Annotated in this window: 51 protein-coding genes, 2 tRNA genes and 2 pseudogenes (1 of these 55 running past the window's edge); 21 read left to right on the forward strand and 34 right to left on the reverse strand. The window is 72.2% G+C overall.

Annotated features, from left to right (window positions below; all coding sequences use genetic code 11):
• A partial coding sequence (locus tag ACFYOS_RS27190; RefSeq protein WP_387147414.1) for a M4 family metallopeptidase occupies nt 1-1,829 on the reverse strand: 1,829 nt, incomplete at its 3' end.
• Nucleotides 1,830-2,000: 171 nt separating this feature from the next.
• Between ACFYOS_RS27190 and ACFYOS_RS27195 the strand changes: the two genes are divergently transcribed.
• Nucleotides 2,001-2,465, forward strand: a complete 465-nt coding sequence (locus tag ACFYOS_RS27195; RefSeq protein WP_387147417.1) for a hypothetical protein — start codon at nt 2,001-2,003, stop codon at nt 2,463-2,465.
• A gap of 103 nt (nt 2,466-2,568) precedes the next feature.
• On the opposite strand, the gene ACFYOS_RS27200 is transcribed toward ACFYOS_RS27195, so the two are convergent.
• The 3 genes from ACFYOS_RS27200 to ACFYOS_RS27210 form a co-directional block, all read right to left on the reverse strand.
• Entirely contained in the window at nt 2,569-3,180 is a 612-nt protein-coding gene (locus tag ACFYOS_RS27200) for a histidine phosphatase family protein (protein ID WP_387147419.1), read from the reverse strand.
• A 68-nt stretch (nt 3,181-3,248) separates the two neighbouring features.
• Complete coding sequence (locus ACFYOS_RS27205; RefSeq protein ID WP_387147422.1) at nt 3,249-3,917, reverse strand: DUF998 domain-containing protein; 669 nt, start codon at nt 3,915-3,917, stop codon at nt 3,249-3,251.
• Between the two features lie 13 nt (nt 3,918-3,930).
• A complete protein-coding gene (locus ACFYOS_RS27210) occupies nt 3,931-4,350 on the reverse strand; it encodes a VOC family protein (RefSeq protein ID WP_387147425.1) in 420 nt (139 codons plus the stop codon).
• Nucleotides 4,351-4,560: 210 nt separating this feature from the next.
• On the opposite strand from ACFYOS_RS27210, the gene ACFYOS_RS27215 reads away from it, so the two are divergent.
• On the forward strand, nt 4,561-6,432 hold the full coding sequence (locus ACFYOS_RS27215; RefSeq protein WP_387147428.1) for a hypothetical protein: 1,872 nt from the start codon (nt 4,561-4,563) through the stop codon (nt 6,430-6,432).
• Here the strand turns inward: ACFYOS_RS27215 and ACFYOS_RS27220 are convergent.
• Nucleotides 6,404-6,832 (reverse strand): helix-turn-helix domain-containing protein, encoded by a 429-nt coding sequence (locus tag ACFYOS_RS27220; protein ID WP_387147431.1) that lies wholly within the window; start codon nt 6,830-6,832, stop codon nt 6,404-6,406. The two genes, ACFYOS_RS27215 and ACFYOS_RS27220, sit on opposite strands and share 29 nt — an antisense overlap.
• Nucleotides 6,829-7,698 (reverse strand): sigma-70 family RNA polymerase sigma factor, encoded by an 870-nt coding sequence (locus ACFYOS_RS27225; protein ID WP_387147434.1) that lies wholly within the window; start codon nt 7,696-7,698, stop codon nt 6,829-6,831. The genes ACFYOS_RS27220 and ACFYOS_RS27225 overlap by 4 nt, the downstream gene beginning before the upstream one ends.
• Nucleotides 7,699-7,840: 142 nt before the next feature.
• Between ACFYOS_RS27225 and ACFYOS_RS27230 the strand changes: the two genes are divergently transcribed.
• On the forward strand, nt 7,841-8,305 hold the full coding sequence (locus ACFYOS_RS27230) for a carboxymuconolactone decarboxylase family protein (protein ID WP_387147437.1): 465 nt from the start codon (nt 7,841-7,843) through the stop codon (nt 8,303-8,305).
• Between the two features lie 118 nt (nt 8,306-8,423).
• Here the strand turns inward: ACFYOS_RS27230 and ACFYOS_RS27235 are convergent, their stop codons facing one another.
• Both ACFYOS_RS27235 and ACFYOS_RS27240 read right to left on the reverse strand, forming a co-directional pair.
• Nucleotides 8,424-8,837, reverse strand: a complete 414-nt coding sequence (locus ACFYOS_RS27235) for a carboxymuconolactone decarboxylase family protein (RefSeq protein ID WP_387147440.1) — start codon at nt 8,835-8,837, stop codon at nt 8,424-8,426.
• Between the two features lie 184 nt (nt 8,838-9,021).
• Nucleotides 9,022-9,414: a hypothetical protein gene (locus ACFYOS_RS27240; protein WP_387147443.1), complete on the reverse strand. Its 393-nt coding sequence runs from the start codon at nt 9,412-9,414 to the stop codon at nt 9,022-9,024.
• A 102-nt stretch (nt 9,415-9,516) separates the two neighbouring features.
• Between ACFYOS_RS27240 and sigJ the strand changes: the two genes are divergently transcribed.
• The 3 genes from sigJ to ACFYOS_RS27255 all read left to right on the forward strand — a co-directional run bounded on the left by sigJ (nt 9,517) and on the right by ACFYOS_RS27255 (nt 12,824).
• A complete protein-coding gene (gene sigJ, locus ACFYOS_RS27245; RefSeq protein ID WP_387147446.1) occupies nt 9,517-10,434 on the forward strand; it encodes an RNA polymerase sigma factor SigJ in 918 nt (305 codons plus the stop codon).
• Between the two features lie 537 nt (nt 10,435-10,971).
• Nucleotides 10,972-11,217: a hypothetical protein gene (locus tag ACFYOS_RS27250; protein WP_387147614.1), complete on the forward strand. Its 246-nt coding sequence runs from the start codon at nt 10,972-10,974 to the stop codon at nt 11,215-11,217.
• Nucleotides 11,218-11,645: 428 nt separating this feature from the next.
• Nucleotides 11,646-12,824: a low temperature requirement protein A gene (locus tag ACFYOS_RS27255; RefSeq protein ID WP_387147449.1), complete on the forward strand. Its 1,179-nt coding sequence runs from the start codon at nt 11,646-11,648 to the stop codon at nt 12,822-12,824.
• Between the two features lie 62 nt (nt 12,825-12,886).
• Here the strand turns inward: ACFYOS_RS27255 and ACFYOS_RS27260 are convergent.
• Nucleotides 12,887-13,246: pseudogene (locus tag ACFYOS_RS27260) on the reverse strand (IS5/IS1182 family transposase); the annotation flags it as partial.
• 11 nt (nt 13,247-13,257) lie between these two features.
• Here ACFYOS_RS27260 and ACFYOS_RS27265 point away from each other — a divergent pair.
• Nucleotides 13,258-13,503, forward strand: a complete 246-nt coding sequence (locus ACFYOS_RS27265) for a tyrosine-type recombinase/integrase (protein ID WP_387147452.1) — start codon at nt 13,258-13,260, stop codon at nt 13,501-13,503.
• Nucleotides 13,504-13,576: 73 nt separating this feature from the next.
• Here ACFYOS_RS27265 and ACFYOS_RS27270 read toward each other — a convergent pair.
• Both ACFYOS_RS27270 and ACFYOS_RS27275 read right to left on the reverse strand, forming a co-directional pair.
• Nucleotides 13,577-13,666, reverse strand: a tRNA-Thr gene (locus ACFYOS_RS27270).
• A gap of 187 nt (nt 13,667-13,853) precedes the next feature.
• Nucleotides 13,854-14,192: a hypothetical protein gene (locus ACFYOS_RS27275; protein ID WP_387147455.1), complete on the reverse strand. Its 339-nt coding sequence runs from the start codon at nt 14,190-14,192 to the stop codon at nt 13,854-13,856.
• Nucleotides 14,193-14,608: 416 nt separating this feature from the next.
• On the opposite strand from ACFYOS_RS27275, the gene ACFYOS_RS27280 reads away from it, so the two are divergent.
• The 3 genes from ACFYOS_RS27280 (at nt 14,609) to ACFYOS_RS27290 (ending at nt 18,435) form a co-directional block, all read left to right on the forward strand.
• Nucleotides 14,609-16,531 (forward strand): IS481 family transposase, encoded by a 1,923-nt coding sequence (locus ACFYOS_RS27280; protein WP_387147458.1) that lies wholly within the window; start codon nt 14,609-14,611, stop codon nt 16,529-16,531.
• On the forward strand, nt 16,467-16,889 hold the full coding sequence (locus tag ACFYOS_RS27285) for a hypothetical protein (protein WP_387147461.1): 423 nt from the start codon (nt 16,467-16,469) through the stop codon (nt 16,887-16,889). Before ACFYOS_RS27280 ends, ACFYOS_RS27285 begins: the two co-directional genes overlap by 65 nt.
• Nucleotides 16,890-17,259: 370 nt before the next feature.
• Complete coding sequence (locus ACFYOS_RS27290; RefSeq protein WP_387147464.1) at nt 17,260-18,435, forward strand: low temperature requirement protein A; 1,176 nt, start codon at nt 17,260-17,262, stop codon at nt 18,433-18,435.
• A gap of 126 nt (nt 18,436-18,561) precedes the next feature.
• On the opposite strand, the gene ACFYOS_RS27295 is transcribed toward ACFYOS_RS27290, so the two are convergent.
• A tRNA-Thr gene (locus tag ACFYOS_RS27295) sits at nt 18,562-18,638 on the reverse strand.
• A gap of 363 nt (nt 18,639-19,001) precedes the next feature.
• Here ACFYOS_RS27295 and ACFYOS_RS27300 point away from each other — a divergent pair.
• The gene (locus tag ACFYOS_RS27300) at nt 19,002-20,093 is read left to right on the forward strand and encodes an ABC transporter ATP-binding protein (protein WP_387147466.1); all 1,092 of its coding nucleotides are present in this window, start codon (nt 19,002-19,004) and stop codon (nt 20,091-20,093) included.
• A 61-nt stretch (nt 20,094-20,154) separates the two neighbouring features.
• Here ACFYOS_RS27300 and rlmB read toward each other — a convergent pair whose 3' ends face one another.
• Complete coding sequence (gene rlmB / locus ACFYOS_RS27305) at nt 20,155-21,270, reverse strand: 23S rRNA (guanosine(2251)-2'-O)-methyltransferase RlmB (RefSeq protein WP_387147469.1); 1,116 nt, start codon at nt 21,268-21,270, stop codon at nt 20,155-20,157.
• Nucleotides 21,270-22,685 (reverse strand): cysteine--tRNA ligase, encoded by a 1,416-nt coding sequence (gene cysS / locus ACFYOS_RS27310; RefSeq protein WP_387147472.1) that lies wholly within the window; start codon nt 22,683-22,685, stop codon nt 21,270-21,272. The genes rlmB and cysS overlap by 1 nt, the downstream gene beginning before the upstream one ends.
• 63 nt (nt 22,686-22,748) lie before the next feature.
• Between cysS and ACFYOS_RS27315 the strand changes: the two genes are divergently transcribed.
• Nucleotides 22,749-23,396 (forward strand): IclR family transcriptional regulator, encoded by a 648-nt coding sequence (locus tag ACFYOS_RS27315; RefSeq protein ID WP_387147475.1) that lies wholly within the window; start codon nt 22,749-22,751, stop codon nt 23,394-23,396.
• 113 nt (nt 23,397-23,509) lie between these two features.
• Here ACFYOS_RS27315 and ACFYOS_RS27320 read toward each other — a convergent pair whose 3' ends face one another.
• The gene (locus tag ACFYOS_RS27320; RefSeq protein ID WP_387147478.1) at nt 23,510-24,466 is read right to left on the reverse strand and encodes a DMT family transporter; all 957 of its coding nucleotides are present in this window, start codon (nt 24,464-24,466) and stop codon (nt 23,510-23,512) included.
• 86 nt (nt 24,467-24,552) lie between these two features.
• Here ACFYOS_RS27320 and ACFYOS_RS27325 point away from each other — a divergent pair, with 86 nt between their 5' ends.
• Nucleotides 24,553-25,098: a CGNR zinc finger domain-containing protein gene (locus tag ACFYOS_RS27325; protein ID WP_387147481.1), complete on the forward strand. Its 546-nt coding sequence runs from the start codon at nt 24,553-24,555 to the stop codon at nt 25,096-25,098.
• On the opposite strand, the gene ACFYOS_RS27330 is transcribed toward ACFYOS_RS27325, so the two are convergent.
• The 3 genes and pseudogenes from ACFYOS_RS27330 to ACFYOS_RS27340 form a co-directional block, all read right to left on the reverse strand.
• Nucleotides 25,065-25,661 (reverse strand): GNAT family N-acetyltransferase, encoded by a 597-nt coding sequence (locus ACFYOS_RS27330; RefSeq protein WP_387147484.1) that lies wholly within the window; start codon nt 25,659-25,661, stop codon nt 25,065-25,067. The two genes, ACFYOS_RS27325 and ACFYOS_RS27330, sit on opposite strands and share 34 nt — an antisense overlap.
• Nucleotides 25,662-25,742: 81 nt before the next feature.
• Nucleotides 25,743-27,152 carry a class II fumarate hydratase gene (locus ACFYOS_RS27335; RefSeq protein WP_387147487.1) on the reverse strand — a complete coding sequence of 470 codons (1,410 nt, stop codon included), beginning with the start codon at nt 27,150-27,152 and terminating at the stop codon, nt 25,743-25,745.
• A 55-nt stretch (nt 27,153-27,207) separates the two neighbouring features.
• A pseudogene (locus tag ACFYOS_RS27340) lies at nt 27,208-30,188 on the reverse strand (BTAD domain-containing putative transcriptional regulator).
• Nucleotides 30,189-30,493: 305 nt separating this feature from the next.
• Between ACFYOS_RS27340 and ACFYOS_RS27345 the strand changes: the two are divergent.
• Nucleotides 30,494-32,032, forward strand: a complete 1,539-nt coding sequence (locus tag ACFYOS_RS27345; protein WP_387147489.1) for a hypothetical protein — start codon at nt 30,494-30,496, stop codon at nt 32,030-32,032.
• Nucleotides 32,033-32,083: 51 nt separating this feature from the next.
• On the opposite strand, the gene ACFYOS_RS27350 is transcribed toward ACFYOS_RS27345, so the two are convergent.
• The 3 genes from ACFYOS_RS27350 to ACFYOS_RS27360 form a co-directional block, all read right to left on the reverse strand.
• Nucleotides 32,084-33,751, reverse strand: a complete 1,668-nt coding sequence (locus ACFYOS_RS27350) for a fumarate hydratase (RefSeq protein ID WP_387147492.1) — start codon at nt 33,749-33,751, stop codon at nt 32,084-32,086.
• 67 nt (nt 33,752-33,818) lie between these two features.
• Nucleotides 33,819-35,207 (reverse strand): PQQ-binding-like beta-propeller repeat protein, encoded by a 1,389-nt coding sequence (locus ACFYOS_RS27355; protein WP_387147617.1) that lies wholly within the window; start codon nt 35,205-35,207, stop codon nt 33,819-33,821.
• Nucleotides 35,208-35,379: 172 nt separating this feature from the next.
• On the reverse strand, nt 35,380-35,865 hold the full coding sequence (locus ACFYOS_RS27360) for an Lrp/AsnC family transcriptional regulator (protein ID WP_387147495.1): 486 nt from the start codon (nt 35,863-35,865) through the stop codon (nt 35,380-35,382).
• 140 nt (nt 35,866-36,005) lie between these two features.
• Here ACFYOS_RS27360 and hppD point away from each other — a divergent pair, with 140 nt between their 5' ends.
• The 4 genes from hppD to hisC are packed head-to-tail and all read left to right on the forward strand — an operon-like array spanning nt 36,006 to nt 40,038.
• Nucleotides 36,006-37,211 (forward strand): 4-hydroxyphenylpyruvate dioxygenase, encoded by a 1,206-nt coding sequence (hppD, locus tag ACFYOS_RS27365; RefSeq protein ID WP_387147498.1) that lies wholly within the window; start codon nt 36,006-36,008, stop codon nt 37,209-37,211.
• A 10-nt stretch (nt 37,212-37,221) separates the two neighbouring features.
• A complete protein-coding gene (locus ACFYOS_RS27370; RefSeq protein ID WP_387147501.1) occupies nt 37,222-37,938 on the forward strand; it encodes an RDD family protein in 717 nt (238 codons plus the stop codon).
• 22 nt (nt 37,939-37,960) lie between these two features.
• Nucleotides 37,961-38,938, forward strand: coding sequence for an RDD family protein (locus tag ACFYOS_RS27375; protein ID WP_387147503.1), 978 nt, complete (start codon nt 37,961-37,963; stop codon nt 38,936-38,938).
• Nucleotides 38,935-40,038: a histidinol-phosphate transaminase gene (hisC, locus tag ACFYOS_RS27380; RefSeq protein WP_387147506.1), complete on the forward strand. Its 1,104-nt coding sequence runs from the start codon at nt 38,935-38,937 to the stop codon at nt 40,036-40,038. Before ACFYOS_RS27375 ends, hisC begins: the two co-directional genes overlap by 4 nt.
• Nucleotides 40,039-40,062: 24 nt before the next feature.
• Here hisC and ACFYOS_RS27385 read toward each other — a convergent pair whose 3' ends face one another.
• The 4 genes from ACFYOS_RS27385 to ACFYOS_RS27400 form a co-directional block, all read right to left on the reverse strand.
• The gene (locus tag ACFYOS_RS27385) at nt 40,063-41,310 is read right to left on the reverse strand and encodes a PQQ-binding-like beta-propeller repeat protein (protein WP_387147508.1); all 1,248 of its coding nucleotides are present in this window, start codon (nt 41,308-41,310) and stop codon (nt 40,063-40,065) included.
• A gap of 175 nt (nt 41,311-41,485) precedes the next feature.
• Entirely contained in the window at nt 41,486-41,968 is a 483-nt protein-coding gene (locus ACFYOS_RS27390; RefSeq protein ID WP_387147511.1) for an SRPBCC domain-containing protein, read from the reverse strand.
• A gap of 112 nt (nt 41,969-42,080) precedes the next feature.
• Nucleotides 42,081-43,280 carry a fumarylacetoacetase gene (gene fahA / locus ACFYOS_RS27395; RefSeq protein WP_387147514.1) on the reverse strand — a complete coding sequence of 400 codons (1,200 nt, stop codon included), beginning with the start codon at nt 43,278-43,280 and terminating at the stop codon, nt 42,081-42,083.
• Nucleotides 43,281-43,356: 76 nt separating this feature from the next.
• Nucleotides 43,357-44,223 (reverse strand): hypothetical protein, encoded by an 867-nt coding sequence (locus ACFYOS_RS27400; protein ID WP_387147517.1) that lies wholly within the window; start codon nt 44,221-44,223, stop codon nt 43,357-43,359.
• Nucleotides 44,224-44,317: 94 nt separating this feature from the next.
• Here ACFYOS_RS27400 and ACFYOS_RS27405 point away from each other — a divergent pair, with 94 nt between their 5' ends.
• Nucleotides 44,318-45,484: a homogentisate 1,2-dioxygenase gene (locus ACFYOS_RS27405; RefSeq protein WP_387147520.1), complete on the forward strand. Its 1,167-nt coding sequence runs from the start codon at nt 44,318-44,320 to the stop codon at nt 45,482-45,484.
• Nucleotides 45,485-45,542: 58 nt separating this feature from the next.
• On the opposite strand, the gene ACFYOS_RS27410 is transcribed toward ACFYOS_RS27405, so the two are convergent.
• The 3 genes from ACFYOS_RS27410 to ACFYOS_RS27420 all read right to left on the reverse strand — a co-directional run bounded on the left by ACFYOS_RS27410 (nt 45,543) and on the right by ACFYOS_RS27420 (nt 49,196).
• Nucleotides 45,543-46,583, reverse strand: coding sequence for an NAD(P)-dependent alcohol dehydrogenase (locus ACFYOS_RS27410; protein WP_387147523.1), 1,041 nt, complete (start codon nt 46,581-46,583; stop codon nt 45,543-45,545).
• A gap of 172 nt (nt 46,584-46,755) precedes the next feature.
• Nucleotides 46,756-47,775, reverse strand: a complete 1,020-nt coding sequence (locus ACFYOS_RS27415) for a tetratricopeptide repeat protein (protein ID WP_387147526.1) — start codon at nt 47,773-47,775, stop codon at nt 46,756-46,758.
• Nucleotides 47,776-47,840: 65 nt separating this feature from the next.
• Nucleotides 47,841-49,196 (reverse strand): BTAD domain-containing putative transcriptional regulator, encoded by a 1,356-nt coding sequence (locus ACFYOS_RS27420; protein WP_387147529.1) that lies wholly within the window; start codon nt 49,194-49,196, stop codon nt 47,841-47,843.
• Between the two features lie 199 nt (nt 49,197-49,395).
• Here ACFYOS_RS27420 and ACFYOS_RS27425 point away from each other — a divergent pair, with 199 nt between their 5' ends.
• On the forward strand, nt 49,396-49,914 hold the full coding sequence (locus ACFYOS_RS27425; protein WP_387147531.1) for a hypothetical protein: 519 nt from the start codon (nt 49,396-49,398) through the stop codon (nt 49,912-49,914).
• A 71-nt stretch (nt 49,915-49,985) separates the two neighbouring features.
• Here ACFYOS_RS27425 and ispF read toward each other — a convergent pair whose 3' ends face one another.
• Genes ispF through ACFYOS_RS27440 form a run of 3 tightly spaced genes read right to left on the reverse strand, consistent with a single transcriptional unit; the run spans nt 49,986 to nt 51,720 of the window.
• A complete protein-coding gene (gene ispF / locus ACFYOS_RS27430) occupies nt 49,986-50,468 on the reverse strand; it encodes a 2-C-methyl-D-erythritol 2,4-cyclodiphosphate synthase (protein WP_387147534.1) in 483 nt (160 codons plus the stop codon).
• Between the two features lie 16 nt (nt 50,469-50,484).
• Nucleotides 50,485-51,180 (reverse strand): 2-C-methyl-D-erythritol 4-phosphate cytidylyltransferase, encoded by a 696-nt coding sequence (gene ispD, locus ACFYOS_RS27435; protein WP_387147537.1) that lies wholly within the window; start codon nt 51,178-51,180, stop codon nt 50,485-50,487.
• A gap of 54 nt (nt 51,181-51,234) precedes the next feature.
• Complete coding sequence (locus ACFYOS_RS27440; RefSeq protein ID WP_012015454.1) at nt 51,235-51,720, reverse strand: CarD family transcriptional regulator; 486 nt, start codon at nt 51,718-51,720, stop codon at nt 51,235-51,237.
• A gap of 328 nt (nt 51,721-52,048) precedes the next feature.
• On the opposite strand from ACFYOS_RS27440, the gene ACFYOS_RS27445 reads away from it, so the two are divergent.
• Nucleotides 52,049-52,771 (forward strand): hypothetical protein, encoded by a 723-nt coding sequence (locus ACFYOS_RS27445; protein ID WP_387147540.1) that lies wholly within the window; start codon nt 52,049-52,051, stop codon nt 52,769-52,771.
• A 9-nt stretch (nt 52,772-52,780) separates the two neighbouring features.
• Here the strand turns inward: ACFYOS_RS27445 and ACFYOS_RS27450 are convergent, their stop codons facing one another.
• The 3 genes from ACFYOS_RS27450 to ACFYOS_RS27460 form a co-directional block, all read right to left on the reverse strand.
• The gene (locus tag ACFYOS_RS27450) at nt 52,781-53,323 is read right to left on the reverse strand and encodes a hypothetical protein (RefSeq protein ID WP_387147543.1); all 543 of its coding nucleotides are present in this window, start codon (nt 53,321-53,323) and stop codon (nt 52,781-52,783) included.
• A 40-nt stretch (nt 53,324-53,363) separates the two neighbouring features.
• Nucleotides 53,364-54,413, reverse strand: coding sequence for a type III polyketide synthase (locus tag ACFYOS_RS27455; protein WP_387147546.1), 1,050 nt, complete (start codon nt 54,411-54,413; stop codon nt 53,364-53,366).
• Between the two features lie 86 nt (nt 54,414-54,499).
• Nucleotides 54,500-55,460 carry the 3' portion of an acyl-CoA dehydrogenase family protein gene (locus tag ACFYOS_RS27460; protein ID WP_387147549.1) on the reverse strand. The gene runs 206 nt beyond the window's last position, so only the last 961 of its 1,167 coding nucleotides appear in the window; the start codon falls outside the window, past its right edge; the stop codon is at nt 54,500-54,502.

The raw sequence follows: 55,460 nt of genomic DNA on the forward strand, positions 1-55,460 counted from the left end.
GGGGTGCTCGTCGACGTGGTGATGGTGAGGGTGGACGAGCCGCCCGAGGTCACCGAGGCCGGGTTGAACGACGCGGTGGCGCCGGTCGGCAGGCCCGACGCGGAGAACGTCACGGTCTGCGCGGTCCCGCTGGTGGTGGCGGTGGCGACGGTGGTGGTCACCGAGCCACCCGCGGTCACCGAGCCCGAGGTCGGCGAGAGCGAGACGGAGAAGTCGTTGCCGGTCGAGCCGCAGGGCGCGTCGCTACCGGCCACGTTCACCGCGGTCCACGCCGCCTGGACGGTCTTGTACTCGGTGGAGCAGCTGCCGTACAGGTCGGTCGCCGCCTTGAGGCTGTACGCCCGGGCGGTGTTCGACGGGGTGGTGGTGTTGACGTACGAGGTGTTCGAGGTGAAGTACACGTCGAGCGCCCGGAACCAGATCTTCTCCGCCTTGGCGCGGCCGATGCCGGTCACCGCCGGTGCCGAGCCGCAGACCGGCGAGGTGCCGTACGCGGTGGCGCCGGTGCCCTCGGCCAGGTTGAAGAAGAAGTGGTTGGCCGGGCCGGACGAGTAGTGCACGTCAACGTTCTTGGTGCTGGTCGACCAGCAGGTGTGCGACGACCCGTCCAGGCCGGGGTTGTACATGTAGCGCAGTGGCGTGCCGTTGCCGTTGATGTTGATCTTCTCGCCGATGTCGTAGTCGCCCGGGTCGCTCGGGGCGGCGGCGTAGAACTCGACCATCGAGCCGAAGATGTCGCTGGTCGCCTCGTTGAGGCCGCCGGACTCACCGGAGTAGGTCAGGCCGCCGGGGACGACGTTCTCGGTGACGCCGTGGCTCATCTCGTGGCCGGCCACGTCGAGGGAGACCAGCGGGCGGGAGTTGCCGGAGCCGTCGCCGTAGGTCATCTGGGAACCGTCCCAGAAGGCGTTGACGTAGTTGCTGCCGTAGTGCACCCGGCTCGGCACGCCGGTGCCGTTGCCGAAGATGCCGTTCCGGGCGTGCACGTTCTTGTAGTAGTCGAACGTCTTCGCGGCGCCGAAGTGGGCGTCCACCGCGGCCGACTGCCGGTTGGAGTTCGCCCCGGTGCCCCAGGTGTTGTCGGCGTCGGTGAAGGTGGTGCAGGTCGACGTGCCGTTGTTCATGTCGCACGTGCGCCCGTTGCCGTGCGACGGGTCGATCAGCTGGTAGGTGCTGCCGGAGAGCGTCGTGTCGACGCTGACCGTGCCCGAGTAGATGCTGTTGCCGGTGCCGGCGACCGCCTCGATCTCGTCGTACGAGCCGATCACCCGGCCGGTGGTCGCGTCGGTGATGACGTGCAGCCTGGACGGCGTCTGCTGGTCGGCCTGCCAGCCGGAGGCGACGGTCTCCCAGGCCAGGCGGCCCCGGCCGGAGCTGGCGTCGACGAAGAGCTCCGGGGCGCCCACCGAGGTGAGCGTGCCGGAGAACGCCTTCCGCGAGCTCGACTTCGCGGCCGCCGAGCCGACCTTCGCGGTGGTGCTCAGGTTGAGCGGCGCGGCCAGTCCGGAGGACGTGCCGTTCATGGTGCCGTTCGGGGCGGTGTGGATGACGAAGTCACCGCCGTAGACGCGCAGGCCGTGGTAGGTCCGGGTGTACCGGGTGTGCGCGGCGCCGGAGGAGTCCACCTTCGTGCGGACGGCCTGGTAGGCCTCCCCGCTGGTGCCCTGAACGGCGCCAGGGTTGGCGCGGAGCAGGCTGTCCGCTCGAGCTGTGGCTGAGGATTCCGAGCCGGGGGCGCTGGGGGTTGCCGCGTGCGCCGTGGTGGTGACGCAGGTCAGCACGCCACTGGTGAGCAGAGCTGCGCTGATGGCGGCGAGGGATCTTTTCACGTGCCCTCCTGACAGGGGTGAGGGTCGTGACAGGGTAGTCACTCATGTAGATATAGCCATACATCGAAGAAGGGGGAAGGGGTGAGCGCTTTCCTGCCGGAGACACTGCCCGTTCGGCTGAGGCGGCCCAGGTGAATGGAACCGAGTTGACCCGTTGTGCGTCCGATCGACATGAGATCGACCCCCGCCGCCGCGGCCCTCCTCGCCGCACTCCTCATCCCCGTCACCGGGTGCGCCCGGACCGACGAACCCGCCTCCTCCGCCCCCGCCCACGGCGGCGGCCCGCCGGGCCGGCCCGGCGTCGAGGTGGTGCTGACGAAATCCGGCGGCATCGCCGGGTTGCAGGACACCGTGACGGTGCGGCCGGACGGGCAATGGACCAGGGTGGATCGCGCCGGCACCTCGCGTAGCGGTCAACTCGGTGCGGCGGACCTCGACCGGCTGCGGCAGCTCACCGCCGACCCGCGCCTGGCCGCCGAGGCGACCGCCACCGCAACGAGCAGGTGCGCGGACGCCTTCACCTACCAGCTCACCGTCGGCCCGATCACCACCGGCTACGTGGACTGCCCGCCGGAGGCCACCCCGCCGGCCGGCACCGCCGCGGTGGTCGAGCTGCTGACCCGCGCCACCGAGTGACGCGTGCCGGTGCGGCCCCGGACGCGGAGCCTCGACAACTCACCAGCCGCGAGCGGCGTCCGCCGGACCACCTGGACCTCACACCGGCCGGTTACCTGTGCGTTCAGACCCGGTAGTCCGGCGGCAGGCCGGTGGCGCGCAGCTCGGGCGGGAGGTGCGCCACGTCGTTGACGGCGATCAGGGTCGGCGGACCACCCGAGCTGTAGCGGAGCACGGTCAACCCGCAGTTGTGGTGGTTCAACCCCAGCCAGCGTCGCTCCGGGGCGTCCAGCGCGTGCCGGACGAGCCAGCCGATCAGGAAGTTGTGGGTGACCACCAGTTCGCGGACGTCACCCTCGGCCGGGGCCGTCGCGAACCGCGCCATCGCCTCCGCCGTCCGTCGCGGCCCGTCGACCCGCTCGCGCTCGGTGAAGTCGGCGAGGAACGTCGCGTACCGCTCGGGCAGGCCAGCCGGGTCGGTATCGTGCGGCAGGTGGTCCCCGACGCTCTCCGAGAGGTGTACGGGTACCCCGGGCAGCGTGGCGGCGACCAGCTCGGCGGTCTCCACGGCCCGGCGCGCCGGCCCGTGGTGGACGGCGGCGAAGGGCATCCCCCGCAGCCGCTGCGCGAGCAGCTGCGCCTGCTGCCGCCCCCGGGCGGAGAGGCCGGTGTCCCCGCCCTCCTCCGCCCGGTCCTGCTCGCCGTGCCGGACCAGGTAGAGCAGTCGACTCGCCACTCGTCACCTCACCATGATCGGGAGACGCGAGCCTATCCGCCGCCCGCCGATCGGGGCTGCCCCGCCGGTCAGCCGACCGCCTCCCGCCGGGCGCGCAGCAGCGTGACCGAGACCCACGTCCAGCCGGCCGCCACAGCCAGCCCGAACAGGATCATCGCCACCGGCCGGCCAGCGCTGCCGATCAGCGCCAGCCAGGCCGCGCCGAAGAACACCCCGGTCGCCGCGCTGTACGCCGCCCAGCCCCGCTCACCACGCCGGGCGAACCGGCGCGCGGCGACCAGACAGGCCGCGATGAGCGCCGTGAAGGCCACCGCCCCGGCGCCGAAATGCGCCAGGCCGTGCCAGCTCACCTCGCCCGCGCCGCGCGGCGTACCGGCCGGGAAGCCGTCGAGCGGATCGGCGACGAAGATCCCCGACAGCACCAGCCCGACACCGTACTGACCGAGCAGCCAGGGGCCGCCGACCGGGCCGAGACCGGGGTGGAGGACGCGCCGCAGCGCCCACGCGGCCCCGACGCAGAGCAGCCCGGCCAGGACGAAGTTGCCGATCTGAAGCCAACCCAGGTCGCCGTTGCTGAGCACGCTCACCGGGTGCCGGCGGAAGTCGAAGCCCGTCCGGGTCAGCCCCTGGCTCAACGCGACCGCCACCCAGAGCGGGCCGGCGAGCGCGCCGCCGGCGAGCAGCGCCCGGGCCGTCCGCACCTCGTCCGCGGGACGCACCGCGATCACCTCGGTCACCCGTCAGCTCCCCTCAGGCCCGGGGGTGCATCTGGCCGATGCGGATCCGGTTGCCGAACGGGTCGCGGATCCCGAAGTCGATCCCGTACGGCCGCTCAGTCGGCTCGTCGGTGATGTCCACGCCCTTGGCCACCAGTTCCTCGTACGTCTTGTGGGCGTCGTCCGTGGTGAGGCAGAGCCAGCCGCCCATCGCGCCCTTGGTCAGCAGCTCGCGGACCCGCTCCGCGGTGGCCGGGTCGAGCGCCGGCGGGCCCGGCTTCTCCAGCAGGATCTCGTGCTCCGGGTCGCCCGGCACGTTGACCGTGAGCCAGCGCATGAAGCCGAGGTCCTGGTCGGTGTTGATCTCCAGGCCGAGCTTGCCGACGTAGAAGTCGAGGGCCTGGTCCTGGTCGAGGACGTAGATCTGGGAGCGGGAAATCGAGGTCATCGTCATGGGGAAGACGCTAGACCCGGCCGGTGAGCTGCTGCTTATCCAAAACTGCTGGGCTCACGGCCGGTTGACAGGTCCACCGTTCGTACGCCTTTGTGGACGCTGGGCAACCTCCCTCCGACATCGGTCGTCAGGCCAAGTGGGACCCCTTCGCGTAACCGGTCCTTCACCTTCAAGACACACGCACGTCTGACGAGTTCGGGGGAATCGCAGATGCACGTCATGCTGGCCTGGTTCGCTGAGATCCCGCTGCCGGAGGCCGCCCGGGCCGCCCGCGCCGCCCGGTTCGCGGCGTCGGTCGAAACACTGGTCCCGCTGTCCTGGCGCCGCCACGACTTCGGTGGCGACGACTGGGGCGTCACCGTCCTGCACCCGGCCGATCCGGGCGGCTACCGCTGGCCGACGGTGGCCACCGAGGGTTCGGTCACCGCCGTCTCACTGGGCATCCCGGTCGGGCTCGACGTGGCCGCCGGCGCCACCGCGCTGGCTGGGCGGCTCCTCGCTGGGGAGGACGTGCACCGGGACGTGGTGCCGCCCTTCGGCCTGCTGGCCCTGGACACCGACCGGTTCGCCCTGCAACAGGACTGGCTCGGGATGGGCCGGGTGTTCACGGGCGAGGCCGACGGGGTGACCGCCTGGTGCACCCGTCCCACCGCGCTGGCCGCGTTCCTGCACGGGCAGGCCCGGCCGGACCTCGACGGCTGGACGTCGTACGCGGTCTGCGGGCACTTCGGCGGCGACCTCTCCCCGGTCGCCGGCACCCGGCTGCTCCGCCCCGGCGAGCGGGCGACCGGTCACCGTCGACCCGGCGGCGGCTGGCGGCTCAGCCGCGAGCGGCGGTACGCCGTCGACGACGTGGTGCACACCGGGTACGCCGCGCAGGGCGGGCCGGTCGACGAGCAGCTCGATCGGGCTGCCGACGCCCTGGCCAGGGCCGCCGACAGCCTGCACGGGATCTACGCCGACGAGATCGTCCTCGGCCTCTCCGGCGGCAAGGACTCCCGGCTCATCGCCGCGGCGCTGGTCGCCGCAGACCGTACGCCCCGGTTCCTGACCAACGAGGACACCCGGGCGGAGGGCGAGGTGGCCCGCCAGCTCGTGCAGCTCCTCCGCGACAAGCGCGGGTTCGATCCCGAACACCGGCTCCGGCTCGCCGGCGCGCCGGCGAAGGTGCTCGACACCGGCCTGCGGGAACGCGCCGTCCTGCTCCGCGACCACTACGACCATCAGTTCCCGTCCACCTACCTGACTCGGCCGGCGGCGAAACCGACGTACGCCGAGTCGGTGCGCCCTGCGACGTTCACCGGCGCGGCCGGCGAGTTGGCCGTCGGGTACTGGTATCCGCCGGCCGACGCCGATCCGGCACCCACCCCGGAGGAGGCGGGCATGGCCCGGCTGCTGGCCGGCGTACCCCGGTCCGCCGCCGCGCCGGCCGCGCTGGCCGCCGAGCGGGCCCGGATCACCGCCGTCCTCGACCACGCCCGCGGGACCGGCCTGCGCGACCGGCACCTGCTCGACTACCTCTACCTGGTAGAACGGATGCGCCGCTGGGCCACCTCCGCCTACACGACGGGAATGGTCACGCCGTTCCTCTCGCCGGGCTTCGTGGCCAGCACCTTCGCTCTGACCGCGACGCAGAAACGCGAGCGGGCGCTGCACACCGGGCTGATCGCCCGGCTGATGCCGGAGTGGGCGGAGGTGCCCTTCGTCAGCGTCTCCACCGGACCGTCCACCGCCACCCGGGTGTGGGAGGGCGACGGCGTGGCCGCCGTCGCCGACCTGTTGGACACCGCGCACGGCCCGGTCACCGGGCTGGTCCGGCGCCCGGCGGTCGAGCAGGCGCTGCGCCGGGCGGCGCTGGGCGGCCGCCCCGATCCCCGCATCCTCCAGCAGTTCACCGCGCTGGCGGTCGCCTCCGAAGCGCTCGAACCCGGCACCACCCGCCCCGCCACCAGCGCCACGTACGCCCGGGTCACCGCGCCACCGCGACCCCGCTCGGGGGCGCTGGCCGGGCTGCGCTGGATCCGGCGTACCCCGCTCGGCGACCGGCTCTGGGTCACCGTCCGCCAGCGGGTGCGCGGCTGACCGCGGTGGCGCTCGGCCGCATCCACGCCTTCGTGAAGCAGCTCGGCACGCCGGCCGCGACGGCCTTCCGCCTCCGGTACGCCGACGGCGACTCCCCGACGATGTCCCGGAAGGTACGGCTGAACGTGCCCAGGCTGCCGAAGCCGACCGAGTAGCAGATCTCGGTCACCGGCTGGTCGGTCTGCACGAGCAGGTACATCGCCCGCTCGACGCGACGGCGTTGCAGGTAGCGGTGCGGGGTCTCGCCGAAGGTGGCGCGGAAGGTCCGGATGAAGTGCGCCTCGGAGACGTGCGCGATCCGGGCCAACGCCGGTACGTCGAGGGGCTCCGCGTACGCCCGGTCCATCGCGTCCCGGGCGCGCAGCATCGCGCGGTTGGCCTCCTCGACGGCTCGGCTCACCCGTCCACCACCAGCTCGAGGGCGGCGAGCTGGTCGGGGTCGGCCACCACCTCGATGCCGATGATCCGGTCGATGACCGTGAAGCTGATCGCGAGGCGGGTCCGACCGTCCAGGACGACGACCGCGCCGGGCATCGCGTCGACGAACGCGGGCACCGCCGCCTGGGCTCGGCCGTTGAAGAAGTCGGCCACCACGGAGGAGCCGCGCGTCTCGACGGCCCCACCCATCCGTACGGCGGTGGCGTCGGCGCGGAGCACGACGTGCGGGTCGAGCAGGCTGACCAGGTCGTCGAAGCGGCCCTCCCGGGAGGCGGCGAGGAAGGCCTCGACGACCCGGCGCTGGCGGGCGGGGTCGGCCACCGGGTCGGCCGAGCGGCTCTGCACCCGGCGTCGGGCCCGGCTGGCGATCTGCCGTACCGCCGGGGTGCTGCGGTCGACCACCGGCGCGATCTCCTCGAAGGACACGGCGAACATGTCGTGCAGCACGAACACCAGGCGCTCGGTGGGACCGAGGGTGGTCAGCACGACCTCGAGCGCCTGCCCGACCGACTCGGAGAGCAGCGCCTCCTGCTCCGGGTCACGGCCGCCGGCCGGTCCGGTGGCGGGCTCGTCCTCGGCCACGTCGGTCGACTGCTCGTGCCGGGCGCTCCCGGACCGCAGCCGGTCCAGGCAGACCCGGCCGACGGTGGTGGTCAGCCAACCGGGCAGGTTGTCGATGGCGTCAACGTCGGCGCGGCTGAGCCGCAGCCAGGTGTCCTGGACGGCGTCGTCGGCCTCGGCCGCGGAGCCGAGCATCCGATGGGCCACCGCCCGCAGCCGCGGGCGTTGCTCCTCGAAACCCCGGACCAACAGGTTGGTGTCACTCACGGCCCGCACCCCTTCGCGACCTTCCGCGTGACCGCCGTCACATCTGTCACACCGCCACTCGCCGGCTCGACATCCCGGTGACGGACGACGACAGCGGCCGCGCGGCGAACGCGGGCCAGCCTAACCGACAGGACGGATGAAAATGACGCTCGAAGCCCGGATCCAGAACCCGGCCGCGCTGCTCCCCGACGCGGTGAAGGCGGTCAACCTGCTCTACAAGGCCGCGCACTCGGCCGGCGTCCCCGGCACCACGCTGGAGCTGGTCCACCTGCGGGCCAGCCAGATCAACGGATGCAGCGCCTGCGTCGACTCGAGCGCCCGCAGCGCGCGCAAGAACGGCGAAACCGAGGAGCGGTTGTTCGCGGTGGCCGCCTGGCGGGAGACGCCCTACTTCACCGAGGCGGAACGGGCCGCGCTCGCCCTGGCCGAGTCCGCGACCCGACTCGCCGACCGCAGCGACCCGGTGCCGGACGAGGTGTGGAACGCGGCGGCCAAGCACTTCGGGGAGAAGGAGCTGGCCGCGCTGGTGCTCTGGATCGCCACCACCAACTTCTTCAACCGGCTGAACGCGACCACGCGCCAGCCGGCCCCGCAGAACTGGGGCTGACCAACGGCGCACGACCCCTCGGGGCGGTCGTGGTCGCGCCGGCCACGACCGCCCGGGCCCGCTCGCCTGGTTGACCCGCCCCGACGATGCCGGGCACCTGGCTTCGCGACCAGGCCCCTCAGCGTTCCTGGTCCTCTGCGAAGACCTGGGCCGCGACCTGGTAGCCGTCGAACGCTCGTGCCACGCCGGCATAGACCGCGATCTGAAGGAAGACTTCGGCGATCTCCTCCTTGGTGGCGCCGGCGTTGAGCGCGATGCGGAGCTGACCGCGGAGCGGCTCCAGGACGCCGAGTGTCGCCGCGACGGTCACGGACACCAGTGCCCGCGTCCGGGTATCCAGGTGCTCGGTACGCGGCCAGACGTCGCCGAAGGCGTGGATCGTCGCGATCCGCTTGAAGTCCGCGCCGTTGGCCGGCTCGCCAGGGGTGGCGCCAAGAAAACGTTCCAAGCGGAAGCCCAGCAGGCGCTCAGCCGTGTCCAGCGCCGTGGCGTACCCCGGGTCTGTCGCCGCAGCCGCCTGATCGTTCGTCATGGTGCTTACTCTTCCATCGACCGAGGCGAAGCGGGTAAAACCGGGCACTTCGACCGATGGGGCCAGGGCATCGTCCGACCTCGGCCGCCACCGTTGGTGTCAACGACTGATCTCAGGCCACCGCCGCTGTCGGCTCCCGGCGAGAAAGCGGCCTAGTTGATCCCGGCGGGCCCCGTATCGAACCTCAGCGCCGGACCAGCGCCAGCACACTCAGACCGAACATCAAGACACCCAGGGGGAGATGGACCGACGGGACGTGCGCGATGCCGAGCACGACCTGGACCGAGGCGAGTACGAGGAAACCTGACGCGTGCCAGACAGGCCGGAGCGAGCCGCCGCCCGGCTTCCACGCCAGCACCGCCGCGAGCACGTACAGCATCGACGCCCCGTACATCACACGTGCTCCGACACTGTGCAGCGTCTCTCCGTAGGACGAGGTCAGCAGCAGTCCGGCGGAGACCGCCTGAAGGAAGATGGTCAGGGTCTGCAGGGCGATCGCGATCTGCAGGAACGAGGAGCCGCGCTGCGCGTTCGCCGTCGCCGTCGCCGTCGCCGTCGCCGTCGCCTGAGCGGCCATGTCACAGTCCCCTTTTCCGCCCTCGGGCAGTAGATCGTTAAGGTCTCACCAGCCCGACGACGCGGGCTTGCGAAAGGTAAGGCGAGGGGGGCGGCCGGACGCATGGGGACTGTCGGGACCGGCACAGATGAGGTAGCCGGCGAGCGACGCCAACTGATCAATGTCGCTTACCGGCTGCTCGGTTCGGTGACCGAGGCCGAGGACGCCGTACAGGATGCCTACGCACGCTGGTACGGACTGCCACGAAGCCGGCAGGAGGAGATCCTGTCCCCCGGCGCCTGGCTGACGACGGTGACCAGCCGCATCTGCCTGGACCTGCTCGGCTCGGCGCGGGCCCGCCGTGAACGCTACGTCGGCGCGTGGCTGCCCGAGCCGCTGCCCGACCGCACCGAGTGGGACCACGCGGGCGGCGCCGACCCCACCGGCCCTGCGGACCCCGCCGACCAGATCGTCCTGGACGAGTCGGTGGCCATGGCCTTCCTCGTCGTCCTGGAGTCGATGACGCCCGCCGAGCGGGTGGCGTTCGTCCTGCACGACGTCTTCCGGTACCCGTTCGCCGAGATCGCCACCGTTCTCGGCCGGACCCCTGCGGCCTGCAAGCAGCTGGCCGCCTCCGCCCGGCGGCGGGTGAGCGTCGCGCGCGCTCCGGTGACGGCGACCGGCCAGGCCGACGTGGTGAGGCACGTCAAAGAGGCATGGGAGACCAAGGACATCCCGGCCCTCGTCGGTCTCCTCAACCCGGCCGCCGTGATGACCGCCGACGGCGGCGGCATGGTCGGCACCGTCCTGCGCCCGGTCGAGAGCGGCGCGCGCATCGCCCAGTACCTGGTCGCCATTGCCGATAAGGCTCCAGGGCTCGAACTCCTGGAGCGGTCGGTCAACGGTGTGCCGGGCCTGGTGGCCCAGCGTGCCGGCGTCGTCATGACCGTAGCCTCGTTCGACGTCTCCGACGGGCGCGTCACCCGGATCTGGGCGGTCCGCAACCCGGAGAAGCTGCGACCGTGGGCCAGGGAGGGCTAGCTGGCCCTCGCTCGGCAGAGCGTGCAGTCGCCGCCAGCAGATGAGCGCGCATCCGAGGGTGAGGAATGCTTCGTGGATGTCGTCGCGTACCCCCAGCGGATCCGCAGGCATGTCCGAAACGGATGCCAGGCACCGCGCCCGGCCGCACAACGGTGGGCAAGCCGGGAGGGTTGGCTGGTGGAGCCCCCGGCCGGGATCGAACCGGCGACATCTCGCTTACAAGTTATGGGCGCTTCGTCCGGCGGGGTCCGTTCACGTTCGCGACCTCGGGCTGGCTGTCCGCGCCCGGCGGCCACAGGTTGTCCTCGTCCCGGCCGGTTGTCTGTCACCGTTGCGGTCGACGAGACGGGACCTGACAGGATCGGCCGGTGGTACTCCGACCACTGCTGATGACTCGCATCGCCAACACCGCACCCGGCATCGCGGTCGCCTTGTTGGCCTGGCCGCTCGCCGAGGAGCTGCGGCTACGCAGCGCTCGCCTGCCTGGCCCCGTTAGTAGCCGGGGCCGTCCTGTCTGCCCGCGGTTACCGCGTGTCCGTGTCGATTGGGCGAGAAGGCATCACAGTCCGAGGGCTCTTGTGGTCCCGCACGGTCCCGCGCAGTGACGTTGAAGGGATGACCTCGTATCCCGCGTTGAAGTGGCGATCCCACTCGGGCCGCCACATCTACACGCCGCTGACCGCGTTCATGGATGTCCCCGGACTCCTACCGGCGATCCGGGTACACAACGACGCTTGCCTCAATCGACTGTCGCGGACCCTGCGCCGTCGGCGTCCGTCGTGATCGTCAGTCAGATAGTCACTCAGTTGGTCGCTCGCGCTGGCGGCCACGCTCGATCAGCCAGAGCGCCAGACCTGGTGGGAGCGTGAAGGTAGCCAGCAACAGCGAACTTGCCGCTAAGTCGCCGCGCCGTAGCAGTTCGGGAGGGAAGAGGATCAGGCTCGTCGGTATCACCAGCACGTGACAACCAACAGCTCCACGACCTGCTCCCAGCGCTTGCGATCGCGCCGTCCTATAGCACCGGCCGGACGGCCTGGGCTGCGCCTCTACAAGCCGATCAGGCTGGAGGGAATTCACCGGCCTCTACCGTCGCCCGTCGGGGTAACGCGACCGACCCGCCAGGCAACGGCAGGACATCCGTATCCGCCAGCACTGCTGGCTGGTACGAATGCTTCAGCGGCCGACAAAAGCGGCAGAAGCGGGGCGAGACAATGACCAGGAGTAGGGCAGGAGAGCTGCTGCGGAGGCCCGAGGAACCGCGGGCGGGATTCCTGGAGTTGTTCTTCGACCTGGTCTTCGTCTTCGCGCTCGCAAAGCTCTCGCAGGGACTGGTGGAGCATCTGACCTGGAGCAACGCCTTTCAGACGCTGGTGTTGCTGCTCGCCCTGTGGCAGGTCTGGACCCGTACCGCCGGGCTCACCGACCGGTTGGACCCGCAGCAACCGCCGGTGCAGGTGCTGGTCATGGCGACCATGTTCGGCACCCTGGTGATGGCGGCGGCGGCGCCTGAGGCGTTCGGCGAGCGAGGCCTGGTCTTCGCAGGCGTGTGGGTCGCCGTCGAAGTCGGTCGCAACGTCATCCTGGTGCTCATCCTGTCGGGCCGAGAGACGCAGCGCCTGTTTGCGCGACTTCTCTTCTGGAGCGGTGTGTCCGCGGTGCCGTGGATCGCGGGCGCCGCCGCTGAGGACACGGGGCGGATCGTGCTGTGGACCCTGGGGGTGGCCGTGGATTACGGGGCAACCGCGCTCGGCTTCCCCACACCACGGCTGGGCCGCTCGAGTGCGGCGGACTACGCGATCTCTGGCGAGCACCTTGCCGAGCGCTTCCGGCAGCTGTTCATCATCGCGCTCGGCGAGCTGATCCTGGTCACCGGGCTGAGCTATAGCGGCAGCGGGTTCGGAGCCGACAGCACCGCCGCGGCGGCGGTGGCGTTCGCCACCACCGCGCTGCTGTGGCGGATCTACATCCACCGCGCCGGACAACTGCTGGCAGAAGCCATCGCAGCGGCCGCCGACCCGGTCCGCGTTGCCATCTCGGCGGTACTCGCCCACCTGGTGATGGTCGCCAGCATCATCGCCATCGCCGTCGGCGACGAGCTTGTCACCGAGCACCCGTTCGGGCACACCTACCCCGCCCTGACCGCCGTCATCCTCGGCGGACCTGCGCTGTTCCTGGCCGGACGCGCCCTCTTCGAGTACGGGGTGTTCAGCCGGGTGTCCCGCAGCCGGCTGATCGGGGTCGGTGTGCTCGCCGCCATCTCACCGACAATGAACTTCCTGCCGCCGCTGGTGGTCGCGGTCGCCGCTGCCCTCGTCCTGGCCGGCATCGCCGTATCCGACGCAGCCCGCGCCCGAGGACGCCCACCCGAGCCGCCGTCGCCACCCGCCTGAGCGACGTCTCGTAACTCGGTAGCGGCGTTGCCCGTGGCCGGGTTGGTGCTCACCAGGTCGGGGCGGTGCTCGGCGTTGAGGTGTTCCTTCCAGTACGGCAGCGGGCTGCCGTCGCGGTTCTCGCGGAGCGAGATGATCACCTGCGGGTTGCCGCGGTAGCCGCCGCCGGCCATCCCCGGCCGACCGGCCAGCTTCTGGTCGATCCCGCTGGTGCGGTAGACGATCGTGTCGTTGCGGGTGCCCGGCTGCGGGTCGCCGACGGCGATGACCAGGCGGGTGCTCGCGTCGATAGCCACCTGCAGGTTCATCGAGTACCGATAGTTCTTGCTCGACGCCGCGAGGCGGTGATCCCGGGTCGGGATCAGGGTGCCGTTGACGATGGCGATCTGGTCGACCGGTCGCCGGCGGACAGGGGTGAGGGCGGGGCACCCCGTTGCAGCCGACCAACCTCAGCCGCTCGTTTGCTCGGCTTCGGGAGACCGCCGGTCTGCCCGGTGTCCGGCTGCACGACCTGGGGCACACGGTCGTGTCGCTGCTGATGGAGCTGGGCGTCCCGCCGCACGTCGTCCAGGCCATCGCCCGGCACGCGGACGTGAAGATCACCCTCAAGGTTTACGCTCACGCCAACCTTGATGCGATGCGTCAGGCGCTCGGCAAGCTCGACGGGCGGCTGTCATGAGCCACGTTGCTGTCAGCGTTGCAGTCATCGGGCCGTCTCGCGGCGGCCACCGCCGCGAAATGCCTGATGGAGTTGGAGCCCCCGGCCGGGATCGAACCGGCGACATCTCGCTTACAAGGCGTTTCCGGCGAGAGCCGTAGCGTCCGCTGACGTCCACGGGGCCCGGCCCGGAGGCGACATCCGTTCGCGCTGGTCCGGCCCCGGCCGCCACCGTTGATGTCAACGGCTGATGTCAGGTCGCCGCTACAGTTCCGGCGTCGCTCAAAGCATCCATCGATGTCTGTCGAATTCAAACAGCCTCGTACGGGGGGCATGCAGGCACCCCCACGCTTGATCGGCGTGCTCGGGCATCAGCGCGAGAGGCGCGACTCAGGTCGGTTCCGCGTGGCGAACACGCCCCACGCGATCAGCCACGCCGGCAGGTACGGGCCGACCCAGTACGCCTTTGGCACTGGTGTACGCGGCGGGAAGAAGACCGGGGCAAGCTTGTCGGCCAACACGAAGCCGAACGCCACTGTCCCAGCGCCCACCAACGCAGCGGTCAGCGCCGCGAGCACGCGGTGGCGCTGCCAGCGATGCGCCGCCGCCCACGCCAGGGGTACAGCACCCGGCAGTGCGATGGCCAGCATGACGGCCAGGAACAGCAGGCCCACCCACCACGGCAGGTTCACCTCGACGTCGAAGAACATGCAGCACTATAGTGCTTCGCGTCAATCGACAGCCAGAGACCGTTCAGCACCAGTCAGTACAGGCTGATTGGGGGCAACTGCGCCAGACAAACATCAGTTCACCAACTATAGGTAAGCCCCGGCCGTCCCAGCCGGCCAGCGGGTCGGTCACCCTTTGTGACCTGGGCAGCCGTCGTCGCCAATGGTCGTCGTTCGTCACTACTGTCTGACGGCCGACGGCCTGGCGACGGCCTGGCTACCGTCTGATCCGCCCCTGGGGTCGGCTTGGGCCTGGTCCTCGCTGCCGACCCCGTTATTCCTCGGGCCATGAGTGGGGCTCGATCAACCATGGCCGGCCGAGGTTCTCGCGGTAGGCCACCTGGCCGGTCGGAAGGCTCGCCAGTTGAGCCACCGACGAGTTCCGCTCAACGACATGGTTGATACTCGTCACGACCACGGCGCCGGGTTGGTTCGGGTCGTTCACGCCGTCGCCGACGATCCAGGAGTTGTCGCCGGTATGGATGACCTCACGCGCTGGCTCTACACCTGAGCGGTTCGGGGTGTCCCGGCAGGCGGTGCACCGTTGGTTGGGCTGGTATCGCGATGAGGGCCTGGACGGGTTGGCGGATCGTTCTCACCGTCCGCATGCCCATCCGGCGCAGACCAGCCCGGAGGTTGAAGCGGCGATCTGTGAACTGCGCCGTGGGCATCCGCGGTGGGGTCAGCGTCGGCTGCAGTTCGAGCTGGGCCGTCTCGGCTGCCCTGGTCCGGTGCCGTCGCTGAGCACCATCTACCGGGTCCTGGTACGGCACCGCCTCATTGCCCCGGTCCCTCGTCGACGCCGGCGGGAAGATTACCGGCGTTGGGAACGGGATCGGCCGATGGAGCTGTGGCAGCTGGACATTGTCGGCGGAATCAAGCTGGCCAGCGGCGCCGAAGCCAAGGTCGTCACCGGCGTGGACGTCCACTCCCGGTTCTGCGTCATCGCCACGGTGGTCCGGCGGGCCACCGGCCGCGCCTTCGCCGAAGCGCTGCAACGGTTCGGGATCCCCGAGGAGGTGCTGACCGATAACGGCAAGCAGTTCACCGGCCGGTTCAACCAGCCCCGCCCGGCTGAGGTGATGTTCGAACGGATCTGCCGGGAGAACGGCATCGTGGCCCGCAACACCAAACCCCGCACGCCCACCACGACTGGGAAGGTTGAGCGGTTCCACCAGACCCTGCAACGGGAACTGCTCGACGACGTCGAGGTCTGGCCCGACCTGAAGGCCGTGCAGACGGCCGTGGACGGCTTCCGCGCCGAGTACAACACCAACCGGCCCCACCAATCCCTGGACATGGCGTTCCCGGCCGACCGGTTCACCGCCCGCCCCACTGACAGGCAGCTGCCGTTGCGGCTGCCGCCCACCCTGGCCACCGCCGCGCCAGTGGCCGCACCCCGGCCCGCACCGCCAACGGAGTCGCAGGATCCGCCGGCCCTGCCCGCCCCGATGATGCTGTCGACCAACGGCGCCGACCCAGTCAACCTGGCCGTTGAGATCACCCGCACCGTTCCCGCCTTCGGCAACCTCGCCGTCTGCGGGCAACAGTTCTGGCTCGGCCCAGCCAGGGCCGGACTCACGATCGGCCTATGGGCCGACACCACCGTCGTTCACCTGCTCCTCGACGACGTCCGTCTCAAGACCGTCCCCTCCCGACTCACCCCCACCCACCTGCGTCAACTCCTCGCCGACGGCGGCCACCCCGCCGGACTGCCCCCGATCACCGCCGGCCCGATCAAGCCGGGAGCTCCCGTCGAAGTCGACCGGCTCGTCAACGCCACCGGACTGATCAGCCTCGCCGGCCGGCAACACCCCATCGGCTACCACCTCGCCGGCCGACGCGTCACCATCCGCCTCGACCGCGGCGTCCTGCACCTGCTCGACACCGACCGAACCCTGCTACGCAGCCTGCCCAACCCGCTCACCCCACAAGAACAGGCCCGCATCCGCGACGCCCGCCCCGCCGGACCCCCACCCACCCAGGCAACCCAGCCACTCCGCGTCGAACGACGCGTCAGCAGCCACGGCACCCTCGTCATCGCCGGCCAGAAAATCCACGTCGGCATCGGCCATGCCGGCCGAACCGTCACCGTCGGAGACGCCGACACCACCGTCCGCGTCCACGACGGCGACCAACTCCTCACGGAAGTGCCTCGCACGACCACCAAGCCCGTCGCCCGGTTCAAGGTCCGCAAGCGCGAACCGCCACGACTCACCCCCGCGCCCCGGCCCACGACATGCAACCCTGACCGCCATGCAAGACCCCGACTCCGATCTCCTCGCCACCATCACCGCCGCCTCATCGCCACGATGGTCTGACCGAGCGAAGGCCGGCCACGACCTCGCCCGCCGAGCCGAACGCGACGACATCGCCGAACTACTGCTGCGCCTGCTCCTCGACGAACACGACACGGCCGTCACCGACGCGACCAGCCACGCCCTGCTGCGACGCGACGACACCCACGGGGTCCGGTTGGTCGCCCAAGCCGTCGCCGGCGCCAACGACGAACAACTCGATCACGTCTACGCAGCCCTCGGACAGCATCTACTGCCCGACGGCCCAACCGATCGCTTCATCACCCTCTGCTCAGAGCTGATCCAGGACCCCAACCCAACGGTCAGGAACGGAACCCAGCGGCTCCTCACCTGGATCAAACCGTGGGCACCGTCGGCATAACCGCCCCGGCTACCCGCACGATGGAGAACTTGGTCTAGCGGGACGTGTTACGGATCAGGTGACACTGATCCGTAACGCATCTGGAGCCCGACAGGCCGGCAAGCCGGCAAGCCGGCTGTCCGGTCTCAGGACCTGCGTGACAGATTCGATCAGGACCTGGGTAACACTCCGCCGCCTGTGGCACTGGCCCGACGCCTGACGAAGGTCGACGAGCTGATCAGAACCGGCGACGGCTGGAAGGAACCAGTCGCCCGCCACGGGGCGTGGCTGTTCGACCCCAGGCCGCAGCGGCACATCCACGTCCACCAGCACTGCCGGGTGGTACGACTGTTTCAGAGGCTGACAGAAACGGCAGAAACGGGGCGAACCGATGACGGGTGGCGCAGCCCGGGTGGTGCGAGCTCCGGAGGAGCCTCGGGCGACGTTCCTGGACCTGTTCCTCGACCTGGTGTTCGTCTTCGCGCTCCTCCGGCTCTCGCAAACGCTGCTGGAGCATCTGAACTGGAGCGGCGCCTTCCAGACGCTGGTGCTGCTGCTCGCCGCGTGGCGGGTGTGGTCCGCGTCGTCGGAGGTAGCCGACAGGTTCGACCCGCGGCGGCCGGCGATACAGGCGCTGGTCATCGGGTGCATGTTCGGCAGCATGGTGCTGGCGACCGCCGTGCCTGAGGCGTTCGGCACACATGGCATGGTCTTTGCTGGCGCGTACGTCGCCGTCCAGGTCGGTCGCGCCCTGTTTCTCGTGATCGCTACGCGGGGCGACGAGCGGCAGCGTCCCGAGATGCGGGTGTTGTTCTGGTTCGGCGTGTCGGCGGTGCCGTGGCTCGCGGGCGCCGCCGTGCAGGGTTGGCCGCGTGTGGTGCTGTGGGCGCTGGCGGTGGCCATGGACTACACGGTGCTCAGACTCGGCTGGCCCACGCCGAGGCTGGGCCGCGCCAGTGCGGCGGAGTTTTCGATCTCGGGGGAGTTCCTGGCCGAGCGGCACCGGCAGTTCTTCATCATCGCGCTCGGCGAGCTGATCCTGGTGACGGGGCTGGGGCTCAGCGGCGATGGGTTCGAGGCTGACCGCAGCACGGCGGCCGTGGTGGCATTCGCGACCACGGTGCTGCTGTGGCGGATCTACATCCACCGTGCCGGGGAGGTGTTGGGCGGGGCCGTTGCCGCGGCCCCTGATCCGCTCCGCGTTGCCGTGTCGGCGGTATACGCCCACCTGGTCATGGTCGCCGGCATCGTCGCGATCTCCGTCGGCGACGAGCTCGTCATCGAGCACCCGTTCGGGCACACACCACCGGCGTGGGTCGCCGTCGTACTCGGCGGACCCGCACTGTTCCTCGCCGGACGGGCCATCTTCGAGTACGCGGTGTTCGGCCGGGTGTCCCGAAACCGCGTGGCCGGGGTCCTCGTGCTCGCCGTCATCTCGCCGGCAACGATCTTCCTGCCGCCGGTGCTGGTCGCCGCCGCCGCTGCTCTCGTCCTGGCCGGAATCGTCGTCACCGACGCAGCCCGTGCCCGACGACGCCCACCCCAGGAGCCGTCACCACCTGGTTAGCCGGAAGCGTCACTCACGTCCCGAGACTGTTCTGTCACGCAGGTCCTGAGACTCGGCATCACCGGCAGCCTCCCGTCCGGTTACCCAGTTGCGGGCATGCCGGGCGGGTTTTGGCCAGTGTGGGTATGGAGCCCCCGGCCGGGATCGAACCGGCGACATCTCGCTTACAAGGCGAGTGCTCTGGCCAGCTGAGCTACAGGGGCGCGTGGTGTCGGGGTCAGCATAGCGACTGACGTCCGATAATCCCGCTCTGCAGCGCTCCCGAGCACGGAAAGCGTCAATTTCCTGACCTGACGACCTACGGATCGGTACCGAACGGCCCGGAGGACCGTGGAGATTGGTGCCTTGTCGTGGCCACGTGACCGGAATGCGTATGCCCTCCGTCCCAGCCGCTGCTCCTCGTCTTGGCAGGGTCGGAAAACCCGTTTACCGTGCAGTGACACGGACGACACTCCGGTCGGCCTCGGCTGCCGGGCGACGGCCCGTTGACCGGCACCGTGGGTGCCGGTCGCTCCTTCACTCGGATCGTCCGGCACGTTCCTGCCGGTGAAAGGAAGCGCTCCACCATGGCTACGGTCACCTACGCGAAGGCATCCCGGATCTACCCGGGCACCGAGCGCCCCGCGGTCAATCAGCTGGACCTTCAGATCGGCGACGGGGAGTTCCTCGTCCTGGTCGGCCCGTCGGGTTGCGGCAAGTCCACCAGCCTCCGGATGCTCGCCGGCCTGGAGGATGTCGACGACGGCGCCATCTACATCGACGACCGGGACGTCACCCACCTGCCGCCGAAGGCCCGCGACATCGCGATGGTCTTCCAGAACTACGCCCTCTACCCGCACATGACGGTGTACGAGAACATGGCGTTCGCGCTCAAGCTGCGCAAGACCTCGAAGTCGGAGATCGACCGCCGGGTCAAGGAGGCGGCGGCGCTGCTCCAGCTGGAGGACTTCCTCGGCCGCAAGCCGAAGGCGCTCTCCGGTGGCCAGCGCCAGCGGGTGGCCATGGGCCGGGCGATCGTCCGCGAGCCGCAGGTCTTCCTCATGGACGAGCCGCTGTCGAACCTCGACGCCAAGCTGCGGGTGCAGACCCGTACGCAGATCGCCTCGCTGCAGGCCAAGCTGGGCGTCACCACCGTGTACGTGACCCACGACCAGGTCGAGGCCATGACCATGGGCCACCGGGTCGCGGTCATGCTCGACGGCGTCCTCCAGCAGGTGGACACCCCGCGGGCGCTCTACGACACCCCGGCCAACGTCTTCGTCGCCGGCTTCATGGGCTCCCCGGCCATGAACATCAAGACCGTGCCGCTGACCGAGAAGGGCGCCGAGTTCGCCGAGCTGCAGGTGCCGCTCACCCGCGAGCAGGTCGAGGCGGCCCGCGCCGAGGGCGGCGACGGCAAGGTGACCGTCGGCTTCCGCCCGGAGGACTGCGACCTGGTCAGCCCGACCGAGGGCGGCATGCCGGTCGTGGTCGAGCTGGTCGAGGACCTCGGCTCCGACGCGAACGTCTACGGCCACGCCGCGCTCGGCGGCAACTCCGAGCGCTTCGTCGTCCGGACCGACCGCCGCTCCATGCCGAACATGGGTGACACCGTGTTCGTCAAGCCGCGCGCGGGCCGCAGCCACGTCTTCCACGCGGCCACCGGCAACCGGATCTGACGTACGGAAAAAGGGGCGGTCCGCCACGGCGGACCGCCCCTTTCGTGTCTTCCGAGGGTGACTACGCCTCGACGGAGCGACGGCGGGCGACCTCGGCGAGGGTGACCGCGGCGGCGACGCTGGCGTTGAGCGACTCGACGTCGGAGACCATCGGGATACTCACGGTCAGGTCGCAGGTCTCGCCGACCAGCCGGGACAGCCCGCGCCCCTCCGAGCCGACCACCACGACCAGTGGGCCGACCGCGGCCTCCAGGTCGTACAGGTCGGTCTCGCCGTCGGCGTCCAGGCCGACCACGACGAAGCCGGCGTCCTTGCACGCCTTCAGCGACCGGGTCAGGTTGGTGACCTGGGCGACCGGCACCCGCGCGGCCGCGCCGGCGCTGGTCCGCCAGGCGGTCGCGGTGATCCCGGCGGCCCGCCGCTCCGGCACGAACACACCCTGGGCGCCGAACGCGGCGGCGGACCGGATGACCGCGCCGAGGTTTCGCGGGTCGGTGACCCCGTCCAGCGCGACCAGCAGCGGGGCGGCCTGCTCCAGCGCGGCCGCCATCATGTCCTCGAACGGCTCATAGGCGAACGGCGGCACCTGGAGACCGACGCCCTGGTGCAGCACCCCACCGGTCATCCGGTCCAGCTCGGCGCGGCTGATCTCCAGGATCGCGATGCCCCGGTCGGCGGCGGTCCGGACGATCTCGTTGACCCGATCGTCGATGTCGATGCCCTGGGCGGTGTAGAGGGCGGTCGCCGGCACCTGGGCGCGCAGCGACTCGAGCACCGGGTTCCGCCCGACCAGCAGCTCGGGGCTGTCCTTGGCCGGCGTGGACTTGCGGCCCGGGGCGACCCGGGGACCACCCCGGCCAGGCGCCTTGCCCTTGCCGCCCTTCAGCGGGACGCCCGCCCGGCTGCCCTTGCCCCAGGTGGTGTCCTTGGTGCCCGGCTGGCCGATCTTGGGCGCACGCCCCTCCTCAGCCGCCGCGCGGCGCTCCTTGTCCTGCTTCCAGGCGGTGCGTTGGGGCAGCTTCTCGGTGCCCGAGTACGCCTTGTGCCAGGGCCGCTCGTCGGCGGGCAGGGTGCGGCCCCGCCCTGCCAGGGCGTCCCGGCCCTTGCCGCCGGAGCCCTTCGGGGCGCCCGCCTTCGGCGTCAGCCGTCGGCCACGGCGCTGCGAGTTGCCGGCCATCAGTCCTGCTCTCCAATAGTCCAACGGGGGCCCTGGGGGGTGTCCTCGACCACCACGCCGGCCTGCTTGAGCTGGTCGCGCACGGCGTCGGCGGCAGCCCAGTCCTTGCGGCTGCGGGCCTGGGCGCGCTGCTCCAGGGCGAGCGCGATCAGGGAGTCCACCACGCCGCGCAGGTCGCCCACGCGGCCACCGCCGGTCCAGACCGGGTCCAGGGGGTCGACGCCGAGGATATCCAGCATCGCCCGGGCGGCGGCCAGCGTCGTGCGGACGGTCACATCGTCGCCTGCGGTCAGCGCGGTGTTGCCCTCCCGGACCACCTCGTGCAGCACGGCCAGGGCGGCCGAGGTGTTGAGGTCGTCGTCCATCGCCGCGACGAAGCCGGCCGGCAGCTCGCCGAGCGGCCCGGCGCCGATCCGCTCGGCGGCCCGCTGCACGAAACCCTCGATCCGCCGGTAGGCGACCCCGGCCTCGCGCAGCGCGTCCTCGGAGTAGTCGATCCGGGACCGGTAGTGCGCGGCGGCGTAGTAGTAGCGCAGCTCCACCGGGCGCACCCCGAGGGACGCCACGTAGTCGAGGTCGAGGGTGTTGCCCAGCGACTTGCCCATCTTGGTGCCGCCGATGCCGAGCAGACCGTGGTGCACCCAGTAGCGGGCGAACGGCAGGTCGGCCGCCTGCGACTGGGCGAGCTCGTTCTCGTGGTGCGGGAAGGTCAGGTCCAGCCCGCCGCCGTGGATGTCGAACTCGGCGCCCAGGTAGCGCCAGCACATCGCCGAGCACTCGATGTGCCAGCCGGGCCGACCCCGGCCCCACGGCGACGGCCAGTAGGCGTCCGCCGGCTCGTCCGGCTTGGCGCCCTTCCACAGGGCGAAGTCGCGCGGATCGCGCTTGCCCCGCTCGGGGGCGTCCCCGGCGGGCTGCATGTCCTCCGGCGACTGCCCGGAGAGCGACCCGTACGCCGGCCAGGAGGCCACGTCGAAGTAGACGTCGCCGGAGCCGTCGGTGGCCGGGTAGGCGTGCCCGGTCTCGATCAGCCGCGCGATGAGCTGGTGCATCTCCGGGATGTGCCCGGTGGCCCGCGGCTCGTACGTCGGCGGGAGCACGTTCAGCGCCCGGTACGACTCGGCGAGGATCTGCTCGTTGACGTACGCGATGGACCAGAACGGCCGACCCTGCTCCAGCGACTTGACCAGGATCTTGTCGTCGATGTCGGTCAGGTTGCGGATGAAGGTGACCTCGAAACCGGACGCGATCAGCCAGCGGCGCAGCACGTCGTAGTTGACGCCGGAGCGAAGGTGGCCGATGTGCGGCGGGGCCTGGAGGGTGAGACCACACAGGTAGACCCCCACCTTGCCGGCTTCCCGCGGGACGAAGTCCCGCACCGATCGGGTGGCGGTGTCATACAGGCGTAGTGTCACCGTATAAGGGTAGCCGTCCGCACATTTAGAGGTCGCCCGGAGCCGGGCCGTACGCTGCGTGCTGTGGACACGGCGGCGCGCGCACCGGAGACGGCCCAGACCCTGGAGCGAGGGCTGCGCCTGCTGCACCTGGTCGCGGACACACCCGGCGGGCTGACCGTCACCGAGGCGGCGAACCGGCTGGGCATCGGCCGCGCGGCGGTCTACCGGCTGGTCGGCGCGTTGACCGGGCACGGCATGCTGCGCCGCGACGGCGAGGGCCGGCTGCGGCTCGGCGTCGGCGTCCTGCACCTGGCCCGGCGGGCCCAGCCGCTGCTCGCCGAGGGGGCGTTGCCCGCGCTGCGCCGGCTGGCGGAGCAGGCCGGCGCGACGGCCCACCTGACCGTGGTGGAGGGCGGGGAGGGGGTGGCCCTCGCGGTGGTGGAGCCGAGCTGGACGTCGTTCCACGTGGCGTACCGGACCGGGTCCCGGCACCCGCTGGAGCGGGGGGCGGCGGGACGGGCCATCCTCGCCGGTCGGGCCGGACAGGCCGGGCCGGTGAGCAGCACCGGTGAGTTGCAGTCCGGGGCGTACGGGGTGGCCGCCCCGGTGCTCGGGGTGGCCGGGCTGGAGGCGAGCGTGGGTGTGGTCGCCCTCGCCCCGCTCGACGTCGCGGCGGTCGGCGCCCAGGTGAGCGCCGCTGCCGACGCCGTCGCCGCGGCCCTGCGCTGACCGCTCCCGGAGGCGGCACCACGCGTCCCCGAGGGGCGCTGACCGGGTCGACCCGTCCGCTACAGCGTCGCCGTCCGGGCTGTTCCGGCGAGCGCGGCGAGCGCCGCCCAGTCTCAGGTCAGCGCCGGCTCGTCGGCCCGCTCCTCGACCGGTTCGGGACGCCTGCCGCGCAGTTCGTCCAGCCGCACCACGGCGACCCCGACCACGATCAGCGCCCCGCCGAGCAGCTGGACGGCGGTCGGCAGCTCGCCCAGCACCAGCCAGGCGATCAGCACCGCGAACATCACCTCGGTCAGCCCGACGAAGGACGACAGCCGCGCCCCGAGCAGTCGGGCCCCGGCGACCCCGGTCAGGTACGCGACCACCGCGGCGATCAGCGACAGGCCGGCGATCGGCACCAGCCAGCTCATCCGGTGCCCGGCGAAGGCTACGTCCGCGGTGCCGGCCCGCAGCGGGAGCGCCCCGACCACCCCGAGCACGAGCAGCACCAGGGCACCGACGGCCATGCCACCGCTCGCCATCACCACGGACGGCAGCGCGGCGTCGACCCGGCCGGCGATCACGAAGTAGCCGGCGAGGCCGACCCCGGCGCCGAGCCCCCAGAGCACCCCGACCGGGTCGAGCCGGCCGGCGCCGGTCAGGTCCAGCACGAACACCAGTCCGCAGAGGGCGGTCAACGAACCGGCGACGGTGAGCAGCCGGGGCCGCTGGCCGTGGACCAGCCACATCCAGCCGACCACCAGGACGATGCCGAGGTATTCCAGCAGGAGCGCGACGCCGACGGGCAGGTAGCGGACGGCGTTGAAGAAGCACGCCTGGGCCAGCGCCACCCCGAGCAGCCCGAACACGACGATCGTGCCGGCGTTGCGCCGGAGCACCGGCCACCGCCCGCGCAGCGCCAGCAGGGCCGGCAGGGCCAGCACCAGCGCGGCGACGCCGACCCGGGCCAGCACCACCGCCTCGGCCGACCACTGACCGGTGATCAGCGGGCGGGCGAAGGTGCCCGAGGTGGCGAAGGTGAGCGCGGAGAGCAGGGCGAGGCCGAGGCCGACGCCGGGCCGTTCACGCATCGACAACTCCTTGGTCCGACCGACCGGTCATCAGTCAAAAGCGGTTATGCTGATGACGCTAGGCCAGCACCCTGACAGGAGTCAAGTTGCTCTTTGCCCATGACACCGAGTGCGCCCTGGTCGCCGTCGCGGCGCTGGTCAACACCGCCGGCCCGGACCGGGAAGGACTGCCCGACGTGGCCGCCCTCGACCGGTTCTTCACCGCGCACGCCTGGACCGGCCGGTACGAGCACACCGCTGCCGAGCTGGGCGAGGTCCGCGCCCTGCGCCCCCGACTCCGCCGGCTCTGGGACGCCGACATCGACGAGGTGGTGGCGATCGTCAACGGACTGCTCCGCGAGTCGCACGCGCTGCCCCAGCTCATCCGGCACGACGACGAGCCGTACCACCTGCACGCGGTGCCGCGGGACGCGCCGCTGGCCACCCGGATGGCGGTCGAGGCCGCCATGGCCATGGCCGACCTGGTCCGCATGGGCGAGCTGGGCCGGTTGCGCAGCTGCGACCACCCGGACTGCGACAACGTGCTGGTGGACCTCTCGAAGAACAGGTCCCGCCGGTTCTGCGACGCCGGTTGCGGTAACCGCGCCGCCGTCACCGCCTACCGCGCCCGCAGGGCGGCGTCCCACTCCTGACGCACCGACGGCCACTCATCCCGGCGCAGCTCGTACTCGACCTCGCCGTGCTCGGTCCCCGGGATCGGGTCGTCGAAGGTCAGGTGGAAGGTACGCAGGTACCGCAGCCCGGCCCGCGCCATCACCGCTCGGGACCGGTCGTTGACCGCCATCGTCTCCGCCCACACCCGCCGCACGCCCACCACGTCGAAGGCGTGCCGGACCAGCGCCCGGGCTCCCTCCGTGGCCAGGCCCCCGCCCCAGGCGGAGCGGCGCAGCCGGTAGCCCAGCTCCGCCTCCGTGCCGTCGGCGGAGGGGTCGAGCGCGAGCCAGCCGAGGAACCCGTCGGTGATCCGGTCGAGCGCGGCCCACCGGCCGAGGCCGGGATGGCGGGCATACTGGCCCAGCAGGAGGGGCAGGTGCTCGCCCCGGACCACCTCGGCCGAGGTCGGGCGGCCGCCCGTCAGAAAGCGCATGACCTCCGGATCGCTGTCCAGCTCCACCAGGTGGTCCACGTCGTCCATGGTGAACCGGCGCAGCCGCAGCCGCCCGGTCTCCAGCACCGTCCCGCCATCTCCGCTCACGGGCGGATCATGCCGGCCGGACCAGGCCCGGGTCGACCGGATATCCCGGCCAGCGGTCAGCGCGGCCGGGACGGCCCCGACTCAGGGGTGGGTCATCCGGAGCAGGTCGAGGGCCTCGTCGAGCTGGGCCTCGCTGAGCTTGCCCGAGTCGACGTGCCCCCGCGAGATCACCACCTCACGGATGGAGGTCTGCTTGGCCAACGCCTCCTTGGCGATCGAAGCGGCCTCGTCGTACCCGAGGTGGCGGTTGAGCGGGGTGACGATCGACGGCGAACCCTCCGCGTACGCCAGGCAGACCTCGGCGTCCGCGACCACGCCGACCACCAGGCGGTCGGCGAAGAGCCGGCTCGACGCGGCCAGCAGCTTGATCGACTCCAACAGGTTGCGGCCCATCACCGGGAGCATCACGTTCAGCTCGAAGTCGCCCTGCGAGCCGGCGAACGCCACCGTCGCGTCGTTGCCGACCACCTGGGCGCAGACCTGCCGCATCGCCTCGGCGACCACCGGGTTCACCTTGCCCGGCATGATCGACGAGCCGGGCTGGAGGTCCGGGATGCGCAGCTCCCGCAGGCCGGCCCGCGGGCCGGAGCCCATCCAGCGGATGTCGTTGGCGATCTTGTAGAGGCCGACCGCGATGGTGCGGAGCTGGCCGGACGTCTCCACCAGCGCGTCCCGGGCACCCTGCGCCTCGAAGTGGTTCCGCGCCTCGGTCAGCGGCAGGCCGGTCGAGGCGCGGAGCCGCTCGATCACCTGGGCCGCGAAGCCGAACGGCGTGTTGATGCCGGTGCCCACCGCCGTGCCGCCGAGCGGCAGCTCGGCCAGCCGGGGCAGCGCGGACTCCAGCCGCTCGACGCCGTAGCGGACCTGGGCGGCGTACCCGCCGAACTCCTGGCCCAGGGTGACCGGGGTGGCGTCCATCAGGTGGGTACGGCCGGCCTTGACCACGGTCTCGAACTCGGCCGCCTTCTCCTCCAGCGCCCCGGCCAGGTGCTTCAGCGACGGGATCAGGTCCTCCACCACGAACTGGGTGGCGGCCAGGTGGATCGACGTCGGGAAGACGTCGTTGCTGGACTGCGAGGCGTTGACGTCGTCGTTCGGGTGGACGTTGCGGCCCAGCTCGCGGCTGGCCAGGGTGGCGATCACCTCGTTGGCGTTCATGTTCGACGACGTGCCGGACCCGGTCTGGAAGACGTCGACCGGGAACTGGTCGTCGTAGCCGCCGTCGGCGACGTGCGCGGCGGCGGTGGCGATCGCCTCGGCGACGTCCGCAGCGATCACCCCCAGCTCGCCGTTGACCTGGGCGGCCGCCCCCTTGATCTGCGCCAGGGCCTTGATCTGGGCCGGTTCGAGGCCCCGCCCGGAGATCGGGAAGTTCTGCACCGCGCGCTGGGTCTGCGCCCGCCACAGCGCCTCGGCGGGCACCTCCACCTCACCCATCGAGTCGCGTTCGATCCGGTAGCCGGTCGCCTCTGGAGTCGTCACGCGTACCATCCTGCCGCGCTGGCCGCCGGTGCGCAGGGAAAGTTGGGGGCGCTCCGGGCCTTGATCAGCCCAGCTCGGCCAGCAACTCCTCGGTCCGCCGCTGATCCGGGGACTCGATCTGGCGGAACACGGCCAACGCCCGGCTGGCGTACGTCCGGGCCTGGCGCGTATCGGTGCCGCGCAGACAGTGGGCCATCCCGTCCAGCGCCCGGGCCTGCTCGTAGCGCGCACCAAGCCGGGTGGCATCCGCGAGCACGCGGCGGTGCAGGTCCAATGCGCTGGCCAGGTCCCCCTGGTCGAGCAGCGCCCGGGCCAGCAGGTTACGCGAGGCGCACTGTCCGACGTGGTCCCCGGCGTCGGTCATCGCGGCGAGGGCGGCGCGATGGCGGGCGGCCGCCTGGTCCGGGCGGCCCGCCTCGCGTTCCAGCGCGCCGATCTCGTTGAGCACCTCGCCCTCACCGAACCGGTTGCCACTGCGCCGCTTGAAGGTGAGGGACACTCCCAGCAGCCGCCGGCCCGGCCCCCGGTCGCCCATCCGATGCCGGATCATCCCGATGTGACCCACCGCGTTCGCCACCTGCCGCAGGTCGCGATGCTGCCGCGCCAGCAGGAGGTGGTTCCGCGCCACCCGGAGGGCCTCGTCGTAGCGGCCCCAGGAGAGCAGGGTGAAGGAGAGATTGTTCAGCATGGTGGCCATGCCAATGGACTGGTCGTCCGGCCGGGTGAGGTCGATGGCCCGGTCCATGTACTCCTTGGCCGGGCGGTAGTCCCCGTACGCCAGGTAGGCCACGCTGAGGTTGCCGAGCGCGTTCCGCACCTCGCGACGCAGCCCGAGGCGCCGGAAGTGCACGAGTGCGAGTTCCATCAGCCGGATCGCCTCGGCGAAGCGGGCCAGCCGGTAGTGGGCCGAGGCGAGGTAGTTGAGGGTCATCGCCACCGCCTCCTCGTCACCGATCCCCTCGGCGGCGGCGAGCGCGATGTTGTGCGTCTCGATCAGCTCGTCCAGGTGTCCACCAGCGAAGTGGGCCCACCAGGTGGCCCGGGCGAGCTGCCAGGAACGCCGGGGAAAGCCCTCGGTATGGGCAATCCGCACCAGGGCGGTCAGCGTCGCCAGGTTCTCGCCGAACCAGGCGCGCCCCTGGGCCGCGCCGGCCGCCACCAGGTCCGGCCGCGTCGGCTCCGGCAACCGTTGCAGGTCGCCACTGTCCGCCAGCTCGACCGTCCGGGCGACCGCGGCGGCCACGTGCAGGTGATGGTCCAGGAGCAGCTCCAGCGCCTCGTTGCGCTCCAAGGCGTGGTCCGGCTGGGCGAGCAGCCGGCGGGCGTACTCGCGGATCAGGTCGTGCAGGCGGTAGCGACCCGGTTCCGCCTCCTCGACGAGGTGCGCGTCGACCAGCTCGTCCAGCAGGTCCTGGGTCTCCGCCAAGGGGAGATCGGCGAGGGCGGCCGGCACCCGGTTGTCGAACCGTACTCCCGGGTGCAGGCCGAGCAGCCGGAGCAGCCGCTGGGCGCGCGGTGACACCTGGGCGTACGACAGCGCGAAGGCCTGACCGACGGAACGCTCACCGGCCTCCAGCTCGGCCAGCGGGTCCGGTCCGGCTGCCAACCGTTCGGCCAGGTCGGCGATCCGCCAGCGCGGACGATGAGCCAGGCGGGCCCGGCCAGCCGGATCGCCAGCGGCAGGTGCCCACAGCGACGCGCCACCTCCGCCGCGGCGGCCGGCTCGGTCGCCACCCGGTCCGCACCGGCGATCCGGCCGAGCAGCTCCACTGCCTCGTCGTGATCCAGCACCTCCAGTGACGACGGCCGACCGTCGTCGAGCCCGACCAGTCGGCGGCGGCTGGTGACCAGAACAAGGTTGTCCGGCCCGTTGGGCAGCAGCGGCACCACCTGCGCGGCGCTCGCCGCATTGTCGAGCACCAACAGGACCTGCCGGCTGGCCAGCTCGGTACGCCACATCGCCAGCCGGTCGTCCAAGTCGAGCGGCACCTGTTCCGCCGGCACGCCGAGCTGCCGCAGCAGGGCGGCCACCGCCGCGGCCGGGGCCAGCGGTCGGCGCTCACTGTGCCCGTGCAGGTCGATGAAAAGGTGCGCGTCCGGATAGCGGTCGCCGAGCGCAGTCGCCACGTGGACGGCCAGCGTGGTCTTGCCGCTGCCGGCCATCCCGTCCACGAGATGGATGCGGGCGCCGTCCTCTTCGATCTCCTTCACCAGCCGGTCCACGGTCTGCTGCCGGCCGGTGAAGTCGCTGATCGCCCGGGGTAGCGAGCGGACCGGCACGACCGCCCGACTCTCCGGAGCCCCCAACGCCAGGTCACCCGCGAGCACCCGCTGGTGCAGTTCCTGCAGCGCCGTGCCGGGCTCGATACCCAACTCCTCGGCGTAGATCCGGCGGCCCTCCCGGTAGACGGCGAGTGCGTCCGCCTGCCGGCCGACCGCGGAGAGCGCGAGCATGAGCTGGCCGCGCAGCCGCTCCCGTAGCGGGTTCCGTTCGACGTTCTCGGACAGCTCGTCGATCAGGTCGGCCGCCTGATGCAACCGCAGCTCGACCTCGACGCACTCCTCCAGCACGGCGAGGCGCTGCTCGTCGAGGGCCTGCGCCCGGCGGCGAACATTGCGGCTGGCGATCCCGCTGAGCGCCGGGCCCCGCCAGAGCGCCAGGGCGGCACGGAAGTGCCGGCGTGCCTCGGTCGGCTGCCCCGCGGCGACCGCAGCCCGGGCGGCCTCCACGCCGCGGGCATAGACCTCGGCGTCCAGGTCGGCCGGCTCGACCCGGATGCCGTAGCCGACCGGATCCGTGACGATGATCTCCGGGCCCAGCCCCAGCCTGGCGAGCCGCTGCCGCAGTCGCGACACACAGATCTGGAGCTGGGTCCGGGCGGTGGCCGGGGGCCGCTCCTCCCAGACCGCGTCGATCAGCTCCTCGACGGGCACCACCCGGCCTGTGCGCAGCAGCAGCATGGCGAGCACGGTCCGGTCTCTACCTGCGGTGACAGTGGCCTCGCCACCGCCGATCCGCAGTGGTCCCAGGATCCCGAACCGCATCTGCCCCCCGCACGCCGCCACCACTTCCAGCAGAGTAACCCGCGGGTAACTCGTCGACGCCGGGAGGCGATAGCGATCTGATAGCGGATCGACAGCGCCGACCCCGACACTCGTTCCGGGTTGTCGGTGACGACATCCGACGGGGGCGGTGCGCCCGCCCCGGGGAACTCTCCGGGCGGGCGCACCGATGTCGATCACGGGCTCACCTGTCTCCCGTCCCCCGCGCGCGACCCGAATAGCCGACGCCTCCGTTGCTCGATGAACTTAAGATCATGACACCTTTCCGCACGTCACTCGGAGGTGTCATGTCGATTCGACACGGGGGCTCGGCGCGCCGGGCGGCCACGACGGCCGGCGCTCTTCTCCTGGCCACGGGCGGCCTGGTGGCCGTGACCGGGCAACCGGCAGCGGCGATGATCCACTACGTCACCCCGACCAGCGTCACGTGGACCGACGCGCGGCAACCGACCAGTTCCTTCTCCCCTTCCGACGACACCGTCCCATTGGGCACGTGGGACTCCGACGGGGACAAGCACACCGCCCGGGCGTACTTCACCTTCGACCTGACGCCCTACCGGGGACAGCGGGTCGTCTCGGCCCGCGGCATCACCGGCGAGACGACGGTCAACGACTGCGACAAGCCGCGCGAGATCGAACTGTGGCGGACCGATCCGCCCGCCGGCACCCCGACCTGGAACACCGCGCCGAAGGCACGGGAGAAGGTAGCGGATGTCGCCTACCCCAACCTGCCCTGCGGGAGCAGTTTCATCGGCGTGATGATCACCGAGGCGGTGCGCCAGGCGGTCGCGGACGGGCAGGACCAGCTCACGCTGATGGCCCGGATCGCCGGCGACCACGAGGCGAGCAAGCACTACGGCCGCCGGATCAAGAGCCTCGGGATCTCCCTCGACCACAACACGCCGCCGAACGTTCCCGACCAGCTCACCGTCGAAGGCATGGCGTGCGACAGCCCGCTGACGATCCGCATCACCAGGCCGATCCTCCGGGCCGCGGTGTCCGACCCCGACGTCGACGAGACCGGGGGCCACGACCAGGTGGCGGCGACCTTCGCCTGGTGGCCGGTCGACCGGCCCGCTGAGCGGACGGAGGCGACCCTCGACGGCCAGTCCAGCCCGTCCCGGTACGGGTACCAAGTTCCGGCGGACAAGCTCACCCACGGGAACACCTACGCCTTCTCGGTGCGGGCGTCCGACCAGTACGACCGCTCGGACTGGTCGCCGGAGTGTCGGTTCACCGTCGACACGGTCGCGCCGGCCGCCCCGACCGTCTCCTCCACCGACTACCCGGAGCAGGGCGACTGGCCGGGCACCGGCGGGCCCGGCATCCCGGGCAGCTTCACCTTCACCGCGGACGCCGACGACCTGGCGGGCTTCAGCTACGGCGAATACGGTTCGGCCACGCACTTCGTCCCGGTGGACGCATCGGGCCGGTCGGCGACCGTGAGCTACGCGCCCCAGCAGGACGGACCGAGGCGGCTCTACGTGCAGAGCGTCGACCGGGCCGGGAACGCCTCCGAGGGCACGTTCTACGGGTTCATCGTGCGTTCCACCGCGCCGACGATCACCGACGAGGACCCGGAGGCGCCGGCCGGTACGCCACGTAGGTTCACCTTCGCCCCGAACATGGAGAACGTGGTCGAGTACACCTACCGGCTCAACGACGGCGAGGAAACCACCGTCCGCGCCGACGCGGACGGCACCGCGCGGGTGACCATCACGCCGGCGGTCTCCGACGTGTACTTCCTGTACGTCCGCAGCAGGACCGCGGACGGACTGCCCTCGGGCGAGGCCTGGACCTTCCTCTGGGTGCCGGAAGCGGGGTGACGACGAAGGGGCGCCGGGCGGTCAGCCCGGCGCCCCTTCGGCATCCACCGGTCAGCGGCGGCCGACGGTGAGCACCGGCTTGGTGACCTCGGCGAAGAAGTCGTTGCCCTTGTCGTCGACGACGACGAAGGCCGGGAAGTCCTCCACCTCGATCTTCCAGACCGCCTCCATGCCCAGCTCGGGGTATTCGAGCACCTCGACGTGCTTGATGCAGTCCTGGGCGAGCCGGGCGGCGGGGCCGCCGATCGAGCCGAGGTAGAAGCCACCGTGCTGCTGGCAGGAGCGGGTGACCTGGGCGGAGCGGTTGCCCTTGGCCAGCATCACCATCGAGCCGCCGGCCGCCTGGAACTTCTCCACGTAGGCGTCCATCCGGCCGGCGGTGGTCGGGCCGAACGAGCCGGAGGCGTAGCCCTCGGGGGTCTTGGCCGGGCCGGCGTAGTAGACGGCGTGGTCGCGCAGGTACTGCGGCATCGGCTCGCCCGCATCCAGCCGCTCGGCGATCTTGGCGTGCGCGATGTCCCGGGCCACCACGAGCGGGCCGGTCAGCGAGAGCCGGGTCTTCACCGGATATTTCGACAGCTCGGCGCGGATCTCGTCCATCGGCCGGTTGAGGTCGACGCGGACGACCTCGGAGGTGTCCAGCTGCGCGTCGGTGATGTCCGGCAGGTAGCGCGCCGGGTCGGTCTCGAGCCGCTCCAGCCAGACGCCCGACGGGGTGATCTTGGCGACTGCCTGCCGGTCAGCCGAGCAGGAGACGGCGATGGCGACCGGGCAGGAGGCGCCGTGCCGGGGCAGCCGGACCACCCGTACGTCGTGGCAGAAGTATCGGCCGCCGAACTGCGCGCCGATGCCGAAGTTGCGGGTCAGCTCCAGCACCTCGGCCTCCAGCTCCAGGTCCCGGAAGCCGTGCGCGCTCATCGAGCCGGAGGTGGGCAGGGTGTCCAGGTACTTCGCGGAGGCGTACTTGGCGGTCTTCAGCGCGTACTCGGCGGAGGTGCCGCCGATCACGATGGCCAGGTGGTACGGCGGGCAGGCCGAGGTGCCGATCAGCCGCAGCTTCTCCTCCAGGAACTGCATCATCCGCGTCGGGTTCAGCAGCGCCTTGGTCTCCTGGTAGAGGTACGACTTGTTGGCCGAGCCGCCGCCCTTGGCCATGAACAGGAACTTGTAGGCGTCCGGGTGCCCGTCCGGATCCTCGGCGTAGAGCTCCACCTGGGCGGGCAGGTTGCTGCCGGTGTTCCGCTCCTCCCACATGGTCAGCGGGGCGAGCTGCGAGTAGCGCAGGTTGAGGCGGGTGTACGCCTGGTAGACGCCGCGCGAGACGGCCTCGGCGTCGGTGCCGTCGGTGAGCACGTGCCGGCCGCGCTTGCCCATCACGATCGCGGTGCCGGTGTCCTGGCACATCGGCAGCACGCCGCCGGCGGCGATGTTGGCGTTGCGCAGCAGGTCCAGCGCGACGAACCGGTCGTTCGGCGAGGCCATCGGGTCGTCGATGATCGACCGGAGCTGGGCCAGGTGCGCCGGGCGCAGGAAGTGCGCGATGTCGTGCATCGCCTCGGCGGTCAGCGCGGTCAGCGCGGACGGCTCCACGGTCAGGAAGCGACGGCCACCCGGGCCGTTGACGACATCGACGCCCTCGTCGGTGACCAGGCGGTACTCGGTCTGGTCGGGACCGGTCGGCAGCAAGGGGGCGTACGAGAACGCGGCGGCACTGCTCATGACGGAAAAGCCTAGGCCAGTGGCGTCGATCGGTGACACCCGCCGGGGGGCTCCTGGGACGCCGCTCTCATCCGCCGTCCTTCGCCGACTGGCAAAGTTCGTTCTTCGGTCCGCAGCTCCCCTGGTCGGACGGGGGCAGATAGGTCCCGCCCGGGTTCGGCCCGGGCGCGCCGCCGCCGGCCGGCGGCGGGACGGAGTCGCCGGCACCCCAGCGGACGTACCCGATCTCCCGGCCCTCGCCGATGATCATGCCATTCGGGCCGACCGCCAGGGCGTTCGCCGCGGTTCGCAGCACCACCAGTTCCCGCCCGGTGCGCGGGTCGACCGCGATCAGCCGGGACGGCTTCTCCTCGGCGATCACCGCCGCGTACGGGGTGAGCGCCGCGCCGCTCTTCCCGCCGGCCGGCCGGGTCCACCCGGTCCGGTCCACGGACAGCTCCCGTCCGAGGATCGTCCGCTTGTCGGCGCTGCGCACCAGCGCGTACCGGTCGTCGACCGCGAGCAGCCTCTCCCCGTCCGCGCCGACGTGGAGCAGCCGGCCGTCGTACCCGTCGATCACCGCCTCGCGGCCGTCCGGGGCGACCCCGATGAGCACGTTCCGGGCGCCCTGCGGGTCCTGGCGCTGCACGCAGCCGGCGTAGTCGGCGGTCCGCAGGTTCACCCCGGCCCGCCGCCACACCTCCCGACCGGTGGCCGGGTCGACGGCGGAAATGACGAAGTTGCAGGTCCCGTCGCGTGAGGTGGCGGCGATCCGGAGCAACCGACCACCGATCACCGCGAGCCGCTCGTCCCGGCCCGGCTGGACGTTCTGCAGCACCCGGCCGGTCGCGGTGTCCACCACGTGCACCCGCCCGTCCACCGGGAAGCCGAGCAGCGGCGGGACCTCCTCAGGCCCGGCCACCCCGCCGTCGATGCGCGGAGCGCCCAACCGCCGGGTGCCGAGCAGCTCCGGGTTGTCGGCGAGCATCCCGCTGTGCACCCCGGGCAGGAACGCCGTCCACAGCGGCTGGGTGCCGCGCGGCTCGAAGGCCCGCAGCGTGCAGTCGGTGGCCGCCACGCAGCGGACGTCGAGCAGCAGGTCCCGGTAGGTCCAGACCGCCACCGCCCGGTCGTCGCTGCGGCGTACCGCGCCGGTGGTCGGGTCGAGCACCTCGTACCCCTTGACCAGGAGCTTGCCCACGGCGACGACCGGGTCCCGGTCGCCGCCCGCGACCGCCGCCCAGTCGGCCTTGTGCTCCCAGAGCTGGGTGCCGGTGGCCAGGCTGCGCGCCTCGACCCGGGTACGCTGCTCGACGATCACGGTGTCGCCGGCGATGGTGGCGCTCTTCGGGGTGCCGCCGACCCGCTGCTGCCAGACCACGTCCGGCTCGGAGATCGGCTCGCTCCGGTCGACCCAGTCCCACATGGTCGGGAAGGGATTCCACACGCCGGTCGCGGCGAGGATGACCACGGTGATGAGCCCCAGCAGCAACCAGCCGCGTACGCCAACGCCCTTCACACCGCACACGGTAGCGACGATCACCGCCGGGTCGGGCCCCTCGTGCGCGCGTGTCGCGCCGCTTCTTGCCGGCCGAGGTGTTAGGAGGGGCCCTCTCCTCTAGCGGAGGCGTCGGAAGGGGCCCTTCCTTTCACCGGGCTGCGGAGCGGACCAGGGGAAGGGTGCGGTAGGGGATCTGCTCGGCCAGGGCGATGATCGTGGAGGCGCGCCGGATCCCCTCGGAGCTGACGATCTGGTCGATCACCCGCTGGAGGTCGGTGTTCGACCGGGCCACGATGCGGCAGAGCAGGTCGCTGGAGCCAGTGATGGTGTGCGCCTCCAGCACCTCGGGGATGGCGGCCAGGTGCGCGGTGACCGGGTCGTGGCCGTGCCGCTGGCTGATCTCCAGGGTCACGAAGCTGGTGACCCCGAAGCCGATCGCGGCCGGCGAGATGTCCGGGCCGAAGCCGGCGATCACCCCCCGGTCGACCAGCTTGTCCAGCCGCGCCTGCACGGTGCCCCGGGCCACCCCGAGCCGGCGGGACAACTCCAGCACCCCGATCCGCGGCTCCTCGGCGAGCAACGTGAGCAGTCTGGCATCCAACTCGTCGAGCTGTACATCCTGTCCAGCGTTCATGGGGTTTCATGTTACCGAATGCACAACCTGACCAGCATTTCAGTCAACTGTTGCCCAACCATGTGGGGCGAAGCGATCCTCGCCAGATCAGCACACCAACGGCGGCCCACGAGGCCGGCCGGTACGCAAGGGAGGCCACCATGACCCAGGCGATCGACCGACCCGAGTCGACCGAGGAGGTCGACGTCGACGCCCTCGTCGGCGCCGTCGACCACGACATCACCCGGGACCCGTTCCCGGTCAAGGGCCTCGACCACGTGCACTTCCTGGTCGGCAACGCCAAGCAGGCCGCGCACTACTACTCCACCGCGTTCGGCATGACCTGCGTCGCGTACCGCGGTCCGGAGCAGGGCTACCGGGACCACGCCCAGTACGTGCTGACCAGCGGCTCGGCCCGGTTCGTGCTGACTGGTGTGGTCCGCCCGGACGCCGAGGGCGCCGAGCACGTGGCGAAGCACAGCGACGGCGTCTCCGACATCGCGCTCGAGGTGCCGGACGTCGACGCCGCGTACGCGCACGCCACCGCGCAGGGCGCGACCGGCCTGGTCGAGCCGCACGACGTCACCGACGAGCATGGCAGCGTCCGGCTGGCGGCCATCGCCGCGTACGGCGACACCCGGCACACCCTGGTCGACCGGTCCCGCTACACCGGCCCGTTCCTGCCCGGCTTCGTGGCCCGCGGGCCGATCGTGGACCGGCGGCCGATGATCGACGCGGGCATCCAGCCGAAGCGCTTCTTCCAGGCCGTCGACCACGTGGTCGGCAACGTGGAGCTCGGCAAGATGGACGAGTGGGTCGAGTTCTACAAGCGGGTCATGGGCTTCAGCAACATGGCCGAGTTCATCGGCGACGACATCGCCACCGACTACTCCGCCCTGATGAGCAAGGTGGTGGCGAGCGGCACCCGCAAGGTGAAGTTCCCGCTCAACGAACCGGCCGTCGCCCGTAAGAAGTCGCAGATCGACGAGTACCTGGAGTTCTACCAGGGTGCCGGGGCGCAGCACATCGCCGTCGCCACCAACGACATCCTGGCCAGCGTCGACGCGATGCGGGCCGCCGGCGTCGAGTTCCTGGACACCCCCGACTCGTACTACGACGACCCGGAGCTGCGCGCCCGGATCGGCCAGGTGCGAGTGCCGATCGAGGAGCTCAAGGCCCGCAAGATCCTGGTCGACCGGGACGAGGACGGCTACCTGCTGCAGATCTTCACCAAGCCGGTGCAGGACCGCCCGACCGTCTTCTTCGAGCTGATCGAGCGGCACGGCTCCCTCGGCTTCGGCAAGGGCAACTTCAAGGCCCTGTTCGAGGCGATCGAGCGGGAGCAGGAGAAGCGCGGCAACCTGTAACACTGTCGGCGTGACCCAGCCTCCCCCGAACATCCAGCCGCCGCCCGCCGGGCCCCCGCCCGCGGGCGGCGGCTTCGCGCCGCCCTCCGGGCCGTACCTGCCGCCCGCGCAGCACACCCCGCCCACGTACGCCGGCCAGCCGGGCTACCCGCCACCCCCACCGGGGTACGCCCCGTACCCGGGCTTCGTGCCGACGCCGCTGGCGCCGAACGGGCAGCCCCTCGCCAGCTTCGGCGACCGGCTGCTCGCCTGGCTGATCGACACCGGGGTGGCCACCCTGGTGTCGATGGTGATCTTCACGCCGGTCTTCTTCTGGATCTTCTTCCAGGCGGTCAGCGACCTGCCGCAGCCCGGTCCGGACGGGACCGTGGCCGGGCCCGACCCGTCGCTGATCTGGACCGACCTCTTTCTGCCGCTGCTGCTCGCCGAGCTCGGGCTGCTGCTGCTGATGTTCGGGCTCTACTGGATCTACCACGTCGAATACGCCCGCCGGACCGGGCAGACGCTCGGCAAGAAGGTGATGAAGCTGCGGATCGTGCCGGTCGACCCGAACGCCACGCTGACCCGGGGCATGCTCGGCAAGCGGTGGCTGGTGGAGTTCCTCGGCGGCTCGCTGGTGCCCTTCCTCAGCTACCTCGACGGGTTCTGGCAGCTCTGGGACAAGCCCTGGCAGCAGTGCCTGCACGACAAGTTCGCCGGCACGGTCGTCGTTAAGGTTGCTCCGTGAGCAAGTGCAGCGAGGCACGGCCGTGAGCGTGCAACCCGGCTGGTACGTCGACCCCGCCGACCCCGAGACCCGCCGGTACTGGGACGGCGAGGGGTGGATCGGCGCGCCCATCCCGGTCGACACCACCCCACCCGAGGGCCCGCCGCCGCCCGAACCGGCCCCCGCCGCCGCGCCGGCGCCCACCCCCCACCCGGGCGCGCCGGGTGGCTATCCGGGGCAGTCCGGTCCCGGGCCAGCCGCGGGACAGCCGGTCGGCGCGCCGTATCGGGGGCAACCGGGTGCCGGGCCGTACCCGGGGCAGCCGGTCGGCGGGCCGGGGCGGTGGCCGGGCCACCCGCCCGCGCCCGGCCAGCCGCCGGGCTGGCCGTACCCGTCGTGGCCGGCGCGGCCATCCCTGCCGCGCCCACACGGGCTGCCGCTCGCCTCGTACGGCGCCCGGCTGGTCGCCCGCCTCATCGACATCTTCGTGCTGTTCCTGCTCAACGTCGCGGTGAACGGCTGGTTCGTGTGGCGCCTCCTCGGTGAACTCGCTCCCCCTCTTCGGGAGGCCTGGCGGCGGGCCGAGACGGCTGACACCACCACGGCGCCGCTACCGCCCGCCGGTCAGCAGACCGACGCGCTGTGGCTCGCCATCGTGCTGATCGCCGCCGCGCTGTGGTTCGCCTACGAGGTGCCCTCGATGGCCGCCCGCGGGCAGACCTTCGGCAAACGGCTGGCCGGCATCCGGGCGGTGCCGGTCGAGGCCGACCAGCCGCTCGGCTTCAGCCGGGCCACCCGGCGGTGGAGCACCCTCGGCCTGCCCACCCTGCTCTGGTACTGCGCCGGCTTCGGCCTGCTGCTCCAGTTCATGGACGCCGTCTCCGTGCTCTTCGACCAGCCGCTGCGCCAGGCGCTGCACGACAAGCGGGCGCAGACCGTGGTGGTCCAGCTTCCCCGTACCAGGCCCGACACCCGTACCACCCCGCGCGACCGCGCCAACCCCCCGGGAGACACCCCATGACCGACACCGGACGTCACCAGCCTCCGCTGCGGCTCACCCGCGCCGACCTGGACGCGTTGCCCAACTACGTGCCCGGGCGCAGCCCCGCCGACCTGGCTCGCGAGCTGGGCCTGCCCGAGGCGATCAAGCTGGCCAGCAACGAGGTCCCCTACGGCCCGCTGCCGGGCGTGGTGGAGGCGGTCGCCGAGGCGGCGGCGGGCTCGCACCGCTACCCGGACATGGGCGTGGTGGCACTGCGCCAGGCCCTCGCCGAGCGCTACGACGTGGACGCCGACCGGATCGCCACCGGCTGCGGCTCGGTGGCGCTGGCCGAGCACCTGGTCCGGGCCACCTGCCTGCCCGGCGACGAGCTGCTCTACTCGTGGCGCTCGTTCGAGGCGTACCCGATCATCGCGGCGACCAGCGGCGCGACCAGCGTGCGGGTGCCGAACGACGCCGGCCACGGCCACGACCTGGCCTCGATGGCGGCGGCGGTGACCGATCGCACCCGGATGATCCTGGTCTGCAACCCGAACAACCCCACCGGCACCGCGGTCCGCAAGGCGGAGCTGGATCGGTTCCTCGACGCCGTGCCGGACGACGTGCTGGTGGTGATCGACGAGGCGTACCGGGAGTTCGTCACCGACCCGGAGGTGCCGGACGGCCTCAGCTACCTGGACCGCCCGAACGTGGCGGTGCTGCGCACCCTGTCCAAGGCGTGGGGGCTGGCCGGCCTGCGGATCGGCTGGCTGGTCGCCGAGCCGAGCGTGGCCGCCGCGGTGCGCAAGGTCGTCACGCCCTTCTCCACCAGCATGGCCGCCCAGGCCGGTGCGCTCGCCGCGCTGGCCCAGGCCGACGAGGTCGAGCGCCGCTGCGCGCTGGTCGTCGCCGAGCGGGACCGGGTCACCGAGGCGGTGCGCAAGTTCGTCCCGGACGTGCCGTCCAGCCAGGCCAACTTCGTCTGGCTGCCGCTCGGCGACCGGGCCGTCGACTTCGGCAAGGCGTGCGAGGCGCGCGGCGTGATCGTCCGGCCGTTCCCCGGCGACGGCGTCCGGGTCACGATCGGCACCCCGGCCGAGAACGACGCCTTCCTGGCCGCCGCCGAGGCCGCGCTCGCCTGACCCGCGCCGGCTGCTCGCCGCGACTCAGGTCGCGGCGAGCAGCACCGGCTCGGCCATCAGGAAGTACGCCTGGTCGTCATCGTCCGCCGTGGCCCGCTCCCGCACCCGCTCCACGGCCAGGTAGCCGCCCGCCGCGTACGCCCGGCCCGGCACCCAGCCGACGCCGTCGTGGCCGATGTTCATGGCGAACCGGGACCGCTCCGCGCCGGTGGCCGGGTCGAGGGTCACCAGGTCCCGCTGCTCGGTCAGCAGGTGCACGCGGCCGGGCTCGACCGCGATGATGCGTACCGGCCCGAGGTCGGCCCGCCGCCACAGCTCCTCACCGGTGCGGGCGGAGCGGCCGGTCACCACCCCCGTCGAGGTGCCGACCACCCGCTCGCCGTCGAGTTCGGCGTCCGCCCCGTCGAGCGCGGGCGCGGCCACCGGCTCGCCGGGGCCGACCAGCCAACCCCGCCCCATGCCGTCGCCCGGCCCGGAGATGCGCAGCCCCCGGCAGCCGGAATGCCCGCTCCGGCAGCCCACCGGGGTCACCACCAGTTCGTCCGGGCTGCCCGGGGGACGCCAGCGGGTGCGAACCGCGCCGGTCGCCGCGTCCCGGAACTCGACCGTCTCCGGGCCGTCACAGGCGTCCAACCCGAGCACCTCACCGGTGGCGGTGGTGCCCGCGGCACCGATGCAGCCCCGCTCCCGGTCGACCCGCCAGAGCCGGCGGCCGTCGGCCAGGTCGTACCCGTCGAGCTGCCCGGCGCCAGCGGCGACCAGCACGGCCCGGCCGTCGGCTCGGGCGACGTGCAGCCCGGCCGGGTCCCAGACCGTCGAGGCGTAGGTCCGGCGTGGCTTCGGCACCTCCGCCGGCTCCGGCCGGTCGGCCCGCCAGGCGACCCGCCCGGTACGCGCGTCCAGCGCCACGAGCACCCCGTCGGACCAACTGCTGACCACGGTGGTGCCGTCGGCGAGCACCCCGTCGAGCGTCGCCGGCCAGCGCCGGTAGGACCAGAACGGGGTCACCCGGTGCTTCCCGTCGACCGGCTGGTCGGCGTACACCTGGCGGCTGCCGACGTAGACGCGGAGCCGGCCGTCGATGACCAGCGGCGCCACCGGCAGCCGACCGATCACGCCGACCGGCGGGGTGGCCACCGGTGGGTACGCGCTTCGGGCGGTCGTGCTGACCTCTGCCGGCGCGAGCACCCGGTGGACCACGGCGGCCGCCGCCGCGACGGCGAGCACCGCCGCGAGCGCCACCACGATCCGCCGCCCTTCGGGCAACCTCATGCCGCACCTCCGCCCGGCACCCTACCCACCGGCAACTCCAGGTCGCAGCGCGGCGCCAGACGCGCCGAGCTGGAGTTGCCGGAGGCGGGCCCTCGGTCGCAGCGCGGCGCCAGACGCGCCGAGCTGGGAGTTGCCGGCGGCGGCTCCCGGACCGGTCAGGTGGCGCCGGGTCGGGTCAGGCGGCCTCGGCGGAGCGGCGGGGCCCGGCGGCCAGGGCCAGGTCGGCGAGGTCGCGCCGGAGGGCGCCCTCGACCGCCCGGGCGGCGAGGCCGCCGAAGATCAGGGCGAGCATCCGGCCGTACGCGGCGGTCGGCACCGCCTCCTGCTCGACGGTGACCTCGGTGCGGCCGCGCCGTCGGCGCTCGACCGTCCGCAGCGTCCAGGTGATCCGGTAGTCCACCCCGGCTCCCCGCGAGCTGAGCACCAGCCGGGCCGGGGCGACCGCCTCGACCACGACGAACTCTTCCGGCTCCGCGGTGCCGTCGGGCCGGACCCGGGTCTCGCACCAGACGGTGCCGGGACCGAACTCGCCGGAGGTGAGCACGTCGACCGCGCCGACGGCGGAGAGCCAGCCGGCCCGCGCGGGGAGATCGGTGAGGAGCCGCCAGACGTCGACGTCCTGCGCTTCGATGAACTCGCTGACCGTCACCGTCGACATGGCACCTCCCGTGTTGTCCACGGTACGGCGCGTGAACGGGAAACGGGGAGTCTCCGGTGACAATTCCGCCACCGATGCCAAGAGCGGGGCACCGGAGAGTGAGAAAGGCGACTCAGCGGGCCGGGAGGATCGTCCCGGTGACCTCGCCGAGGGCGATCGTGATGCCGTCCGGACCGGGGGCGGTGGCGGTGATGGTGACCGTGTCACCGTCCTCCAGGAAGGTCCGGGTGCCGCCGTCGGCGAACTTGACCGGCTCGGCCCCGCCCCAGGTCAGTTCGAGGAACGAGCCGACCTGGCCGCGCTCGGGCCCGGAGACCGTGCCGGAGGCGTAGAGGTCGCCGGTGCGCAGCGACGCGCCGTTGACCGTGAGGTGGGCCAACTGCTGGGCCGGCGTCCAGTACATGGTGGCGAAGGGCGGCTCGGCGACCCGCTCGCCGTTCCACTCCACCGAGAGGGCGAGATCCAGCCCCAGGTGCGGGGTGTCCCGCAGGTAGTCCTGCACCGGCGGGTCCTGGTCCGGAGCGGGCACGAAGGCGTCGGCCAGCGCGTCCAGCGGAGTGACCCAGGCCGAGACGGAGGTGGCGAAGGACTTGCCCAGGAACGGGCCGAGCGGCTGGTACTCCCAGGCCTGGATGTCCCGGGCGGACCAGTCGTTGACCAGCACCACGCCGAAGACGTGGTCGGCGAAGTCCTCGACCGCGACCCGGTCGCCGAGCCGACTCGGCAGGCCGACCACGAAGCCGACCTCGGCCTCGATGTCCAACCGTACGGAGGCGCCGGTGGTCGGACCCTGCGCGGTGGCCCGCTGCCCGGTGGGGCGGACCACCGGGGTGCCGGAGACCACCACCGTGCCGGCCCGGCCGTGGTAGCCGATCGGCACGTGCTTCCAGTTCGGCAGCAGCGGCGGCTGGCCGGGGCGGAAGATCTGCCCGACGTTGCCGGCGTGGTGCTCGGACGAGTAGAAGTCGACGTAGTCGGCCACCTCGAACGGGAGCAGCAGCTCCACCTCGCGCAGCGGCACCAGCAGCGGCTCCACCGCCGGCCGGTGCGCGGAGTCGGTGAGCAGCTCGGTGACCCGCTGCCGGACGGCGGTCCACTGCGGGCGGCCGAGTGCCATGAAGTCGTTGAGGGTGGGCCGGCCCAGCGCCCCGCCGGCCAGCACCAGGTCGGCGTGCTCCGCGCCGGCCAGGTCCAGCACGAACTCGCCGATGCGTACGCCGATCCGCGGCTCGCGGTCGCCGTGCCGGAACACCCCGTACGGCAGGTTGGTCACTCCGTACGGCGAACCGTCGGCACCCGTCACCCAGCTCATGCCGCCACTCCGCTTCGCTCCGTGCCGCCATGAGGCACCACCGCACTGAACCTGCTGATTCGCTCGCTGCTCTCGCTCATTCCTCAACGCCCCCGTTCACCAGCCCCAGCCGGATCAGATCGGTCAGTGGTTCCTCGATGCTGCACGAGCCGTACCCGACCCAGAGTGGGCGCTCGTCGTCGCGGCGCGCCCGGACCCGCTCGACCACGCGTATCGGGTCGGTGGCGGCGAGCAGCTCGGCCACGGCGTCCACCTCGACGCCCTCGGTGGCGGCGAGGGTCGCGGCGAGCACGTTGACGAAGCCGTGGTGGGTGAAGCCGGTCTCCGGGTCCCGGTGGCGGATCGCGTGGTGCAGCCCGGCGGTCAGCTTGAACGGCAGCTCCCGGTCCCGGCAGGCGCAGATCACGGCGGCCAGCTCGACCGGGGTGGGGAACAGCTCGGCGGCCAGCCCGCCGGTGCGGAACTTGGCGGCCACCGGCAGCCCGCCGGCCCGCGCGTCGGCGACGACGTCCAGGGCGCCCATCAGCCCGAAGGTCAGCGGGATCTCCGCGTAGACGGGGGTGCCGCCCAGCCGCTCGGTGAGCTTCACCAGCTCGGCCAGGCCGGGCTGCGGGTCCTCGCCGCGCTTGGCGACCGGCGCCTCGACCTGCCGGGCGGTCACCCCGTCGGGGGACAGGAACGACAGCGCGACGGGCAGCCGGTCGAGGCCGGTGTCGCCGATCAGCCCGATGACGAAGCCCTCGGCGGGGTCGACCAGGCCGCTCAGCTCGCCGGCCGTGATCACCGAGGCGGGCAGCAGCAGCGGGCCGACCAGGTCGGCGTACCAGGCGGCGCGGTGTCGGCGGTGGGCGGTCACCGCGTCCGGCAGCGGCGCGCTGCCGGGCGGGAAGACCGCGGCGTCGTCGACCAGACCGGCGAAGAGGCGGGGCACCTGCGTTGACACGAGACAAGAATCTACGGGACGCTACAAGGAACGGACAACAGCGTCCGATTATCGGACGTCACCGGCCGGAGAACGGGACATATCGGGAGGCGAGATGCCGTACTACCGCAGCGTCGGCGAGGTGCCCCGCAAGCGCCACACCCAGTTCCGTCAGCCCGACGGCACCCTCTACGCCGAGGAGCTGGTCGGCCAGGAGGGCTTCTCCTCCGACTCCTCGCTGCTCTACCACCGCCACCCGCCGACCGCGATCGTGGCCGCCGAGGAGTTCACCCCACCCGCCGTCACCCGGGTGCCGAACCTGCCGCTGAAGCCGCGGCACCTGCGGACCCACAAGCTCGATGGGACCGGCGCCGACCCGGTGCTCGGCCGGCAGTACCTGCTCGCCAACGACGACGTCCGGATCGCGTACGTGCTGGCCGACCGGCCGTCCCCACTGTTCCGGGACGCCACCGGCGACCACTGCCTCTACCTGGAGTCCGGATCGCTGCACGTCGAATCGCCCTTCGGCGTGCTGGAGGCGGTGGCCGGCGACTACGTCATCATCCCCACCTCGACCATCCACCGCCTCGTGCCGACCGGCCACCAGCCGACCCGGCTGCTCGCCATCGAGGCGGCCGGGCACGTCGGCCCGCCCAAGCGCTACCTCTCGGTGCGCGGGCAGTTCCTGGAGCACTCGCCGTACTGCGAGCGGGACGTCCGGGGACCGGACACGCCGCTGCTGGTCGACGGCGAGGACGTCGAGGTGCTGGTCCGGCACCGCCGGGGCTGGACCCGCTACACGTACGCCCACCACCCCTTCGACGTGGTCGGCTGGGACGGGCACATGTACCCGTGGGCGTTCTCCATCCACGACTTCGAGCCGATCACCGGCCGGGTGCACCAGCCGCCGCCCGTGCACCAGACCTTCCAGGGCCCGAACTTCGTGGTCTGCTCGTTCGTGCCGCGCAAGGTCGACTACCACCCGGACGCCATCCCGGTGCCGTACAACCACCACAACGTCGACTCCGACGAGATGCTCTTCTACACCGGCGGCAACTACGAGGCCCGGCGCGGTTCCGGCATCGAGCAGGGCTCGATCTCGCTGCACCCGTCCGGCTTCACCCACGGCCCGCAGCCGGGCGCGGCCGAGCGTTCGATCGGGGTGGACTTCTTCGACGAGCTCGCGGTCATGGTGGACACCTTCCGCCCGCTCGACCTCTGCGACGCCGCGTCGGCCTGCGAGGACGACGCGTACGCCTGGACCTGGGCGCGCCGGGGCTGACCGACCGTACGTCGAAGGGGCCGCGTCCGTCGGACGCGGCCCCTTCGCGGATGGCGGGTCAGAGCGTCGCGGCGTCGATGACGAAGCGGTAGCGCACGTCCGACGCGAGCACCCGCTCGTACGCCTCATTGATCTTCTCGGCGGGGATGACCTCGATCTCGGCGCCGAGGCCGTGCTCGGCGCAGAAGTCGAGCATCTCCTGGGTCTCGGCGATGCCGCCGATCATCGAGCCGGCGAAGGACCGGCGGGCCGGGATCAGCGAGAACGCGTGCACCGACAGCGGGTCCTCCGGCGCACCGACGTTGACCAGCGTCCCGTCCACCGCCAGCAGCCGCAGGTACGCGTCCAGGTCGATCTTCGCGCTCACCGTGTTGACGATGAGGTCGAACGACCCGGCCAGCTTGGTGAAGGTCTCCTGGTCGGCGGTGGCGTGGTAGTGGTCGGCGCCCAGCCGCAGCCCGTCCTCCTGCTTCTTCAGCGACTGCGACAGGACGGTGACCTCGGCGCCCATGGCGTGGGCGAGCTTGACGGCCATGTGGCCGAGCCCGCCGAGACCGACGACCGCCACCCTGCTGCCCGGGCCCACGCCCCAGTGCCGCAGCGGGGAGTAGGTGGTGATGCCCGCACAGAGCAGCGGCGCGGCGACGTCCAGCCCGAGACCGTCCGGGATCCGCAGGACGAAGTCCTCGGTCACCACGATGGCCTGCGAGTAGCCGCCCTGGGTCGGCTGCCCGTCGGCGCCGACCCCGCCGTACGTCCCGATATTGCCCTTCAGGCAGTACTGCTCCAGGCCCTTGCGGCAGTTGTCGCACTCCCGGCAGGAGTCGACCATGCAGCCGACGCCCACCCGGTCGCCGACGGCGAACTTCGTGACCTCGGCGCCGACCTCCCGCACCACGCCGGCGATCTCGTGGCCGACCACGATCGGGTACGTGGTCGGACCCCATTCGCTGCGTGCGGTGTGGATGTCGGAGTGGCAGATGCCGGAGTAGCTGATGTCGATGAGGACGTCGTGCGGCCCGAGGTCGCGTCGCTCGATGGTCGTCGGAGCGAGCGGTTCGGTCGCGGACGTCGCCGCGTAGGCGTTGACGGTGAGCACGGTTCTCCGCTTCCTGCAGACATTGGGGATGCCGGTGCCAGCGGCAGCCGCCGACAGGCAACCGCACCGGCAGGGGCAACCTTCCGCCGCAACTACTGCTACCCCCAAGCCACCCCCACCCACACGTAGCCTGGATCACTCAAGAGAAGATCAACAACCCCGTCGGGCAGGGTCAGCGCCGGGCGAGCACCGCGAACTCGGCGACCATCGCCACCGCCACCGAAAAGACCACCGGCCACGGCCCGCCGACCAGCGCGTAGAGCACCAGCAGCATCGGGGCCACGGCCACCGCGTACATCGCCAGCGCCAGGCTGTGGTCGGCCCGGAGCAGCCCGGGGAGGATCGTCCCGAACAGGCCCGGCACCCGGGCCGCGTAGCGCCAGACCACCAGCGCCCCACCGACGGCCGCCAGGAAGGCGACGACCCGGGACAGGCCCGGCGCGGACGGGCCCAGGAACGCGACCAGCACCGCGGCGACCAGGCACCAGCCGGCGCCGTACAGGACCAGCCGCCGCAGGCCGTCGGAGATGGTCCGGCCGGCGTCGCTGCGCGCCGGGTCCATCGCGGCCGCCTCGGTCAGATGCTCCAGGGCCTCGGCGTAGCGCCGCTGCTCCAGCCGGAGCACGCCCATGTCGTGCCGCGCCCCGGCCAACTGCGGGTCCAGCCGCAGCGCCTCCCGGTAGGCCCGCTCGGCCAGGTCGAACAGCTCCAGCCGGGCGGAGACGAGACCGAGCACCAGGTGCGCCTGCGGCTCCTCCGGCGCCAGCTCGACGCCCCGCCAGGCGGCGTCGAGCGCCTGCTGCCCGTTCCGCGAGCCGGACAGGATCGCGGCGGCGCTGCGCTGGGCGTACGGGTCGGTGGGCCCGAGCGCCAGAATCCCGTCCGCGGTGCTCGCGGCGGCCTTCCACCGGCCCAGGTCGACCAGTGCGAACCCGCGCGCCACCAGCGGCGGTACGGCGGTCGGGGCGGCGGCCACGGCCGCCTCGGCGGCGCTGAGCGCCGCAGCCGACCGGTCGGTGGCGATGTGCATCCGGGCCAGCATGGTCAACGCCTCGGCGTGGCCCGGATCGGTCGCGATCAGCGAGCTGAGCTCGCCGACGGCCTCGTCGTACCGGCCCAGCTCGGCGAGGAGCTGGGCGCGCTGGAGGTAACCGTCGGCGGCGGACTGGTCGGAGGCGGCGTCACTCGACATCCCGGCGAGCGTAGCCGCCCCCGCCCCAGCCTGCCGACCAGCGGCGACCGGGACCGACAACGCGGTCAGGCGCTCCGGCAGGTCGTCCCGGTGGCCCGGCTGCCGCAGGTGCCGAGGCTGCACCACCGGCGCAGGCCGCTCTCGTCGAGGAAGAGCCAGCCGCAGTGCTCGTCGGGGCAGGCCCGGACGGTGAGCCGGCGCGGATCGGCGAGCAGTTGGGCGGCGCTCCACGCGGCGGCGTGCAGGGGCAACCGGAGCCCGGCGGTCAGGTCCGGCGACCAGCGTCCCCGGCCGTCGACCTCCGGCCGGAACATCAGGGTCGGCGCGGCGGCCTCCGCAGCGCGGGCGACCGCGTCGAACGCCCGCCGGTTCGCCGGGTCGACCAGGCAGGCGTAGAGGTCGGCGCGGAGGGTACGGGCCTCGGTGAGCACGGCGTCGGCCTCGCCCGGGTCGCGCCGGGCCAGGTGCAGCAGTCGGCTCACCGAGACCTCGTCGGCCAGCCCGACGTGACCGCTCCACACGGCCAGGGTGCGGTAACCACGCAGCCATTCCGCGCCCGGGAGCCGGGCCTCCAGGCCCCAACCGGCGAAGGTGTTGCAGAAGTCGAGCGCGGCGTGGCCGCCCACGCTCCACGGCAGACTCTCGTCGCGGACCCGCACCTCGTACATCGGCCGGCCGGTCCGGTCGAGCCGGTCGTCGCCGTCGAGGATCCGGCGGTGCACCTCGCGCAGTCGCGGTCCCGGCTCGATGCCGAGGTCCGTCATCAGCAGCTCCCGGGTGGTGCGATAGAGCCGCAGAGCGTCGGCCCGCCGGGAACCCAGGTAGAGGGCAGTCATCAGGATGGCGACGAGCTGTTCCCGGGTCGGGTGCCGGGCCACCAGCGGCGCCAGTTCGGTGATTGCCCGGTGGTGCTGGCTCAGGGCGAGCCGGGCCTCCGCCCGCAGCTCGACGCCGACCAGCCACAGCTCCTCGATCGGGCCTTGCAACCGTTCCCGCAGCTCGTCGTCGGCGCTGTCGGCGAGCAGCGGACCCCGCCACAGGGTCAGCGCGCGGTCGAGCAACCGCACCCGGTCGGCCGGATCGACGGCGTCGCCCGCCTGCCGGACAAGCCCCGCGAACTCCACCACGTCGACCTGGTGCCCGTCCGCCTCAACGAGGTAACCGTCGCCCCGGGTGCTGATCCGCACCCCGTAGGGCGTCAGCGACGCCCGGAGCCGACCGACGTACGTGTGCACCGCGCCCCGGGCCGAGGCGGGCGGCGAGCCGTGCCACAGCAGGTCGATCAGGCGGTCGGTGCTGACCAGTCGACCCGGCTCGAGCAGCAGCACGCCGAGCAGGGAGCGCTCCTGACGCCGGCTGCCGACCTCGACGGCCTGGCCGTCGTCGCGGGCCTCGAACGGTCCGAGCAGGTGGAAGTCCATACCAACTGGACCATCTGCCCCACGTCTCAGGTTGTCAGGTTCCGGTGATCCGGTGGTGTGGCCGGCTCCGGGCGAGGGTCCCGGGCGACGCCCGCGCGAGCCAGTCGCGCCGGGTCGCGCGGTGAGCGGATGGTGAGCGGGCCCGGTGACGCTGGTCCGGTCCGATCACGGAAGCACAGATGGAGTGAACATGCGTTTCATGAGGAACCTCGGAGTGGCGCTGGCCGCGGCGGCCCTCGTCGCTACTGTTCCGGCCCCGGCGTCCGCGGCGAGCGGCGACATCGCCCCGGGAGTGTGGGAGCCAGCCCCGCAGTCGCCCTTCGAGCTGCCCGCCGGGGCCCGCTGCGACTTCGCCGTGAAGGTGGAGCCGATCGTGGACGAGGTGCGGAAGCTGACGCTGTCGACATACCCGGACGGGTCCCCGAAGCGGGAGCTGTACGAGGGTGACCTGATCGACCGGGTGACGAACCTGGAGACCGGCGCGACCTCGACGGCCGACGCGAGCGGCACCGCCATGATCGACTACGGCACCGACGGTTCGATGACCTGGTACGTGACCGGTCCGGTGCTGATCGGGTTCAAAGAAAACGGCGGTTCCCTGCCCAAGGGGCTGTGGATCATCGACGGCCAGTTCGTCATCCAGTTCAGCGCGACCGGCCAGAAGACCCTGACCATGCTGCACGGCACCACGCACAACGTCTGCACCGACGTGGACTGACCACGAGGGCTTTCCGGGCTCCGGGAGCGGCCGTCCACGGCGCCCCCGGAGGCCGGGAGGCGCAAGCCGCGTCAGTCGGTCGGCGCCTCGTACACCAGGGCCACCGCGATGCCGGTCAGTCCCTCACCGCGCCCGGTGAAGCCGAGCCCGTCGGTGGTGGCGGCGGAGACCGTGACCGGGGCACCCACCGCCGCGGAGAGCACCTGCTGCGCCTCCTCCCGGCGCGGACCGATCTTGGGCCGGTTGCCGATCACCTGGACCGACACGTTGCCGATCCGGAAGCCGGCCGCCCGGACCCGCCGGGCGCTCTCGGTGAGCAGCGCCACCCCGGAGGCACCCGCCCACTCCGGCTGGTCGACGCCGAAGTTGGCACCCAGGTCGCCCAGGCCGGCGGCGGAGAGCAGGGCGTTGCAGGCGGCGTGCGCCGCCACGTCGGCGTCCGAGTGGCCGGCGAGGCCGTCCTGGTCCGGCCAGTGCAGACCGGCGACCCAGCAGGGCCGGCCGGCCTCGAAGGCGTGCACGTCAGTGCCGATGGCCACCCGAGGAACGATCATGAACCGAGGGTACGCGTCAGGCCCCGGCCGCCAGCAGGTGCTCGGCGAGGGCCAGGTCGAACGGCCGGGTGATCTTCAGGGCGAACTCCGAGCCGGGTACGCAGAACACCGGCACGCCCTGCTTCTCGACCAGGCCGGCGTCGTCGGTCAGCGGATCCCCCGCCGCCGCGTGCGCGACGGTCAGCACCGACCGACGAAAGCCCTGCGGGGTCTGGACCGCCCGGAGGGCGGAGCGGTCGACCGTGCCGAGGACCCGCTCGCCGGCGTCGACCTCCTTGATCGTGTCGACCACCGGAAGGACCGGGATCACCGCGTCGTGCCCGGAGCGAACCGCCTCGGCGACGGATTCGACCAGCTCGGGCGGGGTGAGCGCGCGGGCTGCATCGTGCACCAGGACGATCTCCGGCCCGGCCGGGACGGCGGCCAGTGCGGCGGCCACCGATGCCTGGCGCTCCGCCCCGCCAACCACCACGGTCACCGGGGCGACCGGTGCGAGCATCACCCGGACCGCCTCGACGTCGGCCGCCGGGGCGGCCACCACGACGGTGTGCACCGACGGCGCCGCCGCGATCCGGCGTACGGCGTGCACCAGCAACGGCTCGCCGGCGAGCGGCCGGAGCGCCTTGGGCGCGCCGGGGCCGAGGCGTACGCCGGCACCGGCCGCAGGAACAAGGACCGCGACGTCACCGCGCGGATTGAGCTGCGCGGTCACGTCGCGGTCCTCGGATTTCTTTGCTACGGGGTGGGTACGACGATGCTGTGGAACTCAGGCCTCGGTCAGCACCTTGTCGAGCAGCGTCTCCGCCTCGTCCTTGGTGCTCTTCTCGGCCAGCGCGACCTCGCCGACGAGAATGTCGCGTGCCTTGGCGAGCATGCGCTTCTCGCCCGCGGACAGACCCCGCTCCCGCTCCCGACGCCACAGGTCGCGAACGACCTCGGCGACCTTCAGCGGGTTACCGGAGGCCAGCTTCTCCAGATTCGCCTTGTAACGCCGCGACCAGTTGGTCGGCTCCTCGGTGTGCGGAGCACGGAGCACGTCGAAGACCTTGCCCAGGCCCTCTTCGCCGACCACCTCGCGCACACCCACGATCTCGGCGTTCTCAGCGGGCACCCGGACCGTCAGGTCACCCTGCGCGACCCTCAGGACGAGGTACTGCTTTTCCTCACCCTTGATGACCCGAGTCTCGATTGCCTCGATGAGTGCGGCCCCGTGGTGGGGGTAAACAACGGTCTCGCCGACACTGAAAACCATAGGTTCGAAACCCCTTTCGCTGTGTCTAGGGTAACACGCTCAGGCACCGATGTCTCACCGCTGTCCTGATCGTTGGCGCAGCTCAGGGGCCCTGTGAGAGGTATTTCTTCGGCTTGACAGGCGGTCAAACCGATGGTTTCAACACGCTCCGTGACGATCGGATGACAACCCGATGCGGGTGATGGGAGCGTCGATATCTAGGGCGATGCGCTCCTTCCATGGTAGCCCTGGAATCCCGCGTGCGCCCAGGTGTGGCGGTACGCCGGCCGGTGCGGGACGCTTGACGTGGACGCGACGTCCGCTCGCCGAGACGGCTCCTGGGGGTCCGATGGGCATGCCTGACGCTGAAGGCCACGGGCCACCGGACGGGCTGCCCGACCTGCCACCGGAGTGGGGTCGGGTGGTCATCCCCGACGACGCCTCGGAACTCGCCGACGAGGCCCGCCAGGTCCGCCGTGAGCTGCGCCGCCTGCGCCGACGCTCCGGGTTGGCGCGGCCGGCTCGCTCGCACCCCCGGCCGGACGGCCGCCCGCCGCTCGGGCTGCCGGCGCTGGCCCTGGTGGTCTCGATGCTGATCACGGTCACCGGGCTGGCCGCGGTGACCTGGCCCCGGTCGATCCGCTCCGGGAGCACCCCCACCGTCGTCCCGTACCCGACGGCCGTCCCGAGCCCGGTGGGACCGTTGCCCGCGCTCGACCTGGTCGATGCCGGGAACTCCCCCGTGCCGCTGCGTGGCCTGCTGCCCGCGATGATCATCCTGGTCGACGTGTGCGCCTGCGCGGAGCGGGTGACCGAGGCGGCGGCCATCGCACCCCCGGGCGTCACCGTGGTCACCGTCACCGAGCGCCGTGAGGTCGACACCTCCCCGATCCCCGGGGTACGTGCCCTGGCCGACCCGGCCGGCGGCCTGCGGGCCTACCTCCACCTCGCCGGCCACCCCGGGCAGGCCACCGCCCTCCTGGTGGACCGGGAGGGCACCCTGGTCCGGGTGGTGCCCGAGCTGGGGCCGGTCGAGGCGTACCGGGACGACCTGGCGCAGCTGACCGCCTGATCCGCCGGCTCAGAACAGGGAGACGAGCCGGGCGTCCAGGTCGGCCTCGCCGTCGGTCACCGTGAACCGCGTCTGCAACGGCCCGCCACCGGCCGTGAGCGCCTGGGTCATCCGCGTCCCGGAACAGCCCGTCTCCAGCCCCGGGCCGTCCTCCTCGGAGCCCGACCAGACCACCCGCAGCGTGCCCGTCCCGGTGCAGCCGACGGTGAACAGGAAGCGCTCGCCGGCCGACGGGGTGACCTGCCGGACCAGTGGATCGTCGCCGGCGCCGAGATGGGACCGGTCCTCCCACACGGTGCGCCAGCTCAGCGTCTCGCCCGGAGCGGGATCCGTCCCGTCGAGAACCTCGCCCACCACCTGCCCGGTGCTCGGGTCGACCTGGAAGACCTGGGCCGCGAGCGGATCGGCGGGCTCGGCGGCCGACGGACCGGGCGGCGCGTCGACCGGGCCGGTGGCCGGGGCGGCCGCCCGCCACCACCAGCCGCCGGTGACCAGCGCCGCCACGGTCAACCCGGCCAGCATCGCGGTCCGTACCCGGTCGTCGATGCCCACGGCATGAGCGTATCGGCGGGGCGGTGGTGGCACGGTCCCGTCAGGCGGCGCGGTCGAGCAGGGCCGCGTAGAGGGTCAGGCCCGGTCCGAAGGCGAGCATCACGATCCGCTCCGGCGGCCACGCGGCCCGGCGCAGCCGGTCGAGGATCAGCAGCACCGTCGGGGACGAGCAGTTGCCGTGCTCGTCCAGGGTGGCCCGGGACGCCGCGAGGGCCTCCGGCGGCAGGGCCAGCTCGCGTTCCACCACGTTGAGGATGCGTGGGCCGCCCGGGTGCACCGCCCAGCCGTCCACCTCGGGGATCGTCCGGCCGTGCCGGGCCAGCAGATCGTCGACCAGGCCCCGGACGTGGCGCGAGAGCACCTGGGGGACCTTCGGCGACAGTCCCATCCGGAAGCCGGTGTCGGTGACGTCCCAGGTCATGTGGTCGGCCGTGGAGGTGTCGGTGACCGAGGTGACCTCGCGCAGCGCGTACCCCGCGCCGCCGGGGGCGACCACGGCGGCGACCGCGGCGTCCGAGAAGAGCGCGTGCGAGACGATCTGCTGGGTGTCCACCCGGGCCCCGGCCGGCTGGATGTGCAGGCTGGTCAGCTCCGCGCAGAGCAGCAGCGCCGGGCGGCCCCGGGCGGTGACGAAGTCGCTCGCCGCGCCGAGCCCGGGCAGCGCCGCGTAGCAGCCCATGTGGCCGACGAACATGCGCTGCGTGTCGGGGGCCATGCCCAGGTCCCGGGCGAGCAGGATGTCCAGCCCCGGGGTGGCGTACCCGGTGCAGGAGCAGACCACGAAGAGCCCGATGTCGCCCGCGTCCAGGCCGGCGGCGGTCAGCGCCCGACTCACCGCCTCCTTGCCGAGCGGCAACGCCTCGACCTGATAGCGGCGCATCCGGCGTTCCGTAGGCCACTCCGAGACGTCCTCCAGCAGCGGGTTCACCGCCGCGTGGCGGCGGGACACCCCGGAGTTGGCGAAGATGCGCTCGGCCAGGGCCCGGGTGGTCCCGGAGAAGTGCTTCGCGAAGAAGCCCGTCCAGAGCTCGTCCTGCGCGGCGGCCGGCGGCTGCGCCGTACCCAGGCCCGCGATCACCGGCACAGCCATGTCCCCCACCTCTCGGTCGTGATCCACCACTCCCTCACCAACGATCGCCGCCCGTTCGCGACTGCGCGATCCGCAATCCGGTTCACTCACCAACGGGGAGCCGAGCCGTCGCGGTCCGGGTCACCCCCGAGCGCGGCGACGCCGAGCCAGTCGGCGCAGACGTCCGAGGTGGCCGGGTGCAGCGAGCCGCACCGGGCGTCCCGGTAGAGCCGCTCCAGCGGGTGGCCCCGGCGGGTGGCCGAGGTGCCGGCGGCCTCCAGCATGGACGCCGCGACGTCGGCGGCGGTGGTGCCGGCGAGCAGTTTGGCCCGCCACACCCAGCGGTTCGTCTCCGCGTCGCCCGGTGCCTCGTCGACCCGGCGGGCCGCCTCGGCCACCACCAGCTCGGCCGCCGCGACCGCCGCGTCCGCCCGGCCCAGCCGGGCCCGGACCGCCGGCAGACCGGCGAGGTTCCGCGCGTTCAGGTGCTCGGCGGCGGCGTCGACCGCCGCCCGGGCGACCCCCACGTAGACGGCGGCGTAGCTGGCCACCAGCCAGTGCGGCATGAGCTGGGCAACCACCAGGGCCAGCCCCTCCACCCCACCGAGCAGCCGGTCGGCCGGGACGGTCACGTCCAGGTGCAGGTCGTGCGAGGCGGTGGCGCGCATGCCGAGCGAGTCCCAGGTGGGCTCGACGGTGATCCCCGCCCCGGCGGGCACGAGAAACTGGGAGACCACCGACTGGTCGGTGGCGCTGCGGGCCGCCACCAGGTAGCCGTCCGGGTGCCCGGCGCCGGAGCAGAAGGTCTTGGCGCCCTTGATGTGCCAGCCGCCCTCGACCGGCTCGTAGACGGTGCTGAGCTGGGACAGCCGGGCGCCGGCGCCGCGTTCGCTCATGGCCACCGCGTACCAGGCGCCCTCGGCCGCCGCGTGGAGCAGCCGGTCGCGGGCGGCCAGCGCCTCCCCCGGTACGCCGAGCGCCTCGGCCAGCTCCTCGGTGACCGCGCCCAGCGCCCCGGTGACCGAGGCGTGCATGTTGAACACCAGGGCGGTCGCGCCGTTGCCCCGG

It is taken from the genome of Micromonospora sp. NPDC005806, assembly GCF_042871425.1.
Classification (GTDB): domain Bacteria; phylum Actinomycetota; class Actinomycetes; order Mycobacteriales; family Micromonosporaceae; genus Micromonospora.

Coding starts and splice junctions, on each gene's coding strand:
- ACFYOS_RS27195 (WP_387147417.1), top strand. CDS start 2,001: ATGAGATCGACCCCCGCCGCCGCGGCCCTCCTCGCCGCACTCCTCATC.
- ACFYOS_RS27210 (WP_387147425.1), bottom strand. CDS start 4,350: ATGACGATGACCTCGATTTCCCGCTCCCAGATCTACGTCCTCGACCAG.
- ACFYOS_RS27215 (WP_387147428.1), top strand. CDS start 4,561: ATGCACGTCATGCTGGCCTGGTTCGCTGAGATCCCGCTGCCGGAGGCC.
- ACFYOS_RS27230 (WP_387147437.1), top strand. CDS start 7,841: ATGACGCTCGAAGCCCGGATCCAGAACCCGGCCGCGCTGCTCCCCGAC.
- ACFYOS_RS27235 (WP_387147440.1), bottom strand. CDS start 8,837: ATGACGAACGATCAGGCGGCTGCGGCGACAGACCCGGGGTACGCCACG.
- ACFYOS_RS27240 (WP_387147443.1), bottom strand. CDS start 9,414: ATGGCCGCTCAGGCGACGGCGACGGCGACGGCGACGGCGACGGCGAAC.
- sigJ (WP_387147446.1), top strand. CDS start 9,517: ATGGGGACTGTCGGGACCGGCACAGATGAGGTAGCCGGCGAGCGACGC.
- ACFYOS_RS27255 (WP_387147449.1), top strand. CDS start 11,646: ATGACCAGGAGTAGGGCAGGAGAGCTGCTGCGGAGGCCCGAGGAACCG.
- ACFYOS_RS27275 (WP_387147455.1), bottom strand. CDS start 14,192: ATGTTCTTCGACGTCGAGGTGAACCTGCCGTGGTGGGTGGGCCTGCTG.
- ACFYOS_RS27285 (WP_387147461.1), top strand. CDS start 16,467: ATGCAAGACCCCGACTCCGATCTCCTCGCCACCATCACCGCCGCCTCA.
- ACFYOS_RS27290 (WP_387147464.1), top strand. CDS start 17,260: ATGACGGGTGGCGCAGCCCGGGTGGTGCGAGCTCCGGAGGAGCCTCGG.
- ACFYOS_RS27300 (WP_387147466.1), top strand. CDS start 19,002: ATGGCTACGGTCACCTACGCGAAGGCATCCCGGATCTACCCGGGCACC.
- rlmB (WP_387147469.1), bottom strand. CDS start 21,270: ATGGCCGGCAACTCGCAGCGCCGTGGCCGACGGCTGACGCCGAAGGCG.
- ACFYOS_RS27320 (WP_387147478.1), bottom strand. CDS start 24,466: ATGCGTGAACGGCCCGGCGTCGGCCTCGGCCTCGCCCTGCTCTCCGCG.
- ACFYOS_RS27335 (WP_387147487.1), bottom strand. CDS start 27,152: ATGGTACGCGTGACGACTCCAGAGGCGACCGGCTACCGGATCGAACGC.
- ACFYOS_RS27345 (WP_387147489.1), top strand. CDS start 30,494: ATGTCGATTCGACACGGGGGCTCGGCGCGCCGGGCGGCCACGACGGCC.
- ACFYOS_RS27350 (WP_387147492.1), bottom strand. CDS start 33,751: ATGAGCAGTGCCGCCGCGTTCTCGTACGCCCCCTTGCTGCCGACCGGT.
- ACFYOS_RS27360 (WP_387147495.1), bottom strand. CDS start 35,865: ATGAACGCTGGACAGGATGTACAGCTCGACGAGTTGGATGCCAGACTG.
- hppD (WP_387147498.1), top strand. CDS start 36,006: ATGACCCAGGCGATCGACCGACCCGAGTCGACCGAGGAGGTCGACGTC.
- hisC (WP_387147506.1), top strand. CDS start 38,935: ATGACCGACACCGGACGTCACCAGCCTCCGCTGCGGCTCACCCGCGCC.
- ACFYOS_RS27385 (WP_387147508.1), bottom strand. CDS start 41,310: ATGAGGTTGCCCGAAGGGCGGCGGATCGTGGTGGCGCTCGCGGCGGTG.
- ACFYOS_RS27390 (WP_387147511.1), bottom strand. CDS start 41,968: ATGTCGACGGTGACGGTCAGCGAGTTCATCGAAGCGCAGGACGTCGAC.
- fahA (WP_387147514.1), bottom strand. CDS start 43,280: ATGAGCTGGGTGACGGGTGCCGACGGTTCGCCGTACGGAGTGACCAAC.
- ACFYOS_RS27405 (WP_387147520.1), top strand. CDS start 44,318: ATGCCGTACTACCGCAGCGTCGGCGAGGTGCCCCGCAAGCGCCACACC.
- ACFYOS_RS27415 (WP_387147526.1), bottom strand. CDS start 47,775: ATGTCGAGTGACGCCGCCTCCGACCAGTCCGCCGCCGACGGTTACCTC.
- ACFYOS_RS27420 (WP_387147529.1), bottom strand. CDS start 49,196: ATGGACTTCCACCTGCTCGGACCGTTCGAGGCCCGCGACGACGGCCAG.
- ACFYOS_RS27425 (WP_387147531.1), top strand. CDS start 49,396: ATGAGGAACCTCGGAGTGGCGCTGGCCGCGGCGGCCCTCGTCGCTACT.
- ispF (WP_387147534.1), bottom strand. CDS start 50,468: ATGATCGTTCCTCGGGTGGCCATCGGCACTGACGTGCACGCCTTCGAG.
- ACFYOS_RS27440 (WP_012015454.1), bottom strand. CDS start 51,720: ATGGTTTTCAGTGTCGGCGAGACCGTTGTTTACCCCCACCACGGGGCC.
- ACFYOS_RS27445 (WP_387147540.1), top strand. CDS start 52,049: ATGGGCATGCCTGACGCTGAAGGCCACGGGCCACCGGACGGGCTGCCC.
- ACFYOS_RS27455 (WP_387147546.1), bottom strand. CDS start 54,413: ATGGCTGTGCCGGTGATCGCGGGCCTGGGTACGGCGCAGCCGCCGGCC.